Origin of the sequence: Levilactobacillus acidifarinae DSM 19394 = JCM 15949, assembly GCF_001434835.1 — a bacterium.
In the GTDB taxonomy this organism is placed as follows: domain Bacteria; phylum Bacillota; class Bacilli; order Lactobacillales; family Lactobacillaceae; genus Levilactobacillus; species Levilactobacillus acidifarinae.
Genome location: NZ_AZDV01000003.1, coordinates 173,015 through 230,165 on the forward strand (window position 1 = coordinate 173,015; position 57,151 = coordinate 230,165).

The window sequence follows — 57,151 nt, forward strand, 5'->3', positions numbered from 1 at the left end:
TCCATCCATCCCTTCAAATTTTAATCAGTTTTGATATCGACAATGTTTTTACCGAAAAGTTCCTCGGCCTTAGTCACTACCGGATTAGCCTGTGGCGGCTGGGGGCCCGTTTCGTTCGGTGCTGCAACCGGCGCCCCAGCATCCGTGGTCGGTGCTGTCGAAGACGGCCCCGTGCCATCAGCTACCGGTTGGGGTTCCGTGTGCGGTTTAAGCTCACTCTTGTGGGCGGTCAGATAGTTCTTACGAATCTCCGGCCACTGGTCCTTAGGCACGAACACAATCGGTAACGCGGTGCCGACCATGCGATCCAAACCGTTTTCTAGCGCATCGGTCAGTTCCTGGTCCGTCGTGGCCTTCTGGTACAAAAACGAATAATCGAACGCCACGATCACCCCGGAATCGGCCGCCGCCACGGGTTGAGACACCTTCATCACGGCCCGCTGGGTCACGGTTAGGCTATTTAACAAATCTGGCCAAACCTGTTGTAATTGGTTGAGCTTCTCCCGGGTTGCCGCGCCCAAGACCGGATTGATCTTCGCCAGGTTCACTTCCTGCGTGTGCGTGGCGTTGACCCGGGGCTTAGCCGCCGGACGTGCGGCGGGCTTGGCGACCGGCGCCTGTTCCAGCTGTTGGACGGCCACCTTCAGTTGGTCCACTTGATGTTGTAACGCCGTAACCGTGTCGGCCGTGGCCGGGGTTTGTACCGGTCCGCCAGCCGGCGCTGCCGGCGGTGACGCCACCGCGCTGGCGCCTTGCGTCCGCCCGATCTCGGCCAACTTAATGGTTAAGATTTCCAGGTACACGTCGGGATGCGTGGTAAAGCGCATTTGTTGTTGAATCGCGTTGAGTTCGTTGATCATGGCGTACATGGTGGTTGCCGGGGTCTTGTCGGCCAGAGCTTGAAAGTCCTCACTGACACTACCCATCTCGGCTTCTTCCACCAGCTTAGGGGCCTGTTGGTACAATAATAGGTCCCGCGCGTAGCTAATGATGTCCTCGGTGAACCGCTCGGCATCCTTGCCGGCCTCTAAGACCGATTGTAACGTCGCTAATCCCGCCTTGGTGTCGCCTGCTAAGACCTGTTGCACGTAGGTTGCCAGCAACTCGTGGGTGACGCTTCCGGTGACCAGAAGCGCATTATCTAACGTGATTTCGTTGTCCCCGAAGGACAGGGCCTGATCCAGAATACTTAACGCATCCCGCATCCCCCCTTCGGCGGCCTTGGCAATCACCTTAATGGCTTGCTCATCGTAGGTCACGTGTTTTTGATCCAAGATATAGGTCATCCGGTGATAACTATCGCTGGCGGCGATTCGTTTAAAATCGAACCGTTGGACCCGTGAAATAATGGTCGCCGGAATCTTGTGGGGTTCGGTAGTGGCCAGGATAAAGATGACGTTGGCCGGCGGTTCTTCCAGGGTCTTTAATAATGCATTGAACGCCCCGGTCGACAGCATATGCACTTCATCGATAATGTAGACCTTGTAATCGGCCACCGTGGGTGCATATTTGACCTTATCACGGATATCCCGAATCTCTTCAACCCCGTTGTTGGAGGCCGCATCGATCTCAATCACGTCGTTTAAGGTTCCGGCCGTGATGGCCTTGCAGGTCTCACATTCGTTGCAGGGTTCCCCGTCTTGTTGGTGATGACAGTTGATGGCCTTGGCAAAAATCTTTGCCGCCGAGGTCTTCCCCGTCCCCCGAGGACCGGCGAACAGATAGGCGTGACTAATTTGATTGGTTGTAATCGCGTTTTTAAGAGTACGGGTAATGACTTCCTGACCGATCATATCGTCGAAACGTTGCGGTCGCCAGACCCGATAAAGTGCTTGGTACGCCATATCATCTGTTCCTTTCTACCTTTAAATCGTTAAAAATTCGCTGCTCACTATTATAGCCTTTTTCCGGGGTCGCTGTCACGTCTTCACCCGCCCAATTTAGGGGAAATTAAGCATTCCTTTTACCACAAAATCGCTACTTCCAGTATAACAACCGTCCCTTTACCAACGACTGGTGATTTGCCACTAAGTTAACCAGCACAACAAAGGTGCCCGTTAGTCGTAACTGGCGGACACCTTCTTTAGTTCATTATTTAACTGGTATATCGTGATAACCGCTCAAACCTCACCGGACGGGCTCGGTTCATGAACTAAACTCGTTATTTTTGCTTATACCCCAGGTTCGGAATCGCGTTCCAACGCCGTGACAGGTAACGCACGACCATCTTTGGTTCGCGGTCGCGGGTAAAGATCCCCTTCTTGTTTCCTTGGACCCGCTGAATCCCAAATTTCGTTTGGAAATCGGCAAAGTTCCAGAGCTGTTCGCCCACGAAGTTATCAAATTCGTCGAAGACCTTGCTGGTCATCCGGTAATAGTCTTCCTGGAACTCTTCGGAGAACGGCTCGCCGTAGTTACTGTGCACCCCGGCGATCGTATCAGTCCCGTATTCCGTGTAGATGATCGGCTTATCCGGATAAAGTTGTTGGTAAAGCGCCAGTTCGTCGCGGGTGGCGGTTTCAGCCTTGGCCAAGTCCCCGGTATCCACGTACCAACCGTAGTAACGGTTCAAAGCAATCACGTCGACTAACGAAATGCACTTATCGGTCTCGGCCGTGGTCTGCATAATACTCGTGTAGGTGCACGGACGATTCTGGGGGTCGAGTTGCCGAGCCAGATCGAACAGGGGCTTGAAGTATTCGTAGGCGCCCTCCGTGAAGTTAGCGGCCTCGTTAGAAATCGACCACATGGCCACACAGGCGTGGTTCTTGTCCCGGTCGATCATCTCGCGAATCGCCTGTTGGTGGGCCGGCGCGGTCTGCATCACCTGCCAGGTATTATCCTGTTTGCCACTCAAATCGAAACCAAAGGAGGCAAATAAGCCCACGGCGGGCACCTCATCGATGACTACAATTCCTTCACGGTCACACAACCGCATCATTTCGTCGGAGTACGGGTAGTGCGAGGTCCGAAACGAGTTGGCCCCCATCTTCTTCATCAGGTTGATGTCGAGGACGTTCGCCGGTTGGTTCAAGCCCCGACCGTGGATGGCCGAATCCTCGTGCTTGCCGAACCCCTTGAAGTAAAAGGGTTCGCCGTTAAACAGAAATTGGCCGTTGGTGACCTCAATCTTCCGCACCCCAAACGGTTCGTCGTAACTGTCCACCACTTGATCGTTCTTCAAGGCCTCCACCCGGGCCGTGTACAGGTAAGCGTGTAGTGGTTGCCACAAATGAACCTGCGGCAACGTCAGTTGGGTATGCTTCCCCGTCCCCGTAGCCACCGGTTGGCCGGTCGCGTCGAGTAACGTAACCCGCACGCGATCAACGTCCCCCTGAGTGACCACCCGCGTGTCGACGGTCGCCTGATGCTGGTCCAGGTCAACCTCCGGCACGACGGTCACGTCGGCCACGTAACTCCGCGGCGTGGTGTAGATTTTAACCGGTCGTTGCAGACCCGCATAGTTGAAAAAGTCAAAGTTTTCGTCGAGGTGGCGGACCAATTTACCGTCGGCATCGTGCGTTTCGGAATAGTGCGCCACCGGCAGACTGGTGTAGTCCAGCATGTTACTCAATTTAACCGTCAGACGATTTTCCCCGGCGACTAAATTATCATTAATGGCAACCTCAAACGGCGTGAATCCGCCCTTATGGTGGGTGATTTCCTGGCCGTTTAGGTAGACCCAGGCCTCGTGCGTTGCGGAGCCGAACCGCAAGATCAGCCGTTGGCCCCGTAAGAAGTCGGCCACGCTAAAGGTGGTTTCATACCAGACGTAACCCACGTGTTCGCGGACTTGTTGCTGGGCGCTTTGGTCGTTAAACGAAGCGGGGACCGCCATCACGTCCGTGGTCGGCAGGGGGAGCGTGGCGTCGACGGGGGCGCCTTCGGTTTCCAGCATGAATTTCCAGAGTCCCGATAAATCGAGGACGGTTCGCGTTGCAGTGGTGGTTGGGTAAAGCATAGATGATGACCTCCGATTGGTTAAGATTGGCCCCCACACGGTTGTGCCGGGGACGTTTATGGGTATACTATAGATAATTCGGTGGCGAATTACTTGTCAATTATCGCCTTTTTTTGTTAATTTATGCTTTTTATGTAACCGCTATCAAGATTGGAGGGTTTCCCATGTCCCCGTTCACCCGGACCGCGCGCCTGATTCAAACCACCCTAGGACTCGACGTTCGCTGTTACGACCCGACCGGTCAACTCAGCCTGAGCCTCAATAATCCGGTCGTCACGGCCCCCCATCAACCCCAGTTACCCGACCTCACCCACATCGATCAGTTGACCCACTACACCGATCCCTGGCAACTCAGCTACCTTTTGGTCCCGTTACCCACCGGCACCTGCGTGGTGGGCCCCTTCACCACCACGACTCTGACCTCCCAGGTCATCACCACGGTTCTGGCCCAAAACCATCTTACCGTTAGCGAGCAGCACCAACTCACCCAACTCTACGACGCTCTGCCCATGCTTAGTCCCGCGGAAGTTACCGCCACCGGGACCGTGGTCGTCAACCTTTGGCGCCAACCCCCGTTAACCCCAACGTGCCAAACGTTAACCGCCAACCCCCAAAACACGTCGCCGGCCCCACTCCCCAAACTCGGTTCCCCGGATACCACCGCCATCGACCACCATTACCAGGTCGAGGCCGCCCTCATGGCGACCGTGCGCGCCGGAAATACGGTGAAAATTGTCGATTATTTTCGGCCCATGACCGCCATGCTAACGCTCTTTCAAAACCGTCTCCCCAACCAGCCGCTACGCTCCTGCAAAAACATGTGTCTGGTCAGCAACACCCTCAATCGAATCGCGGCGCGTCAAGGTGGCGTCCATCCCGTTTATCTGGATAGTATTTCGGAAAAATACGCCTTACTGGTGGAACGCCAACGCACAATTACCGGGCTCAAGCAGCTAACCGTGGCCATGCTGACGGACTACACCCAACTGGTCAAGGATCACGCCACCACCGGCTACAGTCCCCTGATTAAACGCACCGTGGACTACGTGACGCTTCACCTTGGACACCCGCTACGGGTCACAAGCATCGCGACGGCACTCAACGCCAGTTCTACCTACCTCTCCCGGCGTTTTAAAGCCGAAACGGGGCAGACTTTAACTCGCTTCATTCACACCCAACGAATTCAAAGCGCTCAGACCTACTTACTAAACACCACCACGTCGATCACCACCATTGCCTTGTTAGTGGGGTTCCCCGACTTAGCCAGCTTCACCAAACAATTTAAACGATTGACCGGACAAACGCCGCGCGACTACCGGCAACACCCTCGGTTTGAAAATGCCCGGTAATTTGCGGAGCTGGTCCAAACAAACTTGCTAGAAGCGACTATCCCGTTTCCGCTTAACCCCAAAAAGACAAACATTCACGACCAGGATATTTGTCCATCTCTCCGCGACATTGCCGAAACGGGCTTACCAGGAGGTTCCGCTTAACCCTACTGCATGGGTTACCATCCCCGACCTCTCCGCCGCCGTAGCCGAAACGTGTTCCTGACGGGCAGCTGGTTCCGCTTAATTCCGCTAGGGAATTCATCCCTAAAGACCAGGGATAAATCCCCTAGCGGCCTTAATGCTCACCAGCTAAACGCCCTTCGTCACACTCTTGTATGCAAAAAACGCCCGCTCCCTTACGAGAACGGACGTACTTAATTTTCCAATAACTTGAAGCACAAAGTGAAACAGACTTAGTGCTGCTTCCTTCCGGACCTGACACGATTCGTGAGCCCACCCTTGCTTCAAGGCCTTAACGGCAAATACTAGTGTATCATGATTTAGAAGACGTGTCTAGCGACTTTTCAGCTGCCACCTTTGCCGCGGCCTTTCGGGCCTTCTTGGCCGCCTTTTGTCGTTGCCGGGCCGCCTTGAAAAAGGTCACTAAACGTTCACCCGCGTCTTTTGCCAGTAACCCCTCGTAAACCGTGACCGTGTGGTTCAACCGCGAATCCGTTAGCGTATTGTACAGGCTATCCACCGCGCCCGCCTTAGGATCACGCGCGCCATAAAACACCGTAGGGATGCGGGAATTGATGATGGCCCCACTACACATCAAACAGGGTTCGATGGTCACGTAGAGTTGGCAATCTTCTAATCGCCAACTACCGAGGGTTGCACAAGCCTCTTCGATCGCCCGAATCTCGGCGTGGAGGGTCGCATCGTTGGCGTGTTCCCGAAAATTGTGTCCCCGGCCGATGATGTGCCCCTCATGGACGATCACCGCACCGATGGGCACTTCCCCAATCCAAGCCGCTCGGTCGGCCTCGAATAACGCTTCTTCCATGTAATGCTGTTGGGCAGCAGAATAAGTTATCTGACGCATTCGCGCCCACCTCCTGGTCCTAGGTTAGTTTTGCGTACTTTCCAAGATATAGTAGCCCTTGTCTTTCTTTAAAATCTGACAATTGCCAAACGTCTCGGTCATGTGCTTCTTAGCCGACGGCGCCCCCTGCTTCTTCTGAAGCACCACGGTCAACGTTCCACCAGGCAACAGGTGTTGCGCGGCATCCGTTAACATACTCGTGACCACGTCCTTACCGGCACGTACCGGTGGGTTGGTCAAAATCGCCGCGTACTTGGTTTCGCCTAAGGCCGCATACTGGTCGGATTCCACAATCTCAACGTTATCGACTTGGTTGGCCGTCGCGTTTTGGTGCGCCAAAGCTAAAGCCAGCTCGTTGACGTCGGCCATGGTCACCTGCCGGTCAGGAAACTTCTTCGCCAAAGCGAGGCCAATGGGACCGTAACCGCACCCGAGGTCTAACCAGCCTCCAGCCGGCGTTTTGTCAGCGTTAAACGCGTCTAATAAGACCCGCGAGCCATAATCAACGCGTGCCTTAGAGAAGACCCCGTTGTCGGTGGTAAACAACAATTCGTTACCTAATAGGGTGAACGGCCAGTGGCGTTCTTCGTGTACAACATCCGGATTTTGTGTATAATAGTGATTAGTCATTTTCTCGACCACCTTTTAGGTTTATTTTACCGTAGTTTCCGGACTGGTGGGAAATAAAATAAAATTAACGTGCTGAGCACTATATTTAGTAGTTATTGTATTCGCCAACCACTAAATATGGTGCTTTTTTCGATTGAATTTTCGCTAATCTGGTGTACACTAAACACATTAGAAACAAATTTTAGAGGATGTGGCAACCATGAAAGTAACGATTTATTCCAAGAACAACTGTATGCAATGCAAGATGACCAAGCGTTTCCTTACCGAACATAACGTGGCCTTCGAAGAACGTAATATTAACCAGAACCCCGAATATGTCACCTACTTAAAAGCACAGGGGTTTCAATCTCTACCGGTCGTGGAAGCACCCGGGCACAAGGCCTTCTTTGGCTTCCGGCCAGACCAACTGCAACAAATTGCGGGTTAATTAACGTTCCGACAACCCCGTCTTGGCGACGTCGTTTCGGCTGACGTCGCTTTTGTTTTGACTAAAATTCGGTGTGAGAAAGGAAGAGCGCGCTTATGAGTCTCAAGAACCTCAAAGACGTTACTTATTATGATTTAAATAACGAAATCAACATCCCCGTGGATGGCCAGATTCCGTTGAACAAGGACCAGGAAGCTTTACAGGCCTTCCTGAAGGAAAACGTCGAACCCAACACCAAGCGGTTTGATTCCTTAAAGGAGCGCTTCGACTACCTGATTGCCGGCAACTACGTGGAACCTCAGGTAATCAATCAATACCCCCTGAGCTTCATCGAAGACCTCTACACTTACTTGCGGGCCCAGAATTTCCACTTCAAGTCCTTCATGGCGGCGTACAAATTCTACGCGCAATACGCCCTAAAGACCGACGATAACGCCTACTACCTGGAAAACTTCATCGACCGCGTGGCGATGAACGCCCTGGACTTTGCCGGCGGTGACCAACAATTGGCCCACGATTTGGCCGACGAAATCGTCCACCAACGGTATCAACCGGCGACACCAAGCTTTCTAAACGCCGGCCGGGCACGTCGCGGGGAACTGGTCTCCTGCTTTCTGATCCAATCCACCGACGACATGAACACCATCGGCCGGACCATTAATTCCGCGCTACAACTCTCCCGTATTGGGGGCGGGGTCGGCATTAGCCTCTCCAACCTACGGGGTGCCGGCGATCCCATCAAACACATCGAGGGCGCCGCTTCCGGTGTCGTGCCCGTCATGAAGTTACTCGAAGATAGTTTTTCCTACTCGAACCAATTGGGCCAACGCCAAGGGGCCGGGGTCGTCTACCTCAGCGTCTTCCATCCCGATATCATCGCCTTTCTAGGGGCCAAGAAGGAAAACGCCGACGAAAAGATTCGTTTGAAGACCTTGTCGTTAGGGGTCACGGTGCCCGACAAGTTCTATCAACTATGTGAACAAGACGCCGACATGTACCTCTTCAGCCCCTACGATGTCGAACGGATTTACGGTAAGCCGTTCTCCTACGTGGACATTACCGCCGAATACGACAACCTGGTCGCCAACCCCGAGATCCATAAGAAACAACTTAAGGCCCGGGAACTGGAAACCGAAATCGGCAAACTCCAACAAGAATCCGGTTACCCCTACATCGTGAACATCGATACGGCTAACCGCGAAAACCCGATCAAGGGGCGCATCGTGATGAGTAACCTGTGTTCCGAAATCATGCAGGTCCAAACGCCAACCACCTACGATAACAAACAAGAATACGAAAAGCTGGGGACGGATATTTCCTGCAACCTGGGGTCGACCAACATCGTGAACCTGATGGCGGCCCCCGACTTCGGGCACTCCGTGGAAACCATGGTCCGCGCGCTAACCTTCGTGACCGACCACTCCGACATCGACGTGGTGCCGTCCATCCAACACGGTAACCACCTCGCTCACACCATCGGTTTAGGTGCCATGGGGTTACACAGCTACTTCGCTAAGAACCACATGATGTACGGCTCCAAGGACAGTATTGCCTTTACCAGCGTCTACTTCATGTTGCTGAACTATTGGACGTTAAAGGCCTCTAACCAGATTGCCAAGGAACGCCACGAAACCTTCCACAACTTCGCAGAGAGTAAATACGCCGACGGGTCCTACTTCGACCGTTACACGGAACATGACTGGCGGCCTGAGAATGCCAAGGTACAGGGCCTCTTCAGTAACGTTTGGTTACCCTCCCCTGACGACTGGGCCCAACTCAAGGCCGACGTGATGCAAGATGGCCTTTACCACCAGAACCGCATGGCGGTCGCCCCCAACGGGTCGATTTCCTACATTAACGACACCACGGCCAGCCTACACCCGATCATCAACCGGATCGAAGAACGGCAGGAAAAGAAGATCGGGAAAATCTATTACCCGGCCCCTTACCTCAGTAACGACACCATGCCGTACTACAAGTCGGCCTACGATACCGACATGCGGCGGGTCATTGACGTTTACGCGGCGGCCCAAAAGCACGTGGATCAGGGGATGAGCTTGACGCTATTCATGCGGTCCACGATTCCCGCTGGCCTGTACGAATGGAAGAACGGCCGGACCGACAAGATGACCACCCGTGACCTCAGCATTTTACGCAACTATGCGTACCGCAAGGGGATCAAGTCCATCTACTACGTCCGGACGTTTACCGACGACAATAACGAAGTCGGGGCCAACCAATGTGAAAGTTGCGTTATCTAGACGGTAAAGGAGTGCAAACTATGGCAGCAATGAATCAAGACGGCAACTACGAAGCGATTAACTGGAACGCCGTGTCCGACGAGATCGACAAGGCAACCTGGGAAAAGTTGACCGAACAGTTCTGGTTAGATACCCGGATTCCCGTGTCTAACGATTTAGACGACTGGCGGACTTTAGACACCGACCACCAGTGGGTCGTGGGTCACGTGTTTGGCGGGTTAACCTTATTGGACACCCTCCAATCCCAAGACGGCATGGCGGCTCTGCGACGAGACGTGCGGACCCCGCACGAAACGGCGGTCCTCAATAACATTCAATTCATGGAATCCGTCCACGCCAAGAGTTATTCGACCATCTTCTCGACGTTGAACACGCCGGATGAAATCGACGAAATCTTCAACTGGAGTGACACGGAAGAGTTCTTGCAGAATAAGACCAAGCGGATCTACACGCTCTACCACGACGATGAACATCCGCTGAAGAAGAAAATCTCCAGTGTCTTTCTGGAAACCTTCTTGTTCTACTCCGGCTTCTTCACGCCGCTGTACTACCTGGGCCACAACAAGCTGGCCAACGTGGCCGAAATCATCAAGTTGATTCTGCGGGACGAATCCGTCCACGGGACCTACATCGGCTACAAATTCCAGCTAGGGATGAAGGAACTGGGCGACAACGAACAACAGGCCATGAAGGACTGGATGTACGACTTCTTGTACAAGCTCTACGCCAACGAAGAAAAGTACACTCACCTGATGTACGACCAAGTCGGCTGGACCGAAGAAGTCTTGACCTTTATTCGCTACAACGCCAACAAGGCGCTGATGAACCTGGGCCAAGATCCCCTCTTCCCCGACACCGCCGAAGACGTGAACCCAATCGTCATGAACGGAATTTCGACCTCCACGGCCAACCACGACTTCTTCTCGCAAGTCGGTAACGGCTACTTGCTGGGAAACGTGGAAGCCATGAGCAACAGCGATTACCAGATTGGTGAACCAGATGATCCGGAAGATCCACAAAAGAACTAGCCCTCGCTTTTAAATTGCATTTAGTCACAAATGACCCGCCCTAAGCAAAAACTGCTTGGGACGGGTCGTTTTAAGTTAACGGTTAATCATCCACCGCCACCGGGGCAAACAGTGACGCCGTATTGTCATAGATATGTTGGGCGGTGGCCGCCTGATTTAGGGTATACAGGTGCACCCCCGCTACGTCGTGGGTCACGAGGTCGACGATCTGGTCCACCGCGTAGGCTAGGCCGGCTTCCCTTAAAGCCACCGGATTGGTGCGGTACTTATCCAGAATCGCCACGAACTTCGGCGGTAGGCTGGCCGCACAATTTTGAACCACGTGCAGGGCCTGCTGGCGGTTAGTGATCGGCATGATGCCCGCTAAGATGGGCACGGTAATTCCGGCCAACGCACAGGCTTCCTGAAACCGATAAAACTGGGCGTTATCGTAGAATAGCTGCGTGATCAGTTGGTCACACCCCGCGTCAACCTTGGTCTTGAGGTGCCGAACGTCATCCACCCGGTTTTGGGAGTCCGGATGAACCTCAGGGTAACAGGCCCCTGTCACCCGAAAGTGCGGATTGACCTGCTTAATAAATCGGGCCAGGTCACTGGCGTGGGCAAAATCACTTTCCGGTGCCGTCCCGTCCAGGTCCCCCCGTAAGGCTAAAACCTGGTCAATGTGCGCCGTTTCGAGTTGCGCCAGGATGCGGCGCACCTGCGCTTTGGTCACGTAAGCGGCGGGCATGTGCACCATCGTCGGACACCGTAAGTCCTGCCGAATGGTTTGCGCCAACGCAATCGTGTTTTGTTCGTAGTCCAGTTGGTGATTACTGCAGGTCACGCTGACAAAGCTGGGCGTAATCCCCTTCAGCTGAGTCAACGTCTGCGTGAGTTTGATCGTCCCCGCCGGTGAACTGGGGGGAAAGACTTCAAACGACAACTCTGGTTTAGTTGGGCCCATTTCTAGTCCCCCTTCGGTTGCAATTCGGCACGGATTGCTTTCGCAGCGGCCGTCAAGTTGGCCACACTGGCCTTGGCCTCGGTCACACCACGGGTCTTCAACCCACAGTCGGGATTGATCCAGACCTTTTGTTCGGGGACCTTCGCTAAGATCTGGTGAATCGTGGTCGTGATTTCGGCAACTGAGGGAATCCGTGGCGAATGAATGTCGTAAACGCCGGGCCCCACCTGTAGCTGGAAGTGCTCCCGTTGCAAAGCATCAAGAATCTCCAGGTTCGACCGTGAGGCTTCAAACGAAATCACGTCGGCGTCTAAGTTCTGGATAGCCGGGATGATATCGGTGAATTCAGAGTAACACATGTGCGTGTGAATCTGCGTGCCCGGTTGTACCCGGCTGTGGACCAGTCGAAACGCGGGGACGGCCCAATCGAGGTATTCGGAATACCAATCGGATTGCCGTAACGGCAACTTCTCGCGTAACGCCGCCTCGTCGATTTGAATAATCTTAATCCCGTTTTTTTCTAGGTCGAGGACCTCGTCTTGAATGGCCAACGCAATTTGAATCGTGGACTCGCGCTGGGAGATGTCTTCTCGGGGGAACGACCAGTTCAGAATCGTGACCGGTCCCGTTAACATCCCCTTGACCAACTTATCGGTCTGCCGTTGGGCAAAGGTCGACCACTTGACCGTGATGGGCTGGTTACGCGCCACGTCACCCCAGATGATGGGTGGCTTCACGCCCCGCGTCCCGTAGGATTGGACCCACCCGTTGCGACTAAAGAGGTACCCGTCGAGGTGTTGGCCGAAGTATTCGACCATGTCGTTACGTTCGAATTCACCGTGGACCAGTACGTCCAGCCCGATGTCTTCTTGCCACTTCAACCATTCCTTGATGTGCTCCCCGATGAAGTGGTCGTAATCGGCCTGCGAAATCTCGTGTTTCCGGAATTGGGCCCGCGTGCGTTTAACGTCTCTGGTCTGTGGAAACGACCCAATCGTAGTTGTTGGCAGCAGCGGTAACTGAAATTCCCGTTGCTGAATCTTCGCCCGTTGCGCCAGGGCCGGCTGGCGGGTAAACGAGTCGGCGGTCAGGTGGGCTATTCGGTCGTGAACCTTGGGGTTTGGTTGAACCCGGGGCTGGGCAAAGAGGGCTTGATTGGCCGCAAAGGCTGTCGTTTTCTGTCCGGCCAAGTTAGCCTGTAAGTCGGTCAACTCGCCTAATTTTTCCGTGGCAAACGCAAAGTGTTGTTTGACCGGGGCCGGGAAGGTTTCGTTAGCCACCGTGAACGGCACGTGGAGTAACGAACACGACGTCGAGATCACCAACCGTTGCACCGGTAACGTCTTCAGTAGGGCCAGCGTTTGGGCATAATGGTTCCGCCAGATATTTTTCCCGTTGACCACCCCGGCGAACAGCGTTTTATCGGCCGGAAAGCCCGAACGAACTAAGTCGGCGGTCTTCCGGCCCTCGTGGAAGTCTAAGCCCACGCCCTCAATGGGTAAGTGAATCAGGTCCGTATAAACGTCCCGGACGTCCCCAAAGTAGGTCTGAACTAGGACCTTCAAGCCGGATTTTTGGGTCAAGAGTTGGTCGTAGAGGGTCTTAAACAGCTCACGCCGGGTCCCGGTCACGTCCTTGACCAGTTCCGGTTCGTCGAGTTGAATCCAATCGGCGCCCTGAGCGGCTAACCGCGCAAAGATGGTCTGATAGGCCGCGACCAGGTCGGTCACAAAATCGGTCGGTTGACAGTCGTGAAACTCACTGAGGCTCAATAACGTAAACGGCCCCACGATGACCGGACGGGTCTGAATCCCCGCATCCTGGGCTTCCTGGTACTCGTCAAAGATCTTGCTTCCCACTAGTTTAACCTGCGTCGTCGCCGTAAATTGCGGCACCAGGTAGTGGTAATTGGTATTGAACCACTTCTTCATGGGCAACGCCTTAACGTCGCCGTGGTCCCCTTGATACCCCCGGGCCAACGCGAAGTACCGGTCCAACGGCGACAGGTCTAACGCGTCGACCGCGTCGGGTACGATGTTCAGTAACGTGGCCGTATCTAACGTGGTATCAAAGAACGAAAAATCGTTGCTGGGAATTCCATCGATACCCGCAGCCTTAACGAGTTGCCAATGTTTCAAACGTAGGTCACGGGCAGCCTGTTGGAGTTGGTCGGCCGTGATTTGGTGTCGCCAGTATTTTTCGGTACTGAATTTTAGTTCCCGGTGTTCCCCGAGACGTGGAAAACCAATAATTGATGTTGTCATAAAAATCCCCCTCAACGGTTAGTGCTTGTTTCTAAATTACCACCGGACTTGGCAATTGACTAATGCTTAAAATCAGGGACTCGTTATAGTTTCTCACTATAATAAGCTTTATAATGAAACTTAATCCTAGGAGGTCGCCCATGCGTATTCAACAACTCAAGTACCTAGAAACCATCGTTCGGACCGGTTCCATCAACGAAGCCGCCAAACAACTATACCTCACCCAACCCAGTCTCTCTAACGCCGTAAAGGATCTGGAAAACGAGATGGGGATTCAAATTCTCTTGCGCAGTAAGTTAGGCGTGACGCTAACCGACGACGGCCGGGAGTTCATGGTCTACGCCCGCCAAGTATTAGACCAAGTACGCCTACTGCAGGACCGTTACGCGAAGCAACCCCTGCGAAAACAGGCCTTTTCCGTTTCAGCTCAGCACTACGCCTTCGTGGTTCACGCCTTTGTCGATCTGCTCAAAACCGTCCGGGCCGACGAATACCATTTTACGTTGCGGGAAACGGAGACCGAAAACATCCTCAGCGATTTAACCAGCTTCAAGAGTGAGCTGGGGATTCTCTACCTCAACAATTTCAACCGCCAGGTCATGCAAAAATTATTTAAAGAGCAATCACTCGTCTTTACCCCCCTCTTCACCGCCCAACCGCACGTCTTCGTGGGACGCCAGAACCCTCTCACGCAAAAAAAGTCGGTCACGTTGGCCGACCTGACCGACTACCCTTACCTGTCCTACGAGCAAGGGGACAACCACTCGTTTTACTTTTCCGAAGAAATTCTCAGCACCCTCGAACGCCAGAAAACCATCAAGGTTAGTGATCGCGCCACCATCTTCAATTTGATGGTCGGCCTCAACGGCTACACCATCAGTTCGGGAATCATCAGTAGCCAACTCAACGACGATAAAATTGTCGCCATCCCCCTAGCGGTCCAGGATGCCATGACCCTCGGCTGGTTAAAACACCGCCAAATTGAACTCAGCCCGCTAGCCCAGTCTTACCTGACCATGCTCAAGGCCCACATCCGGGGGTACGGATTTACCATCATGGGAGAAGACGGCTCCCACTAACCGTTACCGGTGGCATCAGGATCGTTATCGGCACTTTTAGGGTTCCACGGTTTCCCCTCCGAAAGTGGCGTATAATGAAAATATTCTAGTCAAACGGGGGTTCTTTTACATGCCAACGATTAAAAACGTCTGCGTCTTTTGCGGATCCAATCACGGGTTAGATCCCGCTTTTAAGCAACAAACTGAAGCCTTAGGTCAGTACCTGGCCGCTCACCACCATCCCGTCGTCTACGGGGGTGGGAAGGAAGGCTTGATGGGCACCATTGCCGCGTCGACCATGGCGGCCGGCGGCGAAGTGATCGGCATCATCCCGACCTTTCTGAAAAACATGGATCTGGCCGAAACCAACGTCACCCAACTCATCGAGACCGCCACGATGGATGAACGGAAGGACGAAATGTTACGCCAAGCCGACGCCTTTATCGTCCTACCCGGCGGTTTTGGCACCTTCGAAGAGTTCACGACCATGCTGTCTTGGAGTCAACTCAACGTCCACCAAAAACCAATTGCGTTATTCAACATCAACCACTACTTCGACAGCCTCGTGGAAATGATGCAGACCTGCTGTGATCAGGGATTCGCCCCCCAGGCCAACATGGACCTGTTCATTGACGCCGCCACCATTGATGACATCTTTACCCAGTTCGCTAATTTCCACCATCAACTACCTTATAAATACACGAACTAAAGCAAACGAGGTTGCCCCTTAAGTTTTTGGGCAACCTCGTTTTTTAGGCTTTAGCATACGTTAAATTACGGCCCGCCACCGCCAACAAGTGCTCGTCGAGTAAGGCCATCAGGTCGCCCTGTAAAAATCCATTACTCAGATTCGTGGGTTGGCTTAACGCGTAGACCGTCAGACGATACGTGTGAACCCCGCTGACCGGCCGGGGTCCCGCGTAATGACTTTCGAGGTTCTGCCGTTCCTTTAACAGTGGCCAATCGGGTTGGCGTAGGCGCTGAAACGGTGAATGTAAACTGTTCAAGCCCTGGGCAAACGTGGCCCGACGACTGGCGTCCACGGCGAACGTCACCGCCTGACCGTGAACCGGCACGTCGGTAAATACCCAGTGTAGCCAGGGAAAACCCACGAACGAAACGGTGTCGTAGTCAACCAACGTTCCGGCTAGCACCACCGCGTTAGCCGGAATCTCCGTCACCTTGAAGGGCAACGAAACCTGGTTGAGGCCGTGCAGTTTTTCGGCGGTCGGAATGTGATCGCCGTATTGGTCGGGAATGACCGACCCAGTAAAGGGAAAATCAAGTTGCATGGGAAATCGCTCCTTCTCAATAACACTGTCTGTAATATGAACGTTACGGAACCGAAAGTCAATCCTGACCACGCAAACGAGAGTGGGACAAAAGGCGATTAGCTGGCGAGCATGAACGACGGTTCGTAAGGCGAATAATCCCGATCCTGGATTAGCTGACGATTTACGGGGTTAAGCGGAACCAGCTGCCTTTTGGCGCACGTTTCGGCACCAGATGTTCGGAGCACAAAAAAGCCTGAGACTTTTGTCCCAGACTTGCTTCCTACGTTTAGTCAAAGTTTACTCCCGGTTTTCCCAATCGACCTCGTCGACCAGCCAATGATCCAGCCACCGCGGTAGAAATTTAGCCTTTTCTCCCATGCCCGGTCGGTTGATAACCTGCATGAGTTGCAGCATGGTAAAGATCAATGATTCACGACGACGATATGCCAAATATTTGGGTTGCCAGACCGCCACGTACTTTTCCTTGTAGGCCCGGAGCCCCTGGAAGCTGTAAAAGTTCGATCCGTATTCGTAGATTAAGTGGGCGATACGTTCTTCAATGAAACTGAACTCGGAGACCCCCACGTTAGCTAGGGGCGCCATGCCCAAATTAAAGCTGGTGTAGCCCTGTTCACGACAGGTCAGGAACAAGTACACGAACAGTCCGTCCATGATCCCAGACGGCGCGTCATGGCTACTACGCATCAGATCGATCGACGTCATCTTGCGATCACCGGTCGGCATCAGGTTGGCAAAGGCCACCATCTTACCGCGAGCATCGGTCATCACCGCAATCGGTGCTTCGTTCAGGTAGTCGCGGTTAAAGAAGCCCATCGAAAAACTCTTCTCGGCCTCGTCGCCCAACCAGGAATCGGAAATGGTCTTCAATTCCTGGTACTGGGCATCACTCAACGGCGGCTGAAGTAACTTAAACTCGTACCCTTCCCGCTTGAATTTATTAACCAACGCGCGTTCCCCACGGTGCGGTTTGCCGGCCAAACTGAAGGTGGTCAAATCCACGTGGCCCTCTTCGCCGACCTTGATGAAGTCGAACCCCATTTCGTGTAACCGCAGGGTCAACTCTTCACTGATTTCGTAAAAGACCGGCCGTAACCCGGCCCGGTCGGCGTCGCGCATGAATGTCTGTAGCGCCGGCAATAAGGCCTCCTGATTCCCAATCGGTTCACCCATGACCAACAGCTTATCGGCTTTTTGCCGGAAAAGAATCATGAGTTGATCTTCCCCGTCCTGCTGGTAGAAGAACGTCCGTTTATCTTGAAGGAAGGCGAGGTGACTAACCTCGTTCCCCCCGTACTTTAAAATCAAATTGCGGACCCGCTGAGCGTCAAACGGCTGTTTCAGCCAAGCCACCTGGGGCGCCGAGAGGTACCGATTAATGGTCAGTAGAATGACCAAGGCAATTAATAACCCTCCCAGACCGTTTAACCAGACCTGCGTCGACGGTGGTAACCAGGCTTGCAGGAACTGGGGCCGTCGGTGGGGATTTCTCGCCAGAAAACCGAGCACCGTGTACAGTACGAAGGTCACCACGTAGATACTACCGTCCGTCAACAGCCCTCCCCACGAATAGTGGAAGCTCTGCCGCGACAGTTCCGGTTTAGCCAAAATTAGACAGATTAACACCAATCCCAGTAAGGCGGCTAAGCCCCCTGGAAAGTTCTCACGCCACAGCGTGTTGCCAATCGCCAGTAAGAGCACCACCAATGTCGGCCAAAACGACCGCGCCACCCGTGAACCGACGCCCCGGGCCAGACCAATTAACAGAAAGGCCATGATCAGGTTGGTGACCTGACTAAGAAAGTAGAACATGAACGGAATTAACCGCATATATAACTTGTTCGCTAACACCACGTCCGGAATCGTCGCGTACAGTAACATCATGACCCCGGAGAAATACATGAAGGTGACCACGAAGAGGTGGGCGCCCCGGCGTAAGATCGCCACGGGTAGGCCCGCCAAGAATTGATTCAAGCGGTGCCCGGCGTCGTGTACGAACAGGCCGACCCCCACACAGAATGGGAGTAGGTAATAGAACAGCCGGTAAAGCAGTAGCCAGCCCACGGCATCGGCCCGACCGACGCCTAACAGCCCTAAACCAAAGATCATGAACACGTCAAAGGACCCTAAGCCCCCGGGAATCATCGACACGACCCCGGCGACGGAGGCCACGACGAACATCGGAAAGACCGCCGCAAAGTCCAACGGCAGACGTAACGCCCAGCCAATCAACAGGAAAAACAGCGCACAGCTGCCCCATTCCAGGCTGGACCCGATGATCAACCGTAGTTCGCGCGTCCAAGTCAGATCTTGAAAGAACTCCCCGTCGTTAAACCGCGTAAAGAGAAACAACACCGGAAAATACAGGCCACCACCGAGTAACCAGAACCAATAGCCCCGGTACGGCGCGCCGATATCAAACCCAAACAGCATCACCAGTGCCACCCAACAGGACAGTGAGAGTCCCGCCAGCAGAAACAACGCAATCTTAGAAATTGCGTACAGCACCTGTTTCTTAGACGCCGAGGCCGAGTAAAAGTTGGCCCGTAAGCTCGCCCCCAGTAGCCCGCCCATCCCGGCTAGGTTGGTAAACGTATTGGTGACCCAGCCACTGCGAATAATGTAACCCGTGGAGAAGTGGCCCGGTAAAAATTCCACAATCGTAAAGTCATAGACCAGCATCGGCAGCACCGCGATGAAGCCCACCACGGCCAACATAATGACAGTCGTCACGTCCAAATTCCCTAGAGCCGCTCGTAACTGCGCCCCACTAATTTCATGACCGATCCGCCCTAATTCACGAATCACTAACAAGAGAACGGACAGCAGAAAAACACCTTTAATTAAGGTCAGTCGTTTTTGAATCCATACTTGGAGTCGTTGCCACACACTTGTCACCCCCACAACAATTTCCCCCTTTATTATCTAAACTCCGGGCTTAAAAGCCAACGCTTTTCCCCGTTTGTCCCGAAGTTGGTTGTGTCACCTTATGTGTTGATTGAGTTAAGTATACCAAAAAAACGGGGCCGCCATAGCGTGGTCTCCCGGTTTAACGGTTTATTTACCAGTGAGGGCACTTTTGAAAGTTCTGACCACCCCGTTACGTGACCGCGTCAGTCCATCCCAATTTTGGCGACAAAAAAACGGTGCTCCCATAATGGGAACACCGTAATTTATTAACGAGTTGGTTGTAACTACTTAAGAGTTACGACACCACCAACGGCTTCAAGCTTTTCCTTGATGTCGTTAGCTTCGTCTTCAGTAGCGCCTTCCTTGATGACGGATGGTACGTTGTCAACAAGACCCTTAGCGTCCTTCAAACCAAGGCCAGTGATTTCACGAACAGCCTTGATAGCCTTAACCTTAGCGTCACCGGATTCAGTCAATTCAACATCGAATGAGTCCTTAGCCGCAGCGTCGCCGCCAGCGGCACCGGCTGCAGCAACTGGGGCAGCAGCAGAAACGCCAAATTCGTCTTCGATAGCCTTAACAAGGTCGTTAAGGTCAGTAATGGATGCTTCTTTAAGAGAAGCAATGATAGCATCTTTATCAAAAGCCATGTTATTTTCCTCCAATAATTGGGTTTTATATTTTATGTTACTAGTGATAGTGGGCGTCGCTTATGCGGCTTCACCATCGTCGCCCTTTTCAGCAACGGCCTTAATTGCGTAAGCCACGTTACGGATAGGAGCTTGAAGTTCGCTAGCCAGCATGGAGAGCAAGTCTTCACGACTAGGCAAGGTAGCGTAAACGTTGATTTCATCAACGGACATGATCTTGTCTTCGATGTAACCACCCTTGATTTCCAAGGCATCAACGCTATCGGAGAACTTCTTCAAAATCTTAGCTGGGGCGATTGGGTCTTCGTTAGAAAACGCAACGGCAGTAGGACCGGCAAAAACATCGTTTAAGTCGCCGTAACCTGCCTTTTCAGCTGCCCGCGTCAAGACTTTGTTCTTGATGACGTTCATCTGAACGCCTGCATCCCGTAATTGCTTCCGTAAGTCAGTGACTTGTTCAACCGTTAACCCACGGTAGTCAACTACGATTGCGCTGGTGGCGGCGTTGAACTTTTCAACGACGTCATCAACCTTTTTTGCTTTAACAGCAATAGCTTGTTCACTCAAATTGTTCACCTCCCAGAGTAGTTTGGTGGGATTAAAAAATCCCCATGCCACCAAGACATAGAGAGTTAAAAGTTCAATAATAAACTTCTTCCTCGGCAGGCAAATTTGAGACGAATACGTCACCTGAGTCTTCGGTAGATCTATTTTACAACTTCAACAGCATACAATAAGTTAACACACGTGTCAACCATTGATGGGGGATTTTTTTGATTCCAAATGAACTTAGTCTACTAAAGTAGCCAAGTCAACGTCGACACTTGGGCCGAACGTTGAAGCGATGGAAACGTGTTGGACGTAAGTCCCCCGAACAGAAGCTGGACGGGCACGAACAACCGTTTCAGCGATGGCCTTCAAGTTACCAACTAACTTGTCAGCATCAAAGGAAACCTTGCCGACAGGAACAGCCACGTTACCGTCCCGGTCAGTCCGGTAAGTAACTTGCCCGTTCTTAGCGTCGGAAACGGCCTTGGTCACGTTCATCGTAACCGTACCCGTCTTAGGGTTTGGCATTAAGCCCTTAGGACCTAAGACCCGACCTAAACGACCAACTTGGGCCATCATGTCTGGCGTTGCAATGGCAACGTCAAAGTCCAACCAGCCGTCTTGGATACGTTCAACCAAGTCTTGTTCACCGACAACGTCGGCACCGGCAGCTTCCGCAGCCTTAGCTTGGTCACCCTTAGCGAAGACGATCACCGTGGTTTCCTTACCCGTACCGTTAGGCAGGACTAAGGCGCCACGTAATTGTTGATCGGCTTGCTTCGTGTCAACGTTAAGCTTGAACGCAATTTCAACAGTTGCGTCAAACTTAGCGAAATCAATGTTCTTTACTAATTCAACGGCGTCGTTAGCAGCGTAAACCTTACCGGCTTCGACCTGCTTAACAGCGTCTTGATACTTCTTACCTCGTTTTTGAGCCATGTTTGTGTATTCCTCCTTGCAAATGTGGTTGTAACGGATAAACCTCCCACTTGACACATTTCATTTTCGTGAAGTGTCCGACTATCCGAAAACTGAGCTTAACCTTCGACCGTGAAGCCCATGCTCCGGGCAGTACCTTCAATCATGCGCATAGCTGCTTCAACGTCAGCTGCGTTTAGATCTTGCATTTTAGTTTCAGCGATTTGCTTAACTTGATCCTTGGTTACCTTAGCAACCTTGTTCGTGTTAGGTTCGCCAGAACCATGTTCAACACCGGCAGCCTTCTTCAACAGCGTTGCTGCTGGAGGGGTCTTGGTGATGAAATCAAAGGAACGATCTTCATAGACGCTGATCACAACAGGAATGATCATACCAGCTTGGTCAGCGGTACGAGCGTTGAATTCCTTCGTGAAGCCCATGATGTTGATCCCTGCTTGACCCAGTGCTGGTCCAACTGGGGGAGCTGGGGTTGCTTTGCCTGCAGGAATCTGCAATTTAACTACGTTAGCTACTTTTTTAGCCACGAGACAATACCTCCTTAAGTCCGTGTGTGGTAACTGGAACCGATCAATTTAGGTTCCTCCCACGTTTAACACATGCGTAACCGGTACGCATACCTGAAGAGTTTACCACACATTATCTACCGTCACAAGTGCTTTTTCGGTTTTACCAGATGGTGCCCTACGCCTTACCGGATGGCCGGGTGGCGGCTCGCTTAAGCGTGGTCGCTTCAATCTCCTAGTCACAGAAATCATCTGCCGCCTAGACGCTGGGTTGAATGCTCACTGGATAACCCTAAAAAGGTTAGGCCACAATGGGGTCAACTTGGTCGAAGTTCAGTTCCGTACTGGTTTCCCGACCGAACATATCGATGTTGACCTTGAGCTTCATCTTTTCGTTGTCGACTTCGGTAATCTTACCCACTAAGCCGCTGAAGGCACCGTCCACGATCGTGACCGAATCGCCGACTTCGACGTCCAGACTCGCGTGTCGCGCCGAAATCCCAATCGTCCGCATGATGCGTTCCACTTCGTCGGGCAACAATGGCGTTGGCTTACTGCCTTGCCCGTGAGAACCCAAGAACCCGGTGACCCCCGGCGTGTTCCGCACGATGTACCAAGCTTGATCACTCATGACCATTTCGATGAGCACGTAGCCCGGGAAGGTCTTTTCCATCGTGACCTTATCCTTACCATTCTTAACTTCGTGTTCCTCTTCTTCCGGTACGACCACGCGGAAGATGTTGTCTTGCATCCCCATGGATTCCGACCGAGATTCCAAGTTCGCCTTCACTTTGTTTTCGTAGCCGGCGTAGGTATGCAGCACGTACCATTGTTTTTCTTCTGATTCGACCATTTGATTGGTGCACTCCTTTTTTAGACAAAATAAAAAAACTTCGCACTACACGAAGTTCCCGTTAGATTCAATATAGCATATTTTTCGGCATTTGGCCACTCGAACCTTCCCCTTAGGAAATGAACTTCAAGCCAAATTGAACAATCCAATCCACGACCGCAAAGAAAATTGCGAACAGAACTGAAATACCGACAACCGTTCCCGTGTCGTGCCGGGTTTGCTTAACGCCGGGCCAGGAAACCTGTTTCATTTCTTGACCGACCGCCTTAAAGAATCGGAATAACCGCATGGTGTTGCCTCCCTAAACAATGTGTGTGGGTTTACCGCGTTTCACGATGCAACGTGTGCTTCCCACAATGCTTACAAAACTTCTTAACTTCTAACCGTTGAGTACGGGTCGCGCTTGCTGCGATGGTGTAGTTCCGAGACCCGCAAACTGAACAGGCCAAAGCGATCCTGCGTTGAGCCATCCTGCCACCACCTTCATTTTAATAGTATAACGAATACTGCAATAGCTTACCATCGTTTTTTCTCAACGTCAATCATTCCGTAAGCAATTGCCGCAGCTTCTGCCGGCAACGATGGAGGGCGGCCACGACCCGTTCTAAGGGCCACGCAAACTCTTGACTAATGTCTGCCGGGGTCGCCTTGCGTAAAAGCGCCGTAAAAACCGCCCGTTCCACCGGGGATAGTCGGGGCAACAATCGTTGGAGCGTCTCCTGTAATTCGAGGCTTTCGCGGACCTGCATTCGCGGATCCACCAGGGTATCGGCAAAATAGGCCCATTGGGCGTCAAAAGATAACACCTGTGCGTGCCGTTTCTGCGCCTGGCTCTGCCGAATCAAATCATAGACGCGATGTTTAAGGTTGAGCTTATAAAAGGCCCCAAAGCTAGTAGACCGCTCCTGATCGAACTTATGGGTCGCCGCACACAAGACTAACCGGGCTTCTTGTTCCCAGTCGTCTAGGTCGTGTTCCGGCAAATAATATTGTTGACGTAACCGCAACATCACCGGTCGGTAACGGCCAAACAATTCCTGTACGGCCGCCGAATCCCCGCACGTCCGAATCAAGTCGATCAATTGCCAATCCTCTAACTGTTCCATCTAAAAAGCCCCCTCAGTAAACTAGCTTCAGTCTACCGGGTGAGCCAAGGCGTGCTAAGCGAACGCCCGTTTATTTTTTCCGTTTCCGTTTGATTTTTTGCCGAGTTGGCGCTTTAGGCCCCATCAGCTGATCGCGGAGCTTCTCTAACTTATAGAGCTGCTGATCATTCCAGGGGGACTTGCGGACCAAGCCCTTATCGGCAAACTCCCGCGCGGTCTGCTTAACCTCATTTTGCGCCCGTTCGATATCGCGCAAGAGTTCCCCCGCCGGGATCCGCAACGCCCCTTCCGAAAAGATGGTCCACTGTTCAGCCTGATCACTGGTGGCCACGGTCACCTGGGTAAACCGGGTCTGGAGTTTCTTAGCCAATTTTTCAATGTAACTATCGGCCGTTTCGTCCCGGTTGGTCCAGGTAATGTGCAGATCGTATTGCTGATAACTCTTCGAGATGCCCGGCACGTACATCGCGTCAAACACCACGTAAATGATGGACTCCCGTAACTTATGGTAATTAGCCAACATGTTCAACAGTTGATCACGAGCTTCCGGTAACCGTTCTTGCTGCTTTAGCCGGCCGAGTTCGGGCCAGTTGCCGATCATGTTATACGCGTCGACGATTAAGATATCTTGTTTGATGACCCGTCCCCTCCTTTCGCTAAATTAGTGTTGAACCGGGTGCCGGGAACTGAAGCCTTGGTACATCAATAGGCCCGCCGCCACACTGGCGTTCAAGCTTTGAACCGTTCCCACCATCGGGATAGTCAACGTTTGATCGACGGTTTCCTTCAGCAAACGCGAGATGCCCTTGCCTTCGTTCCCGATAATCAGCCCCACGGCGCCCTTAGCATTCCAATCGCGGTAATCGGTCCCGGCCATGTCGGTCCCAAAGATCCACATGCCCCGTTGTTTCAGGTCGTCGACCGTTTTGACCAGGTTAGTCACCCGCGCCACGGGCACCGTTTCGATGGCCCCCGTCGAGGTCTTAGCCACCGTTGAGGTCAGCCCCACGGCCCGGCGCTTCGGAATAATGACCCCGTGCACGCCACTGGCATCGGCCGTCCGTAAGATGGAACCTAAGTTATGCGGATCTTCAATGTTGTCGAGAATCAAGAAGAACGGTTCTTCGCCCTTCTTTTCGGCGTTGGCGTAAAGGTCGTCGATACTGGCGTATTCAAACGCCGCGACGCCTAAGGCCACCCCTTGGTGGTTTTGGTGATCCGTCAGTTGGTCTAACTTCTGCTTCGGTACTTCGGAGATCACCAGGTGCCGCCGCTGGGCCAGTTGACGAATCTCATCGAGGGCTTCAGACTTGAGGCCACTCTGTAAGAAAACCTTGTTGATGGCTTGTTGGCTGCGCAAGGCGGCCACGGCCGGATGCCGACCAATCACGAAATCAGTTTGTTCTTCTCCCATTATTCTGTCCGCCCCGCTTCTACTTGTTGGATGCACCATTGACTTAATTCGTCGACCCGGTCCTGCTGGTCACTCAAGGCCAGATACCCCATCAGGGCTTCAAACCCGGTGGAAATCCGGTAAGTCACCACGTCGGTATTCTTCGCGTGGGTGTAACTCTTAGCGTTGCGGCCGCGCTTAAACACGGCCCATTCGTCTTCGCTCAAAAGTTTATCTTGTTCCATCAACGCGATCAGTGCCGCTTGGGCCTTAGCCGAGACGTAATGAGTGGCCGTGCGCTGCAGATGGTTAGGCTTCGCCAGGCCCTCTTCGATCAGGTGGCGACGAATGATCACTTCGTAAGCGGCATCACCCATGTAGGCCAACGCTACCCCGTTTAACTGTTGGTAAGCTGTGTTTGTCATGAATTTCCTTTCTTCCACCGGGTGCCTTGCGGGGTATCTTCCAAGATAATCCCCTGGGCCTTCAACTGCTCACGAATCTCATCGCTGCGTTGAAAATCCCGGTTCTTGCGTGCTACCACGCGTTCGTTGATCAATGCTTCAATCCGGTCATCGTCGAGTTCGGCACTTTCCGTGAAGTTGACGCCAAAGACGCTTAAGAGTTCACTTAACGTCTGCCGCATGAACTCCAGCGTGCCCTTAAAGACCACCGGCCGTTCGGCATAGACGTTACCCAACCGGGCCAGTTCGTGGACCTCGGCGACCCCGTTTTGCACGTTAAAGTCGTCGTCCATCGCATCGGTATAGTCGGCCGTAATCTGGCGAACTTCCTGCTCAGCCTTGGGGTCGTTACCGGCCTCGGCGTCTTGCAGGCGATAGCCCATGTTGTCGTAGGCCGTTTGTAGGCGTTCGAGGTTTCGCGTGGCGGTATCTAAGTTCTGCTGAGTATACTGAATGGGCCGTCGGTACTGGGTAGTCGCCATGAAGAACCGTAAGGCTTGGGGATCAACGGTCTTCAACAGATCGTGAACCGTCACGAAGTTCCCCAACGACTTACTCATCTTCTGGTTCTCATCGCCGACCGTCACGAACCCGTTATGCAACCAATAGTGGACAAACGTTTTGCCCGTTTCGGCTTCACTCTGGGCAATTTCGTTTTGGTGGTGCGGGAAGATCAGGTCTTCGCCCCCACCGTGAATATCAAAAGTGTCGCCTAACAAGTTGGTCGACATCACGGAGCACTCGATATGCCAACCGGGACGCCCGGCTCCCCAGGGTGAGGGCCAGGAGATTTCGCCCGGCTTAGCACCCTTCCATAAGGCAAAATCGACGGGATCTTCCTTCCGGGCGGTCTCTTCGTCGTTGGTGTGCTGCGAAGCACCCTCTTCTAGCTCGTCAATGTTTTGGTGGGCCAGTTGACCGTAGTCGCTAAACTTCCGGGCCCGGTAATAGACGTCACCGTCGGCCGGGTACGCGTAGCCCTTGTCAATCAATTTTTGGACGAATTCAATGATTTCTTGAATATAGTCGGTGGCCCGGGGATTGGCCGTCGCCGGTTCAATGTTTAGAGCCGCGGTGTCTTCCTTAAAGGCCTGAATAAATTTATCCCCCAGTTCTGGCACCGTGATGCCTTCCTTGCGGGCTTCATTGATCATTTTATCGTCAACGTCGGTAAAGTTAGAGACGTACTTCACCTGATAACCGCGGTATTCGAAGTACCGACGGATGGTATCAAAGGCAATCACACTCCGGGCATTGCCAATATGGATGTAGTTATAGACGGTCGGCCCACAGACGTACATGTTGACTACGCCCGGTGTAATCGGCTCGAACGTTTCTTTTTGTCGCGTCATGGTGTTAAAAACTTTGAGCATTCCCGAGGCTCCCTTCACGTACTAAACAATAGTTAGGTCCATTGTAGCATATTCCCCCCGCAACTAAGAAGCCGAAACCGCGGCGAACGGCCCTGGTTGTCGGCTTCTTTACAAAATCGTTAATTCCGGGTAAAGGACCCGCGGCTCCCTATTTAGAAGACCGTCGGTGTCCCACCGCTAAAACCACCGTCATGATGACGGCAAACGCCCCTTCCAGTAAATTTGCCAGTAACGTATTTTCCCAGTAACCATGGACCCACTTGCCAAGTTTACGCATCACAGCTCACCTCTGCATTTAGGATACCAAGCCGACGGTAACCCCGTCAATTGGCGTAGCAAAAAAGCCCGAAACCGGAGTTTCAGACTTTTACGCCAACGCTAATTTAGGCACCCAATTGGTCCAACGTTTGTTGGATGTGCTTCAAGGCCGTTTCGCGGCCCACCAATTCGATGGATTCCGGTAATTCTGGTCCGTGCATTTCGTGGGTCACGGCAATCCGGATTGGCATCCAGAGTTGCCGGCCCTTGATGCCGGTTTGGGCTTGCACGCGCTTGATGACGTGGAAGATTTCCACGGAATCAAACAGGTCGAGCTTTTCGATTTCAGCGGCGAAGGCCTTCAAAACAACCGGCGCCGTTTCGTTGTTAATTTCGTCCCAGGCATCCCCTTCGACCTTTTCGGGTTCTTCGAAGAAGACGGAAGCCATATCGTTGATTTGCGCCATGTAGCTCATTTGCCGCTTGTACAAGTTGATCAATTGCCGCGCCCATTCAATTTCTGACGTGCTTGGCTTGGCTGGTAGGTTACCGGCCTTGATCAATTGCTTCATGGCTAAGTCGGCGATGGTGCTTTCGTCGGCGTCCTTGACGTAACGGTTGTTCAACCATTCCAACTTGTCCATGTCAAACGTAGCGGGCGACTTGCTCAACCGCGTTTCATCGTACATCTTGATGAATTGCTTGCGGGTGAAGATTTCGTCTTCACCAACCGGTGACCAGCCCAACAACAGAATGAAGTTGAACATGGCTTCTGGTAAGTAACCCAGGTCGCGGTATTGTTCGATAAATTGTAAGACGGATTCGTCACGCTTGGACAATTTCTTACCGGTGTCCTTGCTGATGATCAGGCTCATGTGACCGAACTTAGGGGCGTCCCAGCCAAAGGCCTTGTAGATCATCAATTGCTTAGGTGTGTTGGCCACGTGGTCGTCACCCCGGAAGACGTGACTGATGGCCATCTTGTGGTCGTCAACCACAACGGCAAAGTTGTAGGTTGGCATGCCGTCACGCTTGGCAATGACGAAGTCACCCCCGATGGTGTCGGAGTTAAAGGACACGTGGCCCTTGACCATATCGTCCCATTCAAAGACTTCATCCTTAGGTACGCGGAACCGGATAACCGGCTTTAAGCCCTTGGCCTTAGCGGCGTCAATGGCGGCCTGCTTTTCGTCTTCGGTCATGCCAGCGTATTCGTACTCGTAGTGCGGCATTTCACTCCGCGCCTTTTGGGCTTCCCGGTCGGCTTGTAATTCGTCTTCCGTCCGGTAAGATTCGTAAGCCTTCCCTTCATCCATCAATTGTTGAATGAGAGGCGTGTAAATGTCGCGCCGTTCGGATTGCCGGTACGGGCCAAAGTCCCCACCAACGTCGGGACCTTCATCCCAGTCCAAACCGAGCCACTTTAAGTTTTCCAACTGGCTCCGTTCACCGTCCGCGATGTTCCGTTTAGTATCCGTGTCTTCGATCCGAATAATAAACTTACCTTTGTTGTGGCGGGCAAACAGATAATTAAAGATCGCCGTCCGCGCGTTACCGATGTGCAGATGTCCAGTGGGGCTCGGAGCATAACGAACCCGAATTGCATTTTTAGCCAAATTGGTTGCGCCTCTTTCTCGTTTTTTTAGTTGGCACCGAGTGACCTCGATGCGTCCACAGTGCTTTAAGTGTACAATGACCACCACCAAAAATAAAGGGGTAGCCCCGTTTTGTTCCCATAATGGGTCAAAAAACCGGCCCACTATGCGTGTTCCGGCTTTTAAACTTCTATTATTTAGTTTAAATTAGACCGCTCGTCCCAGAACTAGCCACTAGCCTAGTTGGCTTTGCCGTTAGTCCGGCGTTTGCCTTGAGTCTTATGGTCTTCGATTCCCCGGTCGGAATGCACCGGCTTGGCAAAGATCATGCGCCCAGCATCCGTTTGGATGGCACTGGTCACCACGACGTCTAATTGCTTATTAATGAAGTACTTCCCATCTTCGACCACGACCATGGTGCCGTCGTCGAGGTAGGCGACCCCCTGTTGGCGTTCGGTCCCGTTCTTAACCACCATTACGTGAAGGTTTTCACCCGGGATCACCCGTGGTTTCAACGCGTTAGCCAACGAATTAATGTTCAAGACCTGTACGTTTTGGAACTGAATCACCTTATTTAAGTTGTAGTCGTTCGTCACAATGACCCCGCCGTTTTTCTTAGCCAGCGCAATCAACTTGCTATCCACTTCCGGAATGTCTTCGAAGTCGCCTTCGTACATTTCGATGGGCATGATTTGTTCGTTTTGCAACTTATTTAAGATGTCCAGCCCCCGCCGGCCCCGAACCCGTTTGACCGAGTCACTGGAATCGGCGATGTATTGGAGTTCGTACAAGACGAAGTTCGGGACCAGTAACGTCCCTTCCAAAAACCCCGTCTTAGCCAGATCGTAGATTCGCCCATCAATTAAGATGTTCGTATCCAAGATCTTGTAATGGTGAAAGTTCGGCTCCGCTTGCTTATCGAGGACCTTCTCGCTAGCCTCATCGTTAGCCTTCTTGGTCCGTGACTGGAATAGCTTCCGCCACTCTTCGCCCCGAATCTTACTCAGGCGTGTCCCCAATCGAAAGCCCAGATACCCCAACAGGAGCATCAAGATCCAGGGGATCACCGTACTGATAAAGAACGAGGGGACCCGAAAGAGAAATTGTGAGATCAATAACGCCAGCGCTAAACCGACGATCGTTAATAAACTCCCAAAAATTAAGGTCATGGGGTTCTGCCGGTTTAAATAAGCCTCCAGGCGGTTAACCACCCGGACCAGGCTACTGGCAAAGAACGCTCCCAGAATAAGGAAAATAATAGCACCAAGCAAAATATTGACCAGAATATTATCAACGAACGGACTCATCACCCCAAAGAGTTGCCAGGTTCGGGGCAAATAGGCCGCACCCAGCACACCACCAATGATGATGAATAGGGCTAAAATGACTGTTCGCTTACGATTCTTCATAAATTTTCACCTCCCTTCGCCGTACTCGGCCTTAAACACCGAGTGCCAGTTTCAAAGCCTGCCGCAACGTGGACACACCGATCACGTCAATTCCGGCCGGTGGCGTCCACCCCTGGAGATTATTCTTAGGCACAAAAATTCGTTGGAACCCTAGCTTCTTGGCTTCGGCGACCCGCTGTTCGATCCGACTAACCCGCCGAATCTCGCCGGTCAACCCGACTTCGCCCACGAAACAATCCGTGGGGGCCGTCGCGGTATCCTTGTAACTCGAGGCGATACTTAACGCAATCGCCAAATCAATGGCTGGCTCGTCTAGCTTCACGCCCCCGGCGGCCTTCAAAAAGGCGTCCTGATTTTGAAGCATCAGGTTGGCCCGCTTTTCCAGCACCGCCATCAACAGTGACACCCGGTTCCGATCCAGCCCACTGGCGGTTCGTTGCGCGTTGCCAAAGACCGACGGCGTAATCAACGCCTGAACCTCGACTAGGATTGGCCGGGTTCCTTCCATTGACACCACGATGGCCGAACCGGTGGCGTCCTTGAGGCGTTCTTCGAGGAAGATTTCCGAGGGGTTGGCCACCTCGTACAGGCCGCCTTCCTTCATTTCGAAAATCCCCAGTTCGTTGGTGGACCCGAACCGGTTCTTGACCGCCCGCAAAATCCGGTAAGTGTGGTGTAGGTCGCCCTCAAAATACAGCACCGTATCCACCATGTGTTCCAAAATCTTAGGCCCAGCGATGGCGCCACCTTTGGTTACGTGACCCACCACGAAGATGGTAATCCCGTTAGTCTTCGCAATTTGCATCAGTTCACCGGTAACGGCTCGAATCTGAGAAACCGATCCAATGGCCGATTCGATCCCGGGGGCTTGCATGGTTTGAACGGAATCGATAATCACGTAGTCTGGGTGCATCTCTTCGATGTTGGCTCGAATGCTGACCATGTCGGTCTCGGGATACAGGTAGAGGTGCTCGGCGTTGACCACTAACCGGTCCGCCCGCATTTTAATCTGACTAGCACTTTCTTCACCGGACACGTACAGGACCTTGCCGCCGGTCGCACTAAGTTGGCCCGAGACCTGGAGCAGTAACGTGGACTTTCCGATACCGGGATCGCCTCCGATCAGGATCAGAGAGCCCGGCACAATGCCGCCCCCCAAAACCCGATTCAATTCTTCCATCTGCGTCTTGACCCGTGTTTCCGTGGTGTGTTTGATTTCGGTCATTAACTGCGGACGGGTATGTTCGCCGGCCGGGGTCACCCGCGTCGATTGCGGCTTAACTTCCGGCGTAACGGTCTCTTCGACCATGGAGTTCCATTCCCCACAGTTCGGGCACCGGCCCAGATACCGGGGGGAACTATAATCACAATTTTGACACACAAATTTCGTTTTAACCTTGGCCACGTGCATCCCCCTATTCGTTCTTGATGATTAACTTTATTCTAGCATATCTCGGGGGACAGCCCCCACTAGTCTGTTAGGCAATTTTTAGGCACGATCGGACGACCCAAACCCACCGGTCCGTTGTTGTTGTGGGACCTGTTCCCCGTCGGCCAACCGAAACGGCATGAAGATCCCCTGGGCGATGCGTTGGCCCTTGGGAATGGTCACATCGTGCAGGCTGACGTTGACCAGCTGCACGAAGATTTCGCCTTCGTTCTTTTCATTATTATAGTAATCCGCATCGATAACGCCGACCCCGTTGGGCAGAATTAGGCCGTGTTTAAGCGGGTTACTCGACCGGTTAGCTAAGATCAAGACTTCGCCGGGCTGCATGTAGGCCTTAATTCCCGTGGGCACTAAAAACGGCTTTAAATCATGGTTGCCGGCCTCTAATTCTTCGGTGGTCAACGGCTCGCGATGCCGTAACCGTTTGAAGGCATGCAGCAGGTCGTGGCGCCAGATGGACGGCAAAACAAAGTCCTCGGCACACTCAAAATCGTACCCGGCGGACTGCTGCGTTGTCCGGTACGGCACCTGCAACCCCTGATTAGCGTAACGACTGACAATTTCAAATCCTCTTTGCATAAGCGACTCCCTTATCTTTTTTGACGGGACCGATCTTCTCGTGGTGCTCAGCCCGCCAGATTGAAGCTTCTGTTACTAGAATAAGCAACTCGCCCCCAGATTACCAGCCAAAAAGCTTCACTAAAAAATGGGAGTTGACAAGCTGCGTTGGATAGACCAGAATCATAGGTAGAAATTGGTCATGAAGGGAGTAACGCCATGGCAATCAGTGAAGCACCGGGAGCGTTGACCAGTGCGACGAACGGGCAGCTTAACGCCAGCCTACACTATCTGGTTTTAAGTCCCCAGCAGTGGGTCTTGGAACAAATCTTTGTCCGCCCCGAGCAACCCGTCAGCCTTGCCGTTGACCTGATTAAACGTTTTACTAGCTTAGCTCAAGCCGCGCAAGTCACCGTCAAAGTGTTGGATCCGTATGCCAAGCGCTACTTTGCCCAACATCCGGCCCCGGACCTATTGGCAGCCCATCAGCTGCCCGTTAGCGGTCCTCACGCCGTTCAGCCAGTTGATTTAAACTACCATACAGAAGAGGAGTAATTCTACCATGGATCAAAACGCATTAAAAGCCCTCGTGGGTCAGGAAGCCGTCAAGTACGTGGAAGATGGCATGATTTTAGGAATCGGCACTGGATCGACCGTGAAGTACATGATCGACGCGTTGGGCGAACGGGTCGCTAAGGAAGGCCTGCACATCATCGGGGTCGCCACTTCTGACCGTTCCGCTAAGCAAGCCGAATCCCTGGGGATCACCATCAAGCAATTAGATGAGGTGGACCACCTGGACCTCACCATCGATGGCGCCGACGAAATCGACGATAATTTCCAAGGCATCAAGGGTGGCGGTGCCGCTCACCTCTGGGAAAAGATCGTGGCAATCAACTCCCGTAAAAACATGTGGATCGTCGACGAAAGCAAGATGGTTCACCACTTAGGCAAGTTCCCGTTGCCTCTGGAAGTGATTCCCTTCGGCTCTACGCACGTTCTGGAAAAGTTAGACAAGATGGGCCTGCACCCCACTTTCCGGATGCAAGATGATGGCAGTCACGTCCTGACTGATTCCAAGAACTACATCATCGACCTGCACCTGGGCCGGATCGACCACCCCCACGAACTGGCGAACACCTTAAACGGCATCGTCGGGGTCGTGGAACACGGGTTGTTCTTAGACACGGTCAACACGGTCATCGTCGGCCGTCAAGACGGACCAGAAGTCTTGAACGCGCGCGATTAATCTAAGCTTAACTACTAAAAAACAGTTTGTTTCGTGCAAGCCAAAATCGGCAATTATTCCAAGTTGAGGAATAATTGCCGATTTTTTGTTCATACTCACCATTTAAGCGGTCTTTAGTTTCACCCTACTAACTGATCAGCCATTTTCGACAACCGTCACAGATTGTCGCTTCAAAATCACCAAAGCGCCCAAAAAGAAACCGGCTGCCAAGGCGGCCGTGACGGGTAAACTTCGAAACATGTTAGTGGGAAGCACCAGGGCCAACAACGGAAAGGCGTACGCGGCCGGCAACTTTAACCGTAACCCACTCAACAAAAGAAAGACTAAGGGCAACGTCAATAACGTGGTCAGCAACCACGAACTGATCAGCAGGTGGATTCCCACGCCCAGACTAGCGGCACCCACCAGGGCTAACCAGTGGCGCACCGCCAATTGACCGGTGTACGTCGGCATTTGCAAGACCTCAAAGAACACTACCAGCACCGGGGGGACCGCCGCCATCTGGGGTAAACCCACGCCCCACACCGTCCCAATCCACACGGTGACTAGGCCCGCAAACCACCCCATCTGGCGTAACGTGACCGCCGGGGGCACCGGTGTTCCGGAATATTGCCGTTGGAGATAGGTGCCCACCATCAAACAGCCCGTCAAGACACAAATAGCAATCATAAACGACCAGTGCGTGGCATTCACAATTAGGGGGAGTAGTCCGGTGGCAAACGACGGGGCTAACGTTGAATGCACCACGCGTAACCACCCTAACATGACGAACAGGCCGACGAGCACCTTGGCCGCGTATGGCCAGGTGAGTTGATTCGCCAAAAATCCGATCAATGCGGTCCCCGAAGGCGCCAAAAAAACCTTAAACGGCTGATGAATCCATCCCGGATTCTGATAGATCCAGGTTCCGGCCGTTAAGGCCCCCACCTCGGGTAAGATCACTTCACTGTCGTGTAACCAGGTCGCACTGGCCACCATGATTAGAATTAAGGTAAATCCAATCAGATAATGAGAAACTTCGCGTCGACTAAGGTGCATACTTTTGACCCCTCCTGAATTTTTAGACAAACTGCGGGTCATTGTATCATAGGGTCGCCGTTAATCGGGTGATTAATTACGAAATCAACTTAAAGAAACCGTTTTCTACCACTATATTTACGAAACTTTTTCCACCGCCACCAGAATTATTCAAAAAATGAGAAAATTGGCGTACAATGAGAGAATAGTTAGGAGAGTGACGAATTTGAGTAAAGCAATCACGGCGGATCAAACCGCCAGCTACCAAAAAGCACTAACGGACGATCCGATGGCCAAGGTCGTCGAACGGGCCGTTAGCCATCAAGGTATCTTAGCCACGGCGGCCGACTACGCTTCTGCCGCCGACATGACCCCCGTATTCTCCATTGATTTGGACACGGGTAAGGTGGCTAACCAAAAGCAAAGCGGCCGGTGCTGGATGTTTGCCGCACTGAACACCATGCGGCACCACTTAGCCGACCTCTTTAAGTTAAGCGACTTCGAACTATCCCAAAACTACACGTATTTCTGGGACAAGTTCGAAAAGGCCAACTACTTCTACGAAAACGTCTTAGCCACGGCGGACCAACCAACGTCCAGCCGGAAGGTGGCCTTTTTGATGACCACGCCGCAACAAGACGGTGGTCAATGGGACATGCTTTGCGCCATCATCGAAAAGTACGGCATCGTGCCTAAGTCGGTCATGCCCGAAACCTACAACAGTTCCAAGTCCAGCGAACTGAACAGCACGTTAAACCTGAAATTACGTAAGGACGCCGTGGTCTTACGTAAGCTCGTTGCCGACAACGCCAGCGAAGACGACATTGCGGCCGCTAAGGACAAGATGTTAAAGGAAGACTACCGGTTATTGGCCTACACGTTAGGCGAACCCGTTTCCGAATTTGACTTCGAATACCGTGACGACGACAAGAACTACCACATCGACAAGGGCTTGACCCCAAAGACGTTCTTCGACAAGTATGTCGGTTGGGACTTATCCGACTACGTGTCCATCATCAACGCCCCAACCGCTGACAAGCCTTACAACCACACCTACACCATCGAAATGTTAGGTAACGTGGTTGGCGGCCGGGCCGTTAAGCACTTAAACGTCTCCATGGACGACTTCAAGGCTCTGGCCATCAAGCAATTGAAGGCCGGCCAATCCGTCTGGTTCGGTTGTGACGTTGGTCAATCTTCCGAACGGCAAAAGGGCATCATGGACACCAACTACTACCACAAGGACGACCTCTTCAACATCGATTTCGACATGTCCAAAGCTGAAAAGTTGGACTACGGTGAAAGTCTGATGACCCACGCCATGGTCTTGACCGGGGTGGACTTGGTTGACGGCAAGCCAACCAAGTGGAAGGTCGAAAACTCCTGGGGTGACAAAGTTGGCACTAAGGGTTACTTCGTGATGAGTGACGCTTGGATGGACAAGTACTGCTACCAAGTGGTCGTCAACAAGGAATTCTTGCCGGCCGACCTGCGTTCGATCCAAGAAACCGAAGAACCCACGGTCTTAGCGCCATGGGATCCAATGGGTGCTTTAGCTTAAAGCTGATTAATCATTTAATTGAAGACTACTAAAGAACGGGACTTCGCCATGGCGAAGTCCCATTTCTTGTGATTAATCCAAATCTCTGCTGTCTATCGATTCGCTTGATGTCGCCCGCTCCCACTCGTTGTAAACGGGGCTAGCAACATTGCGGCACCTAGCCGCCTAGTCAACCGCCTGGATCTCAAATCCCGCCGCCGTTAACACCTGGTTGACCGGTGCCACCTGATCGTGGGCCACGTGGAGTTCTACGATCTTTTCGGCCTGGTGGTTGACCACCATTAACGTCTGAATACTGAGATTGTGTTCCGCAAGCACCCGCCCCAGTTTAAAGATGACGCCTACGTGATCGTGAGGCACGACCACCCGCGTGACCACACCCGGTTCGCCGTACCCCGCGATGTTTAAGAAGGCGTCTAGGATGTCATTATTGGTAATGATCCCCACCACCCGATCGTGAGCCACAACGGGTAACACCCCAATCTTATGGTGCCGCATGGTCGCAATCGCCGTTTCCAGTTGCGCCGTGGCAGCAACCGTCTGGACGTGCGTTTCCATGATTTGAGCAACGGTCGTTTTGGTCAATAAGTAATTGGTCTCGTAGACCGATAGGCTAGTCGCCTGTGAGGGCAAGGCCCGTTGGATGATGCCGTGGGTGATCAACCCCACCATCCGGTTATCGCTCATCACCGGTAAACGATGAATCTGATTTCGTTTCATTAAATCGATTGCCACGCTGACCGTCGTGTCGGGATGGACCACGACTAACCGCGAGGTCATATAGTCTGCTACGCTCATGTTTACCCTCCTAAGTAGGCCTGTTGTACGGCCGGCGTCGCGAGTAGTTCCGCCCCCGTACCGCTTAACTTCACCTGACCACTGGCCAATACGTACCCCCGGTCGGCCACCTTCAGGGCCTGTTTGGCATTTTGCTCGATCAAAAGGACCGTGGTGCCCGCTTGGTGAATGGCCTGAATGATGTCGAAAATTTCGCTGATAAAGAGGGGCGCTAACCCCATCGAGGGTTCGTCGAGAAGCATCAGTTTGGGCTTCGCCATGAGCGCCCGGCCCATGGCCAGCATCTGCTGCTCCCCGCCGGAAAGGGTGGCGGCGTCTTGGTGCCGACGCTTTTTGAGAATGGGAAAATAGGTGTAGACCTCCTCAAAGGCTTGGGCTAAGGCCGCGTGGTCTTGCCGCAAGAACGCCCCCATCTGTAAGTTTTCCTGCACGGAGAGTCCCGGAAAGACGTGCCGACCCTCCGGCACCTGAGAGATCCCGGCACGCACGATTTTGGGGGCCGCTAGTTTTTGAATCGGTTGATCCAGGTACGTGATACTCCCACTACTCGGACGCATCAGCCCGGAGATGGTGTGCAGAAGTGTCGACTTCCCCGCCCCGTTGGCGCCAATCAAGGTCACGATTTCTCCCTGTTGAACGTTAAAACTCACGCGTTTAACCGCCTGAATCGCCCCGTAATTGACCACGAGATCTTTTACTTTAAGCATTTAATCCCCTCCTAAGTAAGCCTTGATGACGGCCGGATCACGTTGAATCTCCGCCGGTGTTCCGGTGGCCAATAACCCGCCGTGCTCCAACACGTAGAGCCGTTCGCAGACGTCCATGACTAGCGACATATCGTGTTCGATCAGAACCACCGTGATATGAAAATCGTGTTGAATCTGGCGAATCAACCGGGTCAAATCGGCGGTTTCTTCCGGGTTCATCCCCGCGGCCGGTTCATCCAAGAACAATAACTTGGGTTTAGTGGCTAACGCCCGCACGATTTCCAGCCGCCGTTGGGTCCCGTACGGTAGGTTCTTGGCCGGTTGATCAGCCACCGCCGTTAGGTCGAAGATGGCCAACAGCCGTTGGGCCGCGGCGGTCATCTCCCGTTCGGTCCGGTAATACTTGGGCAAGCGCAAGATGCTGGTGAGGAACCCCTCCCGGTAGTGGTTGGTCATGGCAATGCGCACGTTATCGAGCACCGTTAACTCCTTAAACAACCGAATGTTCTGAAAGGTCCGCGAAATTCCCGCCTGGGCAATTTGCGCCGGTGACCGACCGTTGAGTGACTGCACCCCACGGTCGGTCGCCAGACTGATACTGCCGGAACTCACCGGCGTTTCACCCGTTAAGAGGTTGAACAGCGTGGTCTTACCGGCCCCGTTCGGTCCGATCAACCCCACCAATTCGTTTTGATCAAAATGCACCGACACGTTGGCCACGGCGGTCAGCCCACCGAAGTTCTTCACTAACGACCGGGCATCCAATAAAACACTACTCATGACTCGTCACCTCCCGTCGACTAAAGACCCGTTTAAACGAAAATTCCCAACTCCCTAATAAACCGGTTGGCTTGAAGATCATGATCAAGATCAACGCCAACGAGTAGATAATCATCCGAATCGTTCCGAAGTTTTGGAGCACGGTGTCCAGCACGCTGAGCACGATGGCGGCCACGAAGGTCCCGGTGATGCTGCCAACGCCGCCCAACACCACGATGATCAAAATGGCGATCGACGCCATGATGTTAAAATCGTCCGGCGCAATCGTTTGGATGTACGCCGCGTGAAGCGAGCCCCCGATGGCGGCCGTCGCGGCGCCAAAGACGAAGGCCGCTAGTTTCCAACGGGTGGTGTTAATGCCCATCGCTCCGGCGGCCAGCTCGTCTTCGCGCACCGCCATGACGGCCCGGCCGCCCCGACTATGAATGAAGTTGACCGTGACCAGCGTGGTGACACACATCAACACGTAGACCGTTGCCCACGAGACCAACGCGGGGATGTTGAAGAGCCCCGCCGCCCCGTTGGTAATTTTCAGATTGTTAATCAAAATTCGAATGATCTCGGCGGCCCCCATGGTCGCAATGGCCAGGTAGTCTCCTCTGAGCCGTAACGTGGGAATCCCCACAATCACCGCCGCCACCATGGCCAACACCATGCCAACGCCCATCGACAAGAAGAAACCCAGCGGCGTACTCATGGTTTGCGTCATGATACCGGTCGCGTAAGCCCCAATCGCCATGAAACCCGCGTGACCTAAGGAAAACTGACCGGCAAACCCAATGATCAGGTTTAACCCGACCGCTAGAATCACGTTGATACCAATCGTGACTAACATGTTTTCAATAAAGGGGTTGATCACCCGGGCCACTTCGAGCCCATCGATGATCACAAAACCGCTGACCATCACGCCCAACCACGCCAGGTTACTTTTAACACGAGAACTGAATCGCACACGCTACACCTTCTCTCTGGTCCGCTTGCCGAAGATGCCGGCGGGCAGGACTAACAAAATCACGATCAACACGAAGTACACCACGGCGTCCTTGTACGCCGAGAGGCCGACCGCCTGCACGGCCGTTTCCAGTAGGCCGATGATGAACCCACCCAGAGACGCCCCGGGGACCGACCCGATCCCGCCGATGACCGCGGCCACGAACGCCTTGATCCCGGGAGTCATCCCCATCAGCGGATCAATCGAGTTGTAGTACAACCCGATTAAAACGCCGGCTGCTCCGGCCATGGCGGACCCCAGGGCGAAGGTAAACGAAATCGTTTGGTTCAAATTAATGCCGACCAGTTGGGCCGCTTCGGGGTCCACCGACACGGCCCGCATGGCCTTCCCCATCTTGGTGCGTTTGATGATGAGTTCCAGAAGAATCATCAGGGCACAAGCCGTTCCTAGGATCAAAAGTTGGATGTTGGAAACGCGTAAACCCAACCAGTGATAGGTCACCACCCGGATGGCTTGCGGGAAGCTCCGGGCGTTAGCCCCGACCAGATACGACATTCCGTTTTCCAGTAAAAACGAGACCCCGATGGCGGTAATCAACGCGGTGATCCGCGCCGAATGCCGCAACGGCCGGTAGGCGAAGTACTCGATGACCACCCCGATGATGGCGCACACCACCATCGCCGAAAATAGGGCCAACCAGAAGTTAAAATGAAAGTAGTTAATGCTGTAGTAACCCCAAAAGGCGCCCAGCATGTAGATATCCCCGTGTGCGAAGTTAATTAATTTGATGATGCCGTAAACCATGGTGTAGCCCAAAGCCAGTAACGCGTAAATGCTGCCTAGCGACAGGCCGTTAATCAATTGTTGTCCAAATGTCTGCATAGAATTAGGCCTCCGTTACGCCTGAATTTGTGATGGTGCTTGCTAATGACATTCCCGAGTACTCAAGACTGCCCATTAGCAACCTGAAATAACGTTAAATTGAAGGCAAATATGATTTATAAACTCTCTTTCGTAATGGCTGAATGAAGAAACTAACTACCGTAACACATCGGCATAGTGACAATTGCTTAAATAACGACGTCAAAGGGGCCATCACTACCAGTATGATCCGGAAGCGCGAGCACATCGTCCTTACTTAATGTTGTACGTGTTCGAGACGGCCCCGTTAGTCAGTTGTTCGATGGAGATCGTCTTTTCGGCATCGTGGTGCTTATCGATACTCATGGTCCCGGTCGTGCCCTTGAAGTTCTTCAATTGGGCCAACCCGTCGGCAATCTTCACGGAGTTCGCGGAGCCTTCCTTTTCGATGGCCGCCTTGACCATGTAGACGGAATCGTAGGCCAAAGCGGAGAAGGTTGGCGCGGTACTGCCGTACTTCGCCTTGTAGGCGCTCATAAACTTCGAGGCCACCTGGTTACTAGCCGCCGCTTTCGTGGAGAACGGCGTGGTGTAGTAGATCTTGTTGGAATTACTCTTTCCAGCGATTTGGGCCAACTTAGTATCGGCCATCCCGTCACTGCCGACCACCGGAACGTTGATCCCCGCTTGCCGGGCTTGCTTGATGATCAAGCCAATTTCGGAGTAGTAACCCGGTGCGTAGATGGCGTCGATGTGCTTATGCTTCAACGAGGTCAGCACGGCGTTAAAGTCCTTGTCGCCTTCCTGGAAGGCCTGACTGCTCACAACCTTCCCCGTGTAGGTCTTCTTAAACGCCTTGGTCAATCCGGTCCCATAATCACTGGAATTGTCGGTCAGAATGGCCACGCGCTTGGCCTTTAGATCCGTGGTCATAAACTTAGCCGCCGAAGACCCTTGCAGGTTGTTTTGGTAGCAGGCCCGGAAAACGTACTTTTGGACCTTACCGTTCTTTTGGAGCGTGTAATCGGGATCGGTCGCGGATGGGCTGACCGTCGGCACGCTGGCCTTGGTCATGTTCGGAATCGCCGCGGTCCCGGCGTTGGTGGTGGCGGGGCCGACCACGGCGACCACCTTATCGTTGTTGACCAATTGGGCGGCGACCGAAGCGGCCGTGGTGTTGGACGTCTTGTTGTCGCGAATCACCAATTGAACCTTCTTCTTGGTGTTGCCCACCTTGATGCCCCCCGCCTGGTTGATTTCCCGGGCGGCCAGTTGAATTCCCTGCTTTTGTTGTTCGCCGTATCCGGCAGCTGCTCCGGAGAGTTCCATGTTGACCCCAATTTTCACGGTCTTACCGGTCGCGTTATTCCCCTGACTGGCGTTGGACTGAGCACTGGCACAGCCGGCCAACGAAAGGATCGCGGCCCCCATCGTCATCAATTTAAGCGTTTGTTTTTGCCATTTTTGCATATGTAATTCCCACTTTCTTATTTTTTAGTGACGCGTGATGCACGACTTGCCGATCCTCCTTTGACCGCAAAAAGGCCTCATCCACCGTAGTGAATGAGGCCGATTCAGCGAACCAATAGCCTCATTACCACAATGGGAAAGAAGGGCTCGGTTCGCTACACGATGAGTGATTAACTCACGGTTAAGTGACCGGGTCCTTCTTTAATAATAAGACTAAGTTTTGGTCGGCAGAGACTGCCACGAAAGTGTTCATCATTTGATTAGTCATCGTCACAGCCTCGCTTTCCAAAAGTATTTTTGCGTTCTTGATGGTTCTTAGAATAATTAAAATCAAATGATAAGTCAAGGACCATTTTATCATTTAATTCCCAAAATCATCTATAAACGTTGTTATATCAGCTGATTATAAAATTAGATTTTTTTAATTTTAATCATTTCAACTCATAAAAAAGGCTCGGCATCATTCGTAATCGATGCCGAGCCTTGACCCTAATTATTTTAATTTTTTAGCCGTGTTGATTTCCTGAAACAGGTCCATCGCGGTTTGTTCCGTGGACCACTTCGGGAACATGGTCTTCTTCTCAAAACTGTTTGAGAGGAAAATGACACCGGTCCGACCGTTTTTACTCATCACGAAGGTACTTTCGTAGTAGTCCCCCATCCCGTGACCGTAGTACCCGGTCTGGTCGTAATGATACATCCCGCCGGTATAGTGCAGATCAGTCGTGGCCTGGTGCAAGACCTGAGCTCCCGCCGGCGTGGCCAAGAGTTTGCCTTGAATGATGGCCCGTTCGGCCCGGAAGAGGTCACCGGTACTCATCGTGGCGTTCCCGGTCGCTAACTGGGCGGCCATGTCATTTGCGGCCGGTGTATGGGCTTCTTGATACAGCCCCGGCTTGTCTCCACCGTAGCTGATTGTTCGCTTAGGTGAGGACCGCCAGAGCTGACCAAAGCTAGTGTGGTTCAAGTCCAGCGGCGTGACGAGCTGTTGATAAAACAGCTTATAGTACGACTCGTGGGTCACCTGATTCAAGATGCCCGCTAACAAGACGTAGCTAATGGGTTGGTAATCAAAATGATTGATCTTCTTGGGATTAATCTTCGCGTTCTTCTGGGCGTATTGGTAGACCTGTTTTTCGGTCAACGTGGTCGCGGGAGCCACGTCACCGGTCACCCCACCCATCATATCCAACATTTGACGGATCGTAATTTTATCAGCGTTCTTGATCTTGGGATAATACTGACTGAGACGGTCGCTGAGCTGTAACTGCCCCGCTTGGGCCGCGCGCATCACTAGCTGCCCGGTCAACGACTTTTGAATCGAGTTGATCAAATATTGCGTCGTGACCTTATTCTTGCGCTTCTTGGCCGCGTTTGAATAGCCGAACGCCTTTTGGTAAACCACCTTGTCGTTCTTGACGATCAGGGCCGTTCCCACGAAGCGTTTCGCTTTCAGCGTCCGGTTGACTTGCGCCGTAAACAGCGGCGTCTTCTTCCCCGAATGTTTCTTATCAAACGTGGTCACCTTGCCCGCGCGTTGGGCCTTGCTTTGGGCTGCGTCGGTCTTAATGGCTTGTCGGGACTGCTTAGCGTGCTTACGGTTGGTCGCGGTGACCTCCTGCTTATCGTTAGCATCCAAGCGGTGCATCCCATAAACGGCACCGCCGATTCCACAGATAATCACTAGCAGAATTAACCAATGTCCTAAATTTCGTTTATTCAATTCTCTTTCCCCCAATTGAAACACCCTACTCTAATTCTGATTATACGAAAAAGTTGGGTAAAAACAATCATTTCCCCCGATTGTTTGACCCAACTTAAGTTTCTTATAATATCTGTTATAGAACAGTTTTCTTGATAATTTGTAATCGGTCGTCAAAATCGTAACGGATCGGTTCACCATTGGCCACTTCAACCTTAGCAATATCGGCATCCGGGACCCGATCGAGATACTTGATCAACGCCCGCAAGGTACTGCCGTGAGCAACGATCAATTGATTTTGTCCGTCCATTAACCGGGGCGCCACTTGGTTCGTCCAATATGGAATCAAACGGTGGTAGGCCATCTCCAAGCTTTCACCCAGGGGTTCCAAGTGCGGACTGTACCGGTCGTAGCGCCGATCCTGGTGAACCTCTTTCAACAACGGGGGAACGGTTTTAAAGCTCCGACGCCAAATCTTTAACTGCTGGTCGCCGACCTCGGCACGGACCTTGGCCTTATTCTTCCCCCGTAAGGCACCATAGTGACGTTCGTTTAAGCGCCACGACTTGTACTCCGGGATGGCCAGCTGATCTAAACACTCTAGGACGATATTAGACGTCACGATGGCCCGTTGAAGCATCGACGTATGCAACGCCCCAAACTGTAGACCCGTTTGCGCGACCAACTTTCCGGCCGCTTGCGCCTGTTGCCGGCCCTTGGCGGTCAACGGAACGTCACTCCATCCCGTAAAAATATTATCCCGGTTAGCGACACTTTCACCGTGCCGTAAAATCACTAGCGTTGCCATCCGCCATCCTCCCTTTCTCTACAGGTTTCCATTGCCCATGATACCATAGCACCCGTCAAATGCTCAGTAATCATGTTCGTTTTTTCACGATAAACCGTATCCTAGTAAGTAACGCGTAGGGGGACTTCACGGCTTTGCCGCGAAGTCCCCCTTAGTTTGATTTTTTTATGAGTAACTAGTCTGGCGCATCGGCGGTTTAAGCCGCAGCAGGCTCCACACTAAGCCACGTGCTGAATAATTACCATTAAGATTGGGATCACCACTAAGCTCAACAGCGTCGTTTCGGTCACCATGATGGCCGCGTAATCCGAATCCGCGTTGTAGAGTTTGGAGACCACCGGCGCGTTGGTCATCACCGGCATCGCCGCTTGGATGATAAAGACCTGTTTCATCAATAACGGCATCCCCGTGGGTAGGACCAGACAAGCCATCAACAGCGGTGCAATCACAAACCGCCCGAGCAAAATCCCCAGACTGTCCCGATCTAGTCGCAGATTGTGCAGGCCGGCCCCGGCAATCGCCGTCCCGATAAAGATCATCGATAGTGGGATCGTCAGACCCCCGATGTACTGGAAGTCCATCATGATCCAGTGAGGCAATTTAATCCCCAGCAAGACCAAGACCACCGCAATCATGAACCCCAGCAGTGGCGGCGAGAAAACCTTTTTAAGGGTGTTCTTAAGATCGAACTGCCCCTTCCCTTGACCGTCTCGTTGGATCAAATAAACCCCGAGGGTCCAAAAGAATGTGGTGTTGGCCATATAATAGACTAATACGAAGGGCAGACTCTGCCGGCCAAATAGCGCCATGTTGACGGGTAAGCCCACAAAAACGGTATTGGAATTCAAGAACATCGATTCAAATAGTCCCCGGTGCTTGGGATTGATCCGAAACAGGTGGAACGCCACAATCGACAAACCAAACATAATCAGCATCGACACCACCGGAAAACGTAAATCTGGTAACGTACTCTTTAATTTAGCGGCCGTGAACTTGGACATAATGGTATCCAGCATGTAGGCCGGCAACGCAATCTGGGTCACTAATCGTGCAATGAGCTTCGGGGCCTGCTCGTCAAACCAGCCAAAGCGGGCCAGGACGTAACCCAACGTAATCATCACTAAAATGATCAAAACCCCCGAGACACTGCTAACAAAGACGCCCATTTCTGACCCTCCTCGACAATCGTAAGAAAAAATTAGACTTTCTTAAGTAACGGGTCTCATTATAGCATAATTTTTATATCGGCTTGTTAAGTAACCGGTTACAAACCCCCGCTTGGCGGTTCTCCCGGCACCTTGACAGCTTCACAAGCCGCGTGTCTTCAAGGATTGGTCCGTCCCACCCGTGATAAGTCGCACCGTTTACGAATCATTAAAACTATGGTGTAATAGATGAATTGAGGCCATCGTTCGTTTATTGGACGATGAAATGGGGCGGTTTTCTTAAAATCCCCTTAAGGAACGGCTTAACCTTTTCATCTGGTGCGGTTCCGTTTTATAATGTGTAAAGATTTTGACGAAGATGAGGAAATAATTATGCCGAAAGATAACGAAAGTAACCGGCAACGGTCACCGGAAGACTTTGAACAAGTCTATGACCGTCGTGCAGACCATAACTCCCACTTTAAGGAACCAGCAGTGCATCCCCACCGGCCCATCATGTGGGTCATCGTCGCCACGTTGCTAGTCTTCTTATCCGGTGGACTGGCCTATGGCTATCAAGCCTGGTCATCCGCGAAAAAGACGTTCAGCCAAACTTATGAATCCTCCAACCTCGCAAAGAGTCGTAACGTGTCTTCCGTGTTGAAGAAGAACAAACCGTTCTCGATTCTGATGTTGGGGACCGACACCGGGGCCTTAGGGCGTTCCGACGTCGGCCGGACCGATACCATCATGGTGGCCACCATTAATCCCGAGACGGAAACGGCCTATTTGACCAGTATTCCACGGGATACTCGCGTGACGGTCGGCTCTGGCGCTAACGCGTCGATCCAAAAGATCAACGCGGCTTACACCATTGGGGGACCCAGCACCGCCGTTAAGACGGTTGAAAACCTCCTAGACATCCCCATCGACTTCTACGCCATTATCAACATGGGGGGCCTCGAAAAGATGGTCAACGCCGTGGGCGGAGTCGACGTGGTGCCGCCACTGACCTTCAAGTACGCGCAAGCCGACGTCAAGAAGGGCGTCAAGATCCACTTGAACGGTAAGCAGGCCCTCTCCTATTCCCGGATGCGTTACGATGATCCGCAAGGGGACTACGGGCGACAGAAACGGCAACGACAGGTCTTACAGAAGTTAGTGGTTAAGGCGGCGGGCTTAACGTCCATCACCCGTTACCAACAGATTTTAACTTCGCTAAACGGCAACTTAAAGACCGACCTTTCCTTTGATGATTTGATGCAGATTCGTGCCAAGTACGGCGACGCTTCGCACCACATTAAGTCGGAAACCTTACAGGGGCAAGACGCCATGATCGACGGCTTATCCTACCAAGTTCCGACCACCAAAGAACTGAAGCGCGTTTCGAACCACATTCGTAAGACGCTTGGTCTGGCCGATACCACTAAGTTCACAACCGACGCCCTTAACGGCGACAGCGACAACACGGGCACCAGCTCGACCGATGCGGGGAGCAGCGGCTACGGGTACTAAATTAGATTTCTCAAGCGTTCACCTGACCGGGTGAGCGCTTTTTTTTGTGGAACGTCGCTTAGGCCTTCAGTGGCGCCCTATCGCCGCTAATATTCGCTCCCCCATTTCCGATGGCCCTTCCCCGTTCAATTACCCCTTGCCAAATTGGCGGATCTTCGGTAAACTTCTAAATCGTAATGATTACTATTTAGAAAAGGGGATTTTTTATGTTACATAAGTTCTATCGGTTCGGCCTCTTCGGCCTACTTTTCGGGGGATTACTGGTCATGAGTGGCTGTGGGCGAACGGCCTCTTCGGCAGCGTCAACATCCCAACAACCCATTCGTGTCGTCACGTCACTCGATTTTTATGGCGAAGTTGCCCGGGCCGTTTTAGGCCAACACGGGCACGTCACCACGCTGATCCACAATCCAAGTATTGACCCGCACGATTTTACCCCGACACCTCTGGACGCAACAGCCGTGACCCACGCCAATTTTGTCATCGGCAACGGCTTAGGCTACGATGGTTGGCTCGATAAACTAGTGCACAGCACCCACACCCCACCAACCTTTCTTCGAGTCGGTAACGACGTTTTGCACCTTCAAAACGGGGATAACCCGCACGTTTGGTACCGACCCACGACCATGGCTCAACTGGCAACGACTCTAGCTAAAAGGTTTAGCCAGCAGGCCCCCCGTTACCGGCAAGCCTATCACCGCAACGCTCAGGCCTACATTGCTAGTCTGCAACCCATTACCCACAAGATTGATCAACTCAAGCAACGCTCAGCTCACCAGACCGTGGCCGTTAGCGAACCAGTCTTTGACTACGCCCTCGATGCCTTGGGCTATCACCGGGGAAATTCAAGCTTTGAGCGCGCCGTGGAAAATGGCACCGATCCTTCCCCCCAAGCGATTCGCCAACTCCAAACTAGTATCCGCCAGCGACGAATCGCCTTTTTCGTTAACAACTCGCAGGCCAGTAGCAAGACCGTAGCGGCCATGGTCAAGTTGGCCCACCAATCCCACGTCCCCGTTCTTAACGTGACGGAAACCCTCCCTCACGGCAAAACCTATCGGACTTGGATGCTTGGTCAATACCAGCAACTCGCTAAGTTTTACAAGTTAGAATAGTCATTTAACTAAACATCACGCCATTCTACCATTTTAAAACGAATCAGTTACCACAATAAACCGTATATGGCCTTGCGGATTGTTTAAATTGTGCTAAGGTAAAGTTGTTATCATGTTTTTTACTTACAATTTCTCACTAAAGGAAGTGAACCCAACATGTATCGTTTCTTCGCGCAACCACAAGTCGACCAACTGAATCACCATATTTTTGGGTACGAAGCCCTCCTGCGTAAGCAAAAAGATGACGCTTGGGTTTTACCCGACTCCTTTACTGAGATCTCTGTGGCGGATCAGGCCCAATTGCTTCAACGGACTGCGACCGCACTAAACGTCAGCGCTACTAACCAGCGCCTGGCTTTTAACCTTAACAACCAACAATTTCGGGCACCCCAAACGCTTGACGTGATTTTGGCGCTAAAAGCGCAACTAGGCACCATTAACTTATCCATTGAATTGACGGAAGCCCCCACGTTAGCCGAGGTCACCCACTTCAGTCAGGTCCTCCACCAACACGGCATCAAGTTGGTCATCGACGACGTGGGCACCGGTTCCAATACCTACCCGAACGTGGCGGCATTCTTGCCCTTCGTCGACGAAATCAAATTTGCCATGCAAAACTTTCGGAGCGCCGGCACGCCCGATCAAATTCCGGCTGCCCTGGCCTTTTGGACCAAGATTGCCCAAACGTACCACCTGGTGATGATCCTGGAAGGCGTCGAAAACGCCGCCGATCAAATTCTGGCCAAGCATTACGGCATTCGCTTGCATCAAGGTTACCTGTACGGTAAACCCGCCTTAGTCTAACGCAGACAACTTTGCCATAAAAAATAGGTTTTTCAAGAAGACGTCGCTTTTTCTTGAAAAACCTATTTTTAATTAACCCTATTGGAAAAGCCCCCACCAATACCCCAAGATACTGAGGCCTAAGACCCCTAAAAGTAGCCAGAACGGTTTGACGTGCCGGCGAATCAACCAGACACATCCCAGGGTCAGTACCAGCGGTAAGAGGCCTGGTAAAAGTTGATCCAGTAAGGCCTGTAACGCGTAGGTCCCATGCCGACCGGTCACCAACACGGGTTTTAGACTGATGCGCGTCCACCGGGGAACCAAGGCTCCCATGATGAACATCCCCACGATCGACGCCCCCAGCGTTAATTTCTGCAAGATACCATGACTGAGATCTTCGACGATCTGTACGCCGCGACGATAGCCCCACCGTTGCGCCCACCAGCGAAACCCTAGTCGGACCACGTTCCACCCCACAAAAAAGACAATGGGGCCCAGGATGCCTAAGCCGCTAAGGGCCAGGCTAGCCGCGAAGGCGCTGAGAATGGGCCGCCAGGTGCCCCACCAGACGGGATCGGCAACCCCGGCCAGTGATCCCATCATGCCAACCTTAACGGCGTTGATCTCGTCGTCCGAAATAGCCTGACCGTTAGCGCGCTGTTCCTCCAGCGAAAGCGTCACCCCGGTAATCAGCGATTGCATGTAGGGCATAGTGTTAAACGACGTCAGGTGGCGCGTTGCGGCGGCCGCTCGATCCGTTCGGTCGGCGTAGAGCCGTTGAATCGCCGGAATCATGATGTAACAGAAGCCCAAATTTTGTAAACGCGGATAGTTCCACGCCGCCTGTTCCAGACCCGAACGGCCAAAAATACGGAGTTGGTCGCCCAGCGTCAAGGTCGTGGGTCGTTTCGTAGTGGTCATGTGCTTGTCACCCCCTTTAAAGATCGTCCAATTCACGGTCTAAATCGTCATCGGTCGTACTGGGTGGGGTGGCCCCACCGGAAGTCGAGCCCGACCCAGAATTTCCGTGCCACCCCAGATACAGCACCGCTAATCCCACGCCAATCATGCCCAACGCAATCAGACTGAGGTGTTGGTCCGTGGCTAACGCGAAGCCTAGAAAAAAGAACGGCCAGAGTTGATGCGTCGCCATGGTGTTGATCACCAACGCAAAGCTGACCACGACTAGCATCCCCGCGGCCACCCGAAATCCACCCTGTAAACCGGTGGGCAGTGCCTGGTAGCCGGTCTGCAGCCAGCTTGCCGGAACGACCATCAACAACGCGGCGGGGAGTAACGTTCGTAATCCCTGTAGACCGGTACACAGCAGCTGTAAACGGGTAATCCGGTGCAGATCACCGGCCGCGGCGGCCCGGTCCGCCCGATTCACTACCGGCACGACCACCTGCCGCATGCCCCGGGTGATCCACTGTCCCACCCAGGCGAGTGGTAAGGCTAGAATAACGCCCAAAGCCACCGGTAACTGAGCGGGACCCGCGACCCACCAAGCCGTCACGACGGCGGCCAAGGCGGGATCGGGCCCAACCACGGTACCAATGTTCATCCACCCCAGGGTGATTAATTGTAGTGAAGCGCCCAGGGTAACCCCCACTAACGGGTGCCCCAAAGCTAACCCCACCAAGGTACAGGCGATGATGGGTTGGTGCACCTCCCATTCATCCACCACGCCCCCGATTCCCGCCAGAAAAGCGATGATCAGGACGGCTAAGGTACTGATGTTCACGTAACTCGACTCCTTTCTTTTTTGTTCAATGCCACAAAAACACCCCGCTCAGGCCAAGTCACCCGAGTGAGGTGTTCGGTGGTTATTGGGTTAATCCCTTTTTCTGCGCTAATGCCAAGAAATCTTGTTGGCGGTCACCGGGCACCGTCTGAGTCGACACGGCGACCCCGGCGGCTTGCAAAGCCACTGCAGCTTGGACGTCGGCATCGTCCGCAGCCACGCTAGGCGTCAGCATGGTCTTATGAACCGTGTACGCTAAATTCCCCACGTTGACCCCGGTGGGCTTTAAATCAATGCCCTGAGCCACTAATTCGGCCATCTCGGGCAACGTTTCCGTTAAAATCAGCGGCCGGAACCCATCAAACCGGGCATCCCGGTAAATCTGAATCATCTTAGCCACCGTAATCACGTTAGCTTTGACCTCGGGTGGAGCCGCCTGCATAATCAACATTTTACGGAGTTTGTCGTGGGCCACCTTGTCGGAGACCACCAGAATGCGGTTTGGCCGGACCGTTTTGGTCCATACCGTCGCCACCTGACCGTGGAGGAGCCGATTATCGACCCGGGCGAGTTGAATTGCCATTGTCATAATAAATCGTCATCTCCCGTGTTCGTTTGCAAATCCAGGTGCCGAATCCCCCCACGGGCCGTCCGCTCTAGGTGGGGGATCACTTCAGCCAGGGACTGCTGTTGCAGCGCTAAGGCTTCAATCAGCATGGGCAGATTCAACCCGGCCACTAACCCGTACCGGTCCGGATGAGCCGCCACCAATTGACTGGCCGCATTAAACGGTGAGCCCCCCCAGAGATCGACCAGAAACAAGAGCTCCGTCTCCGACGCCATCTGACTGATTGCCAGGCGATAATGACTCACTAAATCTTCAACGCTTTCATTGGCGGCTAACGTCACAGCGGTCACGTTTTGCGCCTTTCCGAAAATCATTTCGGCACTTTGCAAAATTCCCCGGGCAAATTCACCGTGCCCGGTCACAATTATGGCCAGCATTCTGCCACCCCTTTGACTAGATCCTTAAATTTTTAGACTGACTTTAATATAGCATAAAAGAGCGGTTACATCTACCTCTGCCCAATCCCTTACAGGCTTTTAAGCATATCAGCCGGCGTCAAGAAACTCAGGTCCGGCGTTAAGTCCGGGTGTTTGCCATTCCAGGCCGCTAGCCCGAACTGGACCTTAGCGGCGTGGGCAGCCTGTAAGTCGTACACCGTGTCACCAACGTAAATCGTGTTTTGTGGGTCGACGTGCAACCGGTCCATTGCCAGCAAGATGCCATCCGGAGCGGGCTTGCCGTGGGCCACGTCTTCGGCAATGACGGCCTGACTAAAATAGCCGGCCAGCCCCTCGGCCACCACGTCGCGCTCGTATTCAAACCGCCGTTTAGACGTCATAATGGCCAGTTGGGCCCCCCGGTCCTTTAGGTCTTGGAGAGCCGTCGTGACGCCCGCGTAAACGGCCACGGTCGACCGGTAGTCCTGAGTCCGCGGCCCCCATAACGATAAAACCCGTTCCCAATCGGGGACCTTAAGCCGTAATAAGGCATCCTTACTGGGAATGCCGAAGGTCGTGGCCAATTCGGCATACGAGCGTTCCATCCCCCGTTCGTGCAGGATGGCTTGCAGCGACTTAATGTACATAGCTTCCGTATCGAGCAACGTCCCATCGATATCAAAAATAAAACTTTTCATGATTTAAGCTCCTCTAATCATTTTTAGCTTCAAAAAAGGGAAGCTGACCTTTGACGATCACCTTCCCTAGTGTAGCATGCTTTTAATTTTACGACTCCAGCTTAGGTTGCGAATGTTGCCCGACCGGAGCACTAGTAATTCCTTCTGCCGGCGTCACGTTGTCGTCCACAACGTCCACGGAACGTTGAAGGTTCCGTAATTGCCGAACGGCCCGGATCCAGGAAGGTACCAGAATGGCACACGAGCCCAACCAAGCCAACGGTTCGGCGGAAACGGCCCCGGCATACCCGAAGGCCCCCACCATAAACAGCGCGGCGAAGACCCGCATGGTCAGCTCCCCGACCCCAGCTAGGGTTGGCAGTACCCGGCGGCCGAGCCCCTGCAGCGTGTTTCTAATGATGAACAAGACGCTCAAGAGCAGGTAGGTACTCCCAATAATGTTGAAGTAGGTCTGCGACAACTGAATCACGTGTTCGTCGGCCGTCCCGATGATCAGCGTGACTAACGGCCGCCCGAAGAAGATGACCAAACCACCCGCGGCCACCGCAAAGGTCCCGGATAACCAGAGGGTCTTTTTGACTCCTTCGAGAATCCGGCCATACTTAGCCGCCCCGAAGTTCTGGGCCGCAAAGGTGGCCATGGTGACCCCAAACGACGACATCGGCAGCGAGCAAAGTTGGTCCACCTTAGATGCCGCGGTTGAGGCGGCCACCGAATCGGTCCCTAAGGAATTCAATGCTGCTTGCATGACCATGGTTCCAATGGCGATGATGGACAGTTGAAACCCCATCGGCATCCCGGTCGAGAAGTGGTCCCAAAGTTCTTTAACGTCAACGCGAAAATCGTCTTTAGTGATGTGCAGGAGTGGAATCGAGCGGATGATGTAGACCACACACAGGAGCGAGGCAATCACTTGAGAAATCACCGTCGCCCAACCAGCTCCGGCCACCCCCATGTGAAAGACCAGGATGAATAAGAGTTCGAGGATGACGTTGACCACGGTCCCGATAACCAGAAAGATCAACGGCGTCCGCGAATCCCCCAGGGCCCGGATAATGTTGGATAACAGGTTAAACGCCATCGACGCGAAGATGCCCATGAAGATGATACTGATGAAGATCCGGGCGTTGGCGAAGATGGACGCTGGCGTTTGCATTAATTTCAGGATGGGGTCAACGAAGGTCAGCGCTAAGGCCGTCAACACGATGGTCATCAAAATCGAAATCACAATGCTCGCGGCAAATGACCGCCGGACGCCCTTGTAATCACGCGCGCCGTAACGCGTCGCGGTCAGAATGGCTAACCCCGCCGTCAGGCCCTGAGCAAAACCAATAATCAAAAAGTTAATGGACCCCGTGGCGCCAACCGCCGCTAGGGCTTTAACCCCGAGCGTCTGCCCGACCACCACGGTATCCGAGACGTTATATAATTGCTGAAATAAATTACCAATTAAAAGTGGAATCGTAAAGAAGAAAATCAATTTTAAGGGATTACCCGTCGTTAAGTCGTTCATAGGCCGACCTCCTTTGAAATTTTTGCCTGGGTTTTCTAACCACAGGGCTACTACTATACCGCCTTTTCTCCGCTTTGTCAGAGAACTTGTTTCGCCATTTTTCAGAAAATCCCATCAGACATTTTAAGTCTGTATTCTACGCCCTTATACGGTTTTTTTAAAGGTTGTCGGGACGTGAAAACGATTGCGTGGTGGAATTGTTATCAGTTTGTCACAATTCGCCAACAATGGTCGTTTAACTTAATTGTGACCACAAAAAAACATCGTTACCCTTAAGGTAACGATGTTCAGTAAGATGCGGCCAAGAAGGTCCCATCAAAGCTATCACTTCGTCTTACAGCCCCAACGTCTTCGGCTTATACATGTCGAAAATAGTTTACCAATTAGTTTACTTTTCGCTTGCGAGGAGCATTTTACATATTGAGCAAAGTTAACAATTAATCTATCATAATAGTTAAAGTAGGAGGAGATATTTAATGATTACAACGACAATGGCACTATTATCTGCCCTTGTAGCCTTAGTAAGCTACTTATACACTGAAACCTTTTTCGGGACTAGTGAAACTGCTAGTGCTTTCCAAACATCGAAAGAATACTCAATGCACTCCGAACGGTTTGCCTTTATCAGAGTCATTGAAAACTTCCTGTTCCTTATGTTCGCTATCTTATTTCTTTTAACCGGTAGTTATGGTGTTTTTCACGATTTTAATAAAACAGCATTACGAAACGGTAACTTCATTCAAGATCTAGCTCTTCTACTTGCTGGAGTCTTCTTTTCAATTGCAACTATCCAAGTATGGAAATACGGTAAAGCTAAAATTACTTTTATAAAAATGGAAGCAATTAAATCACAGGGGTCTAAAGACTTTAATAATTTTATTTTGTACCATAAAATTGACGATTCTATATATATGGTTCTTAATGTAGATGACGCATTATCTGGAAAATTTAAAAATTTTCTAGTCATTACTGCAGATTCATTGAAGAACTATAAATTTGAAGTTTTGAGTAGAAGCGAATTAGAAAGCTATCAGAAAAATTCTGTAAAGTCAACAGATAAAGAGTAGACAAAAAGGCCACCCACCCCATTACGGAGTGAGCGGCCTTTGAGCTACTTGACGAATCCATTAATTTTTTTATTTCCGCTGATAAACATACCGTTTGCTAGCCGAATCCGTGAGGTATCTCCGTACTTCACTACCTTAGCAACATCGAAGTGGGTCCCAGCCGGTTGCCAATCGACAACATGATGGAGCGACACATCCTTGTAGCGATGGGAACCACGTACCGACTTAACCTGTTTCACGCCGCCATTAACGGCATAATACAGACGATTTACGTTAGCCAGGTTGCTAGTGATGTAGTACCCGTTAGCCAGCTGGAAACGAGTAATCTTCCCATAGATAATTACCTTAGCGATTGCAAACACGGTACCAGCTGGAAAGCTGTCCACCTTTTGTTTAAAGGCAACATCCTTGTAACGATTGATTGTGGTCCGCGCATAAATCATCTTCGGGTTGTACCGGTAATAGATGGCTTTCTTTGGCTTGATTGCTTTAGTAGCCGTCCCATAGTAGTAACTGGAATACATCTGGGATACGTCAAACCCACCATAACATCCGGGGAACTTATGGGTACTGGTCCACTGCCAACCCATGTAGGATCCGTAAAACTTTAATCCAGCCGGGTTAGATGGATAATTGGCAATCCAACCACCGCGGCCCGCGTTATTAAGTGGCATCGAGTTAGTCCATGACCCCATGGTGTACACATCGGTCTTGGGATACCCCATGCGTTTGACTTCAGCGACCCACGCCTTTATGTTCGCTGAATTGCGGGACCAGCCGAGGTTCGTGGCCTCAAAGTCTAGCACAATTACGGCATCCTTACCGAGTCCGGCATTAAACGCGGAACGAGCCGCCATCTGGGCCTCTGCCTTGGCTCCCGCCACAGTGGTAAAACGTGCAAAATGATAGCCGTTAACGTGCAAGCCGGAAACTACGGCATTACGAATACTAGTTTTCGCGGTTTGATCCGTAAAAAAAATGCCCTCCGATAGTTTTGCAACCATCGCGCGGACACCATACTTTTTCATCGAACGCCAGTTAGCAACAGTCATCGTGCCGTTGTTATTAGACGTGTCGACCATATCTAATCGGGGCATTACTTAGCATCTCCCTCCGTTGGGACCTGGGCGGTAGCCGGGACGTTTAAGGGAACGGCTACCGCATCGGCCTTAGCTTTCTGTTCGGCCAACTGTACCTCTTTATCCGCGAACGCTTGCTCTGCGTTCGCCTGTCCTTCATCAAATTTGGCCTGTTTCTCTTGAGCCACAGTGTTTCGAGTGGTCATCAATTGATAGGCCTTTTCGATTGCCGCCGATACAATGTCGGGATCAATGCGGTGGCCTAAACCATTCAGCTGACTGGTAACATCTGCCACGGCCTTTTCCCGTTTTTCGTCGCCGGGCATTTCATAGGACGTTGACAACAAATGCACCACGTTACTTGCCAGGCTATCCAACAAGCCCAATACTTCACGTTGATTAGCAGACTTATTGGATGCAATTTTAGCCTTTACCGCCGGATTAATCCGATTGAACCAAGCTACAAACAAAAAAACAACGATACCCAAGATACCGGTATCGCTAAGCAATTGAATCAACTTTGTAATGCTCATAAAAATATCCTCCTATAATTCACCGTATCGGTCACGGTACTCTTGATTTTCGCGTTCTAAGCCAGCATTGCGTTGCTTTAATTGTTCATTTTCCCGAACCTTTAGAGCGATTTGCTGATTAAGTTCGTTCTCCATGGCATCTTTCTTGACGCCCAATGCAGTTAACTTGGCACTTAAATCGTTAAGTTCATCAGCAAACTTCTTTCGGTCGGCTTCACGATCATCACGAAGCTGTTGATTATCCTGCTTAACCTGGTCCATGATGTAAGCTTCAAGCTGTTGCTGGTCCTTATTAGCTGCCCGATTATCTACACGTTGCCCATGAACAGCCGCAAACACTGCTGTAATCAGAGCCCCAATCGCCCCCAGGAGTCCAATCCAGTTACTAGCGTTCACTGTGGTCACCTCTCATCAAGGTACTAAAGAGTAGGGCCAAAGTGAGCAATGCAAAAATCCACGTCAAATTAAACCGCATATCAAAAAAGCCACGTACCGAAAAAGCAACGGCAATGGCTCCAAAAGCAGGCGATAAGGCGACCATGCCCCAATCTCTCAACTTGCGATGGTAAAAAGCTGTTCCATATAAAATTACCAACCCGCACGCAATCAGCCAAAGTGCAAACCACCAGTCATCAGCGAATCCAAAAATAACTTGTTCTAGATGCGGTGGCGGTGGTGGCGGTGTTACGCGGGGATCATCAAGATATCCCTGGTGAAGCCACACATAAATTCCTCCAAGTAAAGAAGCCACGCCAAAGAAAAAATGGTTCCAGTGGCGTGAAATTTGCTTAAG

Annotated in this window: 58 protein-coding genes, 1 other RNA gene and 1 other annotated feature (1 of these 60 only partly in view); of the genes, 13 read left to right on the forward strand and 46 right to left on the reverse strand. The window is 52.3% G+C overall.

Annotated elements, in window-relative coordinates; all coding sequences use genetic code 11:
• Positions 1-20 precede the first annotated feature (20 nt).
• Both dnaX and uidA read right to left on the reverse strand, forming a co-directional pair.
• Positions 21-1,844, reverse strand: coding sequence for a DNA polymerase III subunit gamma/tau (gene dnaX, locus FD25_RS01460; protein WP_057800812.1), 1,824 nt, complete (start codon positions 1,842-1,844; stop codon positions 21-23).
• 317 nt (positions 1,845-2,161) lie between these two features.
• A complete protein-coding gene (uidA, locus tag FD25_RS01465; protein ID WP_057800813.1) occupies positions 2,162-3,961 on the reverse strand; it encodes a beta-glucuronidase in 1,800 nt (599 codons plus the stop codon).
• A 164-nt stretch (positions 3,962-4,125) separates the two neighbouring features.
• Between uidA and FD25_RS01470 the strand changes: the two genes are divergently transcribed.
• A complete protein-coding gene (locus FD25_RS01470) occupies positions 4,126-5,310 on the forward strand; it encodes a helix-turn-helix domain-containing protein (RefSeq protein ID WP_057800814.1) in 1,185 nt (394 codons plus the stop codon).
• A gap of 366 nt (positions 5,311-5,676) precedes the next feature.
• Here the strand turns inward: FD25_RS01470 and ffs are convergent.
• From ffs to FD25_RS01480, 3 genes are all read right to left on the reverse strand, one after another.
• Positions 5,677-5,763, reverse strand: an RNA gene (ffs, locus tag FD25_RS13835) — signal recognition particle sRNA small type.
• Between the two features lie 22 nt (positions 5,764-5,785).
• A complete protein-coding gene (gene tadA / locus FD25_RS01475; protein ID WP_057800815.1) occupies positions 5,786-6,337 on the reverse strand; it encodes a tRNA adenosine(34) deaminase TadA in 552 nt (183 codons plus the stop codon).
• A gap of 24 nt (positions 6,338-6,361) precedes the next feature.
• On the reverse strand, positions 6,362-6,967 hold the full coding sequence (locus tag FD25_RS01480; RefSeq protein WP_057800816.1) for a class I SAM-dependent methyltransferase: 606 nt from the start codon (positions 6,965-6,967) through the stop codon (positions 6,362-6,364).
• Positions 6,968-7,166: 199 nt separating this feature from the next.
• Here FD25_RS01480 and nrdH point away from each other — a divergent pair, with 199 nt between their 5' ends.
• The 3 genes from nrdH to nrdF all read left to right on the forward strand — a co-directional run bounded on the left by nrdH (position 7,167) and on the right by nrdF (position 10,683).
• Positions 7,167-7,394, forward strand: a complete 228-nt coding sequence (nrdH, locus tag FD25_RS01485; RefSeq protein WP_057800817.1) for a glutaredoxin-like protein NrdH — start codon at positions 7,167-7,169, stop codon at positions 7,392-7,394.
• A 95-nt stretch (positions 7,395-7,489) separates the two neighbouring features.
• Positions 7,490-9,655, forward strand: a complete 2,166-nt coding sequence (nrdE, locus tag FD25_RS01490; protein WP_057800818.1) for a class 1b ribonucleoside-diphosphate reductase subunit alpha — start codon at positions 7,490-7,492, stop codon at positions 9,653-9,655.
• A gap of 29 nt (positions 9,656-9,684) precedes the next feature.
• Complete coding sequence (nrdF, locus tag FD25_RS01495) at positions 9,685-10,683, forward strand: class 1b ribonucleoside-diphosphate reductase subunit beta (RefSeq protein ID WP_057800937.1); 999 nt, start codon at positions 9,685-9,687, stop codon at positions 10,681-10,683.
• 82 nt (positions 10,684-10,765) lie between these two features.
• On the opposite strand, the gene metF is transcribed toward nrdF, so the two are convergent.
• Together metF and metE are read right to left on the reverse strand one after the other, a co-directional pair.
• A complete protein-coding gene (metF, locus tag FD25_RS01500) occupies positions 10,766-11,629 on the reverse strand; it encodes a methylenetetrahydrofolate reductase [NAD(P)H] (RefSeq protein WP_057800819.1) in 864 nt (287 codons plus the stop codon).
• 2 nt (positions 11,630-11,631) lie between these two features.
• Entirely contained in the window at positions 11,632-13,893 is a 2,262-nt protein-coding gene (metE, locus tag FD25_RS01505; protein WP_057800820.1) for a 5-methyltetrahydropteroyltriglutamate--homocysteine S-methyltransferase, read from the reverse strand.
• Between the two features lie 140 nt (positions 13,894-14,033).
• On the opposite strand from metE, the gene FD25_RS01510 reads away from it, so the two are divergent.
• Together FD25_RS01510 and FD25_RS01515 are read left to right on the forward strand one after the other, a co-directional pair.
• Positions 14,034-14,972: a LysR family transcriptional regulator gene (locus FD25_RS01510; RefSeq protein ID WP_057800821.1), complete on the forward strand. Its 939-nt coding sequence runs from the start codon at positions 14,034-14,036 to the stop codon at positions 14,970-14,972.
• A gap of 109 nt (positions 14,973-15,081) precedes the next feature.
• On the forward strand, positions 15,082-15,660 hold the full coding sequence (locus FD25_RS01515; RefSeq protein WP_057800822.1) for an LOG family protein: 579 nt from the start codon (positions 15,082-15,084) through the stop codon (positions 15,658-15,660).
• 43 nt (positions 15,661-15,703) lie between these two features.
• Here the strand turns inward: FD25_RS01515 and FD25_RS01520 are convergent, their stop codons facing one another.
• The 19 genes from FD25_RS01520 to FD25_RS01600 all read right to left on the reverse strand — a co-directional run bounded on the left by FD25_RS01520 (position 15,704) and on the right by FD25_RS01600 (position 32,274).
• A complete protein-coding gene (locus FD25_RS01520; RefSeq protein WP_057800823.1) occupies positions 15,704-16,243 on the reverse strand; it encodes a YbhB/YbcL family Raf kinase inhibitor-like protein in 540 nt (179 codons plus the stop codon).
• A 279-nt stretch (positions 16,244-16,522) separates the two neighbouring features.
• On the reverse strand, positions 16,523-19,141 hold the full coding sequence (gene mprF / locus FD25_RS01525; RefSeq protein ID WP_057800938.1) for a bifunctional lysylphosphatidylglycerol flippase/synthetase MprF: 2,619 nt from the start codon (positions 19,139-19,141) through the stop codon (positions 16,523-16,525).
• Between the two features lie 296 nt (positions 19,142-19,437).
• A complete protein-coding gene (gene rplL, locus FD25_RS01530; protein WP_057800824.1) occupies positions 19,438-19,803 on the reverse strand; it encodes a 50S ribosomal protein L7/L12 in 366 nt (121 codons plus the stop codon).
• Positions 19,804-19,863: 60 nt separating this feature from the next.
• A complete protein-coding gene (gene rplJ / locus FD25_RS01535) occupies positions 19,864-20,370 on the reverse strand; it encodes a 50S ribosomal protein L10 (RefSeq protein ID WP_057800825.1) in 507 nt (168 codons plus the stop codon).
• A gap of 24 nt (positions 20,371-20,394) precedes the next feature.
• Positions 20,395-20,523 (reverse strand) — a sequence feature (ribosomal protein L10 leader region).
• 69 nt (positions 20,524-20,592) lie between these two features.
• Positions 20,593-21,291 carry a 50S ribosomal protein L1 gene (gene rplA, locus FD25_RS01540; protein ID WP_057800826.1) on the reverse strand — a complete coding sequence of 233 codons (699 nt, stop codon included), beginning with the start codon at positions 21,289-21,291 and terminating at the stop codon, positions 20,593-20,595.
• A 98-nt stretch (positions 21,292-21,389) separates the two neighbouring features.
• Positions 21,390-21,815 (reverse strand): 50S ribosomal protein L11, encoded by a 426-nt coding sequence (rplK, locus tag FD25_RS01545; RefSeq protein WP_057732369.1) that lies wholly within the window; start codon positions 21,813-21,815, stop codon positions 21,390-21,392.
• A gap of 280 nt (positions 21,816-22,095) precedes the next feature.
• Positions 22,096-22,647, reverse strand: a complete 552-nt coding sequence (gene nusG, locus FD25_RS01550) for a transcription termination/antitermination protein NusG (protein ID WP_057732371.1) — start codon at positions 22,645-22,647, stop codon at positions 22,096-22,098.
• 112 nt (positions 22,648-22,759) lie between these two features.
• On the reverse strand, positions 22,760-22,936 hold the full coding sequence (gene secE, locus FD25_RS01555) for a preprotein translocase subunit SecE (protein WP_057800827.1): 177 nt from the start codon (positions 22,934-22,936) through the stop codon (positions 22,760-22,762).
• A gap of 31 nt (positions 22,937-22,967) precedes the next feature.
• Positions 22,968-23,117, reverse strand: coding sequence for a 50S ribosomal protein L33 (rpmG, locus tag FD25_RS13840; protein WP_083484044.1), 150 nt, complete (start codon positions 23,115-23,117; stop codon positions 22,968-22,970).
• Positions 23,118-23,189: 72 nt separating this feature from the next.
• Positions 23,190-23,753, reverse strand: a complete 564-nt coding sequence (locus FD25_RS01560; RefSeq protein ID WP_057800828.1) for an RNA polymerase sigma factor — start codon at positions 23,751-23,753, stop codon at positions 23,190-23,192.
• A gap of 70 nt (positions 23,754-23,823) precedes the next feature.
• Positions 23,824-24,390: an NYN domain-containing protein gene (locus FD25_RS01565; protein WP_057800829.1), complete on the reverse strand. Its 567-nt coding sequence runs from the start codon at positions 24,388-24,390 to the stop codon at positions 23,824-23,826.
• Between the two features lie 24 nt (positions 24,391-24,414).
• The gene (rlmB, locus tag FD25_RS01570) at positions 24,415-25,167 is read right to left on the reverse strand and encodes a 23S rRNA (guanosine(2251)-2'-O)-methyltransferase RlmB (protein WP_057800830.1); all 753 of its coding nucleotides are present in this window, start codon (positions 25,165-25,167) and stop codon (positions 24,415-24,417) included.
• On the reverse strand, positions 25,167-25,571 hold the full coding sequence (locus FD25_RS01575) for a Mini-ribonuclease 3 (protein WP_057800831.1): 405 nt from the start codon (positions 25,569-25,571) through the stop codon (positions 25,167-25,169). Before FD25_RS01575 ends, rlmB begins: the two co-directional genes overlap by 1 nt.
• On the reverse strand, positions 25,568-26,983 hold the full coding sequence (gene cysS, locus FD25_RS01580) for a cysteine--tRNA ligase (protein WP_057800832.1): 1,416 nt from the start codon (positions 26,981-26,983) through the stop codon (positions 25,568-25,570). The genes FD25_RS01575 and cysS overlap by 4 nt, the downstream gene beginning before the upstream one ends.
• 148 nt (positions 26,984-27,131) lie before the next feature.
• On the reverse strand, positions 27,132-27,260 hold the full coding sequence (locus FD25_RS14385) for a hypothetical protein (RefSeq protein WP_263862328.1): 129 nt from the start codon (positions 27,258-27,260) through the stop codon (positions 27,132-27,134).
• A gap of 106 nt (positions 27,261-27,366) precedes the next feature.
• Positions 27,367-28,857 carry a glutamate--tRNA ligase gene (gene gltX / locus FD25_RS01585; protein ID WP_057800833.1) on the reverse strand — a complete coding sequence of 497 codons (1,491 nt, stop codon included), beginning with the start codon at positions 28,855-28,857 and terminating at the stop codon, positions 27,367-27,369.
• A gap of 218 nt (positions 28,858-29,075) precedes the next feature.
• Positions 29,076-30,245 carry a PIN/TRAM domain-containing protein gene (locus FD25_RS01590; RefSeq protein ID WP_057800834.1) on the reverse strand — a complete coding sequence of 390 codons (1,170 nt, stop codon included), beginning with the start codon at positions 30,243-30,245 and terminating at the stop codon, positions 29,076-29,078.
• Positions 30,246-30,276: 31 nt separating this feature from the next.
• Positions 30,277-31,650 (reverse strand): DNA repair protein RadA, encoded by a 1,374-nt coding sequence (radA, locus tag FD25_RS01595; RefSeq protein WP_057800939.1) that lies wholly within the window; start codon positions 31,648-31,650, stop codon positions 30,277-30,279.
• 84 nt (positions 31,651-31,734) lie between these two features.
• Complete coding sequence (locus FD25_RS01600; protein ID WP_057800835.1) at positions 31,735-32,274, reverse strand: dCTP deaminase/dUTPase family protein; 540 nt, start codon at positions 32,272-32,274, stop codon at positions 31,735-31,737.
• 198 nt (positions 32,275-32,472) lie between these two features.
• Between FD25_RS01600 and FD25_RS01605 the strand changes: the two genes are divergently transcribed.
• Positions 32,473-32,808, forward strand: a complete 336-nt coding sequence (locus FD25_RS01605) for a hypothetical protein (protein ID WP_057800836.1) — start codon at positions 32,473-32,475, stop codon at positions 32,806-32,808.
• Positions 32,809-32,815: 7 nt separating this feature from the next.
• A complete protein-coding gene (gene rpiA, locus FD25_RS01610) occupies positions 32,816-33,502 on the forward strand; it encodes a ribose-5-phosphate isomerase RpiA (RefSeq protein WP_057732391.1) in 687 nt (228 codons plus the stop codon).
• Between the two features lie 135 nt (positions 33,503-33,637).
• Here the strand turns inward: rpiA and FD25_RS01615 are convergent, their stop codons facing one another.
• On the reverse strand, positions 33,638-34,540 hold the full coding sequence (locus FD25_RS01615; RefSeq protein ID WP_057800837.1) for a hypothetical protein: 903 nt from the start codon (positions 34,538-34,540) through the stop codon (positions 33,638-33,640).
• Positions 34,541-34,745: 205 nt separating this feature from the next.
• On the opposite strand from FD25_RS01615, the gene FD25_RS01620 reads away from it, so the two are divergent.
• A complete protein-coding gene (locus FD25_RS01620) occupies positions 34,746-36,080 on the forward strand; it encodes a C1 family peptidase (RefSeq protein WP_057800838.1) in 1,335 nt (444 codons plus the stop codon).
• Positions 36,081-36,245: 165 nt separating this feature from the next.
• On the opposite strand, the gene FD25_RS01625 is transcribed toward FD25_RS01620, so the two are convergent.
• From FD25_RS01625 to FD25_RS01665, 9 genes are all read right to left on the reverse strand, one after another.
• The gene (locus tag FD25_RS01625) at positions 36,246-36,878 is read right to left on the reverse strand and encodes a CBS domain-containing protein (RefSeq protein WP_057800839.1); all 633 of its coding nucleotides are present in this window, start codon (positions 36,876-36,878) and stop codon (positions 36,246-36,248) included.
• Between the two features lie 2 nt (positions 36,879-36,880).
• Positions 36,881-37,585, reverse strand: a complete 705-nt coding sequence (locus FD25_RS01630) for an ABC transporter ATP-binding protein (protein WP_057800840.1) — start codon at positions 37,583-37,585, stop codon at positions 36,881-36,883.
• A complete protein-coding gene (locus FD25_RS01635) occupies positions 37,586-38,365 on the reverse strand; it encodes an ABC transporter ATP-binding protein (RefSeq protein ID WP_057800841.1) in 780 nt (259 codons plus the stop codon).
• Entirely contained in the window at positions 38,358-39,269 is a 912-nt protein-coding gene (locus FD25_RS01640) for a branched-chain amino acid ABC transporter permease (protein ID WP_057800940.1), read from the reverse strand. The genes FD25_RS01635 and FD25_RS01640 overlap by 8 nt, the downstream gene beginning before the upstream one ends.
• A 51-nt stretch (positions 39,270-39,320) precedes the next feature.
• Entirely contained in the window at positions 39,321-40,199 is an 879-nt protein-coding gene (locus tag FD25_RS01645; RefSeq protein ID WP_057800842.1) for a branched-chain amino acid ABC transporter permease, read from the reverse strand.
• A 252-nt stretch (positions 40,200-40,451) separates the two neighbouring features.
• Entirely contained in the window at positions 40,452-41,648 is a 1,197-nt protein-coding gene (locus FD25_RS01650) for an ABC transporter substrate-binding protein (protein WP_057800843.1), read from the reverse strand.
• A 493-nt stretch (positions 41,649-42,141) separates the two neighbouring features.
• Positions 42,142-43,371 (reverse strand): serine hydrolase domain-containing protein, encoded by a 1,230-nt coding sequence (locus FD25_RS01655; RefSeq protein WP_057800844.1) that lies wholly within the window; start codon positions 43,369-43,371, stop codon positions 42,142-42,144.
• 115 nt (positions 43,372-43,486) lie between these two features.
• Positions 43,487-44,158 (reverse strand): 2,3-bisphosphoglycerate-dependent phosphoglycerate mutase, encoded by a 672-nt coding sequence (locus FD25_RS01660; RefSeq protein ID WP_057800845.1) that lies wholly within the window; start codon positions 44,156-44,158, stop codon positions 43,487-43,489.
• Between the two features lie 218 nt (positions 44,159-44,376).
• Complete coding sequence (locus FD25_RS01665) at positions 44,377-45,324, reverse strand: AEC family transporter (protein WP_057800846.1); 948 nt, start codon at positions 45,322-45,324, stop codon at positions 44,377-44,379.
• A gap of 372 nt (positions 45,325-45,696) precedes the next feature.
• Here FD25_RS01665 and FD25_RS01670 point away from each other — a divergent pair, with 372 nt between their 5' ends.
• The 3 genes from FD25_RS01670 (at position 45,697) to FD25_RS01680 (ending at position 48,737) form a co-directional block, all read left to right on the forward strand.
• Positions 45,697-46,818 (forward strand): LCP family protein, encoded by a 1,122-nt coding sequence (locus tag FD25_RS01670; RefSeq protein WP_057800847.1) that lies wholly within the window; start codon positions 45,697-45,699, stop codon positions 46,816-46,818.
• Positions 46,819-47,024: 206 nt separating this feature from the next.
• Positions 47,025-47,933 (forward strand): metal ABC transporter solute-binding protein, Zn/Mn family, encoded by a 909-nt coding sequence (locus FD25_RS01675; RefSeq protein WP_057800848.1) that lies wholly within the window; start codon positions 47,025-47,027, stop codon positions 47,931-47,933.
• Between the two features lie 156 nt (positions 47,934-48,089).
• Positions 48,090-48,737, forward strand: a complete 648-nt coding sequence (locus FD25_RS01680) for an EAL domain-containing protein (protein WP_057800849.1) — start codon at positions 48,090-48,092, stop codon at positions 48,735-48,737.
• Between the two features lie 78 nt (positions 48,738-48,815).
• On the opposite strand, the gene FD25_RS01685 is transcribed toward FD25_RS01680, so the two are convergent.
• The 6 genes from FD25_RS01685 to FD25_RS01710 all read right to left on the reverse strand — a co-directional run bounded on the left by FD25_RS01685 (position 48,816) and on the right by FD25_RS01710 (position 53,679).
• Positions 48,816-49,640, reverse strand: coding sequence for a PTS system mannose/fructose/sorbose family transporter subunit IID (locus FD25_RS01685; RefSeq protein WP_057800850.1), 825 nt, complete (start codon positions 49,638-49,640; stop codon positions 48,816-48,818).
• A 16-nt stretch (positions 49,641-49,656) separates the two neighbouring features.
• Positions 49,657-50,463, reverse strand: a complete 807-nt coding sequence (locus FD25_RS01690) for a PTS sugar transporter subunit IIC (protein WP_225428528.1) — start codon at positions 50,461-50,463, stop codon at positions 49,657-49,659.
• 82 nt (positions 50,464-50,545) lie between these two features.
• Entirely contained in the window at positions 50,546-51,052 is a 507-nt protein-coding gene (locus FD25_RS01695; protein ID WP_057800851.1) for a PTS sugar transporter subunit IIB, read from the reverse strand.
• Positions 51,049-51,468: a PTS sugar transporter subunit IIA gene (locus tag FD25_RS01700; protein WP_057800852.1), complete on the reverse strand. Its 420-nt coding sequence runs from the start codon at positions 51,466-51,468 to the stop codon at positions 51,049-51,051. Before FD25_RS01700 ends, FD25_RS01695 begins: the two co-directional genes overlap by 4 nt.
• Before the next feature lie 89 nt (positions 51,469-51,557).
• Positions 51,558-52,166 carry an HAD family hydrolase gene (locus FD25_RS01705; protein ID WP_057800853.1) on the reverse strand — a complete coding sequence of 203 codons (609 nt, stop codon included), beginning with the start codon at positions 52,164-52,166 and terminating at the stop codon, positions 51,558-51,560.
• Between the two features lie 88 nt (positions 52,167-52,254).
• On the reverse strand, positions 52,255-53,679 hold the full coding sequence (locus tag FD25_RS01710; protein ID WP_057800854.1) for an MATE family efflux transporter: 1,425 nt from the start codon (positions 53,677-53,679) through the stop codon (positions 52,255-52,257).
• Between the two features lie 476 nt (positions 53,680-54,155).
• Here FD25_RS01710 and FD25_RS01715 point away from each other — a divergent pair, with 476 nt between their 5' ends.
• Positions 54,156-54,746 (forward strand): hypothetical protein, encoded by a 591-nt coding sequence (locus FD25_RS01715; RefSeq protein ID WP_057800855.1) that lies wholly within the window; start codon positions 54,156-54,158, stop codon positions 54,744-54,746.
• A 44-nt stretch (positions 54,747-54,790) separates the two neighbouring features.
• On the opposite strand, the gene FD25_RS01720 is transcribed toward FD25_RS01715, so the two are convergent.
• The 4 genes in view from FD25_RS01720 to FD25_RS01735 are tightly spaced (at most 12 nt apart) and all read right to left on the reverse strand, a layout consistent with a single transcriptional unit that may run on beyond the window.
• Complete coding sequence (locus FD25_RS01720; protein ID WP_057800856.1) at positions 54,791-55,843, reverse strand: GH25 family lysozyme; 1,053 nt, start codon at positions 55,841-55,843, stop codon at positions 54,791-54,793.
• The gene (locus FD25_RS01725; protein WP_057800857.1) at positions 55,843-56,358 is read right to left on the reverse strand and encodes an SPFH domain-containing protein; all 516 of its coding nucleotides are present in this window, start codon (positions 56,356-56,358) and stop codon (positions 55,843-55,845) included. The genes FD25_RS01720 and FD25_RS01725 overlap by 1 nt, the downstream gene beginning before the upstream one ends.
• A gap of 12 nt (positions 56,359-56,370) precedes the next feature.
• Positions 56,371-56,754 carry a hypothetical protein gene (locus FD25_RS01730; protein ID WP_057800858.1) on the reverse strand — a complete coding sequence of 128 codons (384 nt, stop codon included), beginning with the start codon at positions 56,752-56,754 and terminating at the stop codon, positions 56,371-56,373.
• On the reverse strand, positions 56,744-57,151 hold the 3' portion of the coding sequence (locus tag FD25_RS01735; RefSeq protein WP_225428572.1) for a hypothetical protein. 30 nt of this gene lie beyond the right edge of the window; 408 of the gene's 438 nt are visible here — the last part of the coding sequence; its start codon lies beyond the right edge, outside the window; its stop codon occupies positions 56,744-56,746. Before FD25_RS01735 ends, FD25_RS01730 begins: the two co-directional genes overlap by 11 nt.

Coding starts and splice junctions, on each gene's coding strand:
- FD25_RS01640 (WP_057800940.1), bottom strand. CDS start 39,269: ATGGTCAGCGGTTTTGTGATCATCGATGGGCTCGAAGTGGCCCGGGTG.
- rplA (WP_057800826.1), bottom strand. CDS start 21,291: ATGGCTCAAAAACGAGGTAAGAAGTATCAAGACGCTGTTAAGCAGGTC.
- FD25_RS01680 (WP_057800849.1), top strand. CDS start 48,090: ATGTATCGTTTCTTCGCGCAACCACAAGTCGACCAACTGAATCACCAT.
- nrdE (WP_057800818.1), top strand. CDS start 7,490: ATGAGTCTCAAGAACCTCAAAGACGTTACTTATTATGATTTAAATAAC.
- FD25_RS01600 (WP_057800835.1), bottom strand. CDS start 32,274: ATGCAAAGAGGATTTGAAATTGTCAGTCGTTACGCTAATCAGGGGTTG.
- FD25_RS01635 (WP_057800841.1), bottom strand. CDS start 38,365: ATGAGTAGTGTTTTATTGGATGCCCGGTCGTTAGTGAAGAACTTCGGT.
- rlmB (WP_057800830.1), bottom strand. CDS start 25,167: ATGGGAGAAGAACAAACTGATTTCGTGATTGGTCGGCATCCGGCCGTG.
- FD25_RS01705 (WP_057800853.1), bottom strand. CDS start 52,166: ATGAAAAGTTTTATTTTTGATATCGATGGGACGTTGCTCGATACGGAA.
- tadA (WP_057800815.1), bottom strand. CDS start 6,337: ATGCGTCAGATAACTTATTCTGCTGCCCAACAGCATTACATGGAAGAA.
- FD25_RS01480 (WP_057800816.1), bottom strand. CDS start 6,967: ATGACTAATCACTATTATACACAAAATCCGGATGTTGTACACGAAGAA.
- FD25_RS01575 (WP_057800831.1), bottom strand. CDS start 25,571: ATGACAAACACAGCTTACCAACAGTTAAACGGGGTAGCGTTGGCCTAC.
- nrdH (WP_057800817.1), top strand. CDS start 7,167: ATGAAAGTAACGATTTATTCCAAGAACAACTGTATGCAATGCAAGATG.
- FD25_RS01520 (WP_057800823.1), bottom strand. CDS start 16,243: ATGCAACTTGATTTTCCCTTTACTGGGTCGGTCATTCCCGACCAATAC.
- FD25_RS01660 (WP_057800845.1), bottom strand. CDS start 44,158: ATGGCAACGCTAGTGATTTTACGGCACGGTGAAAGTGTCGCTAACCGG.
- metF (WP_057800819.1), bottom strand. CDS start 11,629: ATGGGCCCAACTAAACCAGAGTTGTCGTTTGAAGTCTTTCCCCCCAGT.
- FD25_RS01685 (WP_057800850.1), bottom strand. CDS start 49,640: ATGACCACTACGAAACGACCCACGACCTTGACGCTGGGCGACCAACTC.
- nrdF (WP_057800937.1), top strand. CDS start 9,685: ATGAATCAAGACGGCAACTACGAAGCGATTAACTGGAACGCCGTGTCC.
- nusG (WP_057732371.1), bottom strand. CDS start 22,647: ATGGTCGAATCAGAAGAAAAACAATGGTACGTGCTGCATACCTACGCC.
- FD25_RS01700 (WP_057800852.1), bottom strand. CDS start 51,468: ATGCTGGCCATAATTGTGACCGGGCACGGTGAATTTGCCCGGGGAATT.
- rpiA (WP_057732391.1), top strand. CDS start 32,816: ATGGATCAAAACGCATTAAAAGCCCTCGTGGGTCAGGAAGCCGTCAAG.
- FD25_RS01725 (WP_057800857.1), bottom strand. CDS start 56,358: ATGAGCATTACAAAGTTGATTCAATTGCTTAGCGATACCGGTATCTTG.
- dnaX (WP_057800812.1), bottom strand. CDS start 1,844: ATGGCGTACCAAGCACTTTATCGGGTCTGGCGACCGCAACGTTTCGAC.
- FD25_RS01630 (WP_057800840.1), bottom strand. CDS start 37,585: ATGCTTAAAGTAAAAGATCTCGTGGTCAATTACGGGGCGATTCAGGCG.
- FD25_RS01510 (WP_057800821.1), top strand. CDS start 14,034: ATGCGTATTCAACAACTCAAGTACCTAGAAACCATCGTTCGGACCGGT.
- FD25_RS01695 (WP_057800851.1), bottom strand. CDS start 51,052: ATGACAATGGCAATTCAACTCGCCCGGGTCGATAATCGGCTCCTCCAC.
- rpmG (WP_083484044.1), bottom strand. CDS start 23,117: ATGGCTCAACGCAGGATCGCTTTGGCCTGTTCAGTTTGCGGGTCTCGG.
- FD25_RS01605 (WP_057800836.1), top strand. CDS start 32,473: ATGGCAATCAGTGAAGCACCGGGAGCGTTGACCAGTGCGACGAACGGG.
- FD25_RS01590 (WP_057800834.1), bottom strand. CDS start 30,245: ATGAAGAATCGTAAGCGAACAGTCATTTTAGCCCTATTCATCATCATT.
- FD25_RS01470 (WP_057800814.1), top strand. CDS start 4,126: ATGTCCCCGTTCACCCGGACCGCGCGCCTGATTCAAACCACCCTAGGA.
- FD25_RS01715 (WP_057800855.1), top strand. CDS start 54,156: ATGATTACAACGACAATGGCACTATTATCTGCCCTTGTAGCCTTAGTA.
- FD25_RS01645 (WP_057800842.1), bottom strand. CDS start 40,199: ATGCAGACATTTGGACAACAATTGATTAACGGCCTGTCGCTAGGCAGC.
- FD25_RS01625 (WP_057800839.1), bottom strand. CDS start 36,878: ATGAGCGTAGCAGACTATATGACCTCGCGGTTAGTCGTGGTCCATCCC.
- rplL (WP_057800824.1), bottom strand. CDS start 19,803: ATGGCTTTTGATAAAGATGCTATCATTGCTTCTCTTAAAGAAGCATCC.
- FD25_RS01650 (WP_057800843.1), bottom strand. CDS start 41,648: ATGCAAAAATGGCAAAAACAAACGCTTAAATTGATGACGATGGGGGCC.
- secE (WP_057800827.1), bottom strand. CDS start 22,936: ATGCGGTTATTCCGATTCTTTAAGGCGGTCGGTCAAGAAATGAAACAG.
- FD25_RS01670 (WP_057800847.1), top strand. CDS start 45,697: ATGCCGAAAGATAACGAAAGTAACCGGCAACGGTCACCGGAAGACTTT.
- FD25_RS01560 (WP_057800828.1), bottom strand. CDS start 23,753: ATGGAACAGTTAGAGGATTGGCAATTGATCGACTTGATTCGGACGTGC.
- FD25_RS01615 (WP_057800837.1), bottom strand. CDS start 34,540: ATGCACCTTAGTCGACGCGAAGTTTCTCATTATCTGATTGGATTTACC.
- FD25_RS01675 (WP_057800848.1), top strand. CDS start 47,025: ATGTTACATAAGTTCTATCGGTTCGGCCTCTTCGGCCTACTTTTCGGG.
- uidA (WP_057800813.1), bottom strand. CDS start 3,961: ATGCTTTACCCAACCACCACTGCAACGCGAACCGTCCTCGATTTATCG.
- metE (WP_057800820.1), bottom strand. CDS start 13,893: ATGACAACATCAATTATTGGTTTTCCACGTCTCGGGGAACACCGGGAA.
- FD25_RS01665 (WP_057800846.1), bottom strand. CDS start 45,324: ATGGGCGTCTTTGTTAGCAGTGTCTCGGGGGTTTTGATCATTTTAGTG.
- FD25_RS01710 (WP_057800854.1), bottom strand. CDS start 53,679: ATGAACGACTTAACGACGGGTAATCCCTTAAAATTGATTTTCTTCTTT.
- FD25_RS01515 (WP_057800822.1), top strand. CDS start 15,082: ATGCCAACGATTAAAAACGTCTGCGTCTTTTGCGGATCCAATCACGGG.
- FD25_RS01720 (WP_057800856.1), bottom strand. CDS start 55,843: ATGCCCCGATTAGATATGGTCGACACGTCTAATAACAACGGCACGATG.
- FD25_RS14385 (WP_263862328.1), bottom strand. CDS start 27,260: ATGCGTAAACTTGGCAAGTGGGTCCATGGTTACTGGGAAAATACGTTA.
- cysS (WP_057800832.1), bottom strand. CDS start 26,983: ATGCTCAAAGTTTTTAACACCATGACGCGACAAAAAGAAACGTTCGAG.